56 protein-coding genes and 1 tRNA gene (2 of these 57 running past the window's edge) are annotated in these 56,109 nt (G+C 64.5%); 29 read left to right on the top strand and 28 right to left on the bottom strand.

Features of this window, described 5'->3' with window-relative positions; genetic code table 11:
- The 4 genes from ACZY1I_RS07055 to ACZY1I_RS07040 form a co-directional block, all read left to right on the top strand.
- On the top strand, positions 1–292 hold the 3' portion of the coding sequence (locus ACZY1I_RS07055) for an Rv0792c family HTH-type transcriptional regulator (RefSeq protein ID WP_463753645.1). It extends 533 nt beyond the left edge of the window; 292 of the gene's 825 nt are visible here — the last part of the coding sequence; its start codon lies beyond the left edge, outside the window; the stop codon is at positions 290–292.
- A 3-nt stretch (positions 293–295) separates the two neighbouring features.
- Positions 296–1,297 carry a TIGR03619 family F420-dependent LLM class oxidoreductase gene (locus tag ACZY1I_RS07050; protein ID WP_463753644.1) on the top strand — a complete coding sequence of 334 codons (1,002 nt, stop codon included), beginning with the start codon at positions 296–298 and terminating at the stop codon, positions 1,295–1,297.
- A 1-nt stretch (position 1,298) separates the two neighbouring features.
- A complete protein-coding gene (locus tag ACZY1I_RS07045; protein WP_463753643.1) occupies positions 1,299–2,039 on the top strand; it encodes a transglutaminase-like domain-containing protein in 741 nt (246 codons plus the stop codon).
- 63 nt (positions 2,040–2,102) lie between these two features.
- On the top strand, positions 2,103–2,561 hold the full coding sequence (locus ACZY1I_RS07040; RefSeq protein ID WP_463753642.1) for a hypothetical protein: 459 nt from the start codon (positions 2,103–2,105) through the stop codon (positions 2,559–2,561).
- Between the two features lie 9 nt (positions 2,562–2,570).
- On the opposite strand, the gene ACZY1I_RS07035 is transcribed toward ACZY1I_RS07040, so the two are convergent.
- Positions 2,571–3,662 (bottom strand): NAD-dependent epimerase/dehydratase family protein, encoded by a 1,092-nt coding sequence (locus ACZY1I_RS07035; RefSeq protein ID WP_463753641.1) that lies wholly within the window; start codon positions 3,660–3,662, stop codon positions 2,571–2,573.
- Between the two features lie 167 nt (positions 3,663–3,829).
- Here ACZY1I_RS07035 and ACZY1I_RS07030 point away from each other — a divergent pair, with 167 nt between their 5' ends.
- Positions 3,830–4,636, top strand: a complete 807-nt coding sequence (locus ACZY1I_RS07030) for a lysophospholipid acyltransferase family protein (protein ID WP_463753640.1) — start codon at positions 3,830–3,832, stop codon at positions 4,634–4,636.
- A 12-nt stretch (positions 4,637–4,648) separates the two neighbouring features.
- Positions 4,649–6,040 carry a WS/DGAT/MGAT family O-acyltransferase gene (locus ACZY1I_RS07025; RefSeq protein WP_463753639.1) on the top strand — a complete coding sequence of 464 codons (1,392 nt, stop codon included), beginning with the start codon at positions 4,649–4,651 and terminating at the stop codon, positions 6,038–6,040.
- On the opposite strand, the gene purQ is transcribed toward ACZY1I_RS07025, so the two are convergent.
- The 4 genes from purQ to ACZY1I_RS07005 form a co-directional block, all read right to left on the bottom strand.
- Positions 6,037–6,711 carry a phosphoribosylformylglycinamidine synthase subunit PurQ gene (purQ, locus tag ACZY1I_RS07020; RefSeq protein ID WP_463753638.1) on the bottom strand — a complete coding sequence of 225 codons (675 nt, stop codon included), beginning with the start codon at positions 6,709–6,711 and terminating at the stop codon, positions 6,037–6,039. The genes ACZY1I_RS07025 and purQ overlap by 4 nt on opposite strands.
- On the bottom strand, positions 6,708–6,947 hold the full coding sequence (gene purS, locus ACZY1I_RS07015) for a phosphoribosylformylglycinamidine synthase subunit PurS (protein ID WP_463753637.1): 240 nt from the start codon (positions 6,945–6,947) through the stop codon (positions 6,708–6,710). Before purS ends, purQ begins: the two co-directional genes overlap by 4 nt.
- 91 nt (positions 6,948–7,038) lie before the next feature.
- Complete coding sequence (locus tag ACZY1I_RS07010) at positions 7,039–7,803, bottom strand: LLM class flavin-dependent oxidoreductase (RefSeq protein WP_463753636.1); 765 nt, start codon at positions 7,801–7,803, stop codon at positions 7,039–7,041.
- A 50-nt stretch (positions 7,804–7,853) separates the two neighbouring features.
- Positions 7,854–8,582, bottom strand: a complete 729-nt coding sequence (locus ACZY1I_RS07005) for an ATPase (protein WP_463753635.1) — start codon at positions 8,580–8,582, stop codon at positions 7,854–7,856.
- Between ACZY1I_RS07005 and ACZY1I_RS07000 the strand changes: the two genes are divergently transcribed.
- Positions 8,559–9,197 (top strand): MBL fold metallo-hydrolase, encoded by a 639-nt coding sequence (locus ACZY1I_RS07000; RefSeq protein ID WP_463753634.1) that lies wholly within the window; start codon positions 8,559–8,561, stop codon positions 9,195–9,197. The two genes, ACZY1I_RS07005 and ACZY1I_RS07000, sit on opposite strands and share 24 nt — an antisense overlap.
- A gap of 32 nt (positions 9,198–9,229) precedes the next feature.
- On the opposite strand, the gene ACZY1I_RS06995 is transcribed toward ACZY1I_RS07000, so the two are convergent.
- Complete coding sequence (locus ACZY1I_RS06995) at positions 9,230–10,921, bottom strand: FAD-binding dehydrogenase (protein ID WP_463753633.1); 1,692 nt, start codon at positions 10,919–10,921, stop codon at positions 9,230–9,232.
- A gap of 216 nt (positions 10,922–11,137) precedes the next feature.
- Entirely contained in the window at positions 11,138–11,842 is a 705-nt protein-coding gene (locus ACZY1I_RS06990) for a DUF2334 domain-containing protein (RefSeq protein ID WP_463753632.1), read from the bottom strand.
- Positions 11,843–11,975: 133 nt separating this feature from the next.
- Between ACZY1I_RS06990 and ACZY1I_RS06985 the strand changes: the two genes are divergently transcribed.
- On the top strand, positions 11,976–13,574 hold the full coding sequence (locus tag ACZY1I_RS06985; protein WP_463753631.1) for a DHA2 family efflux MFS transporter permease subunit: 1,599 nt from the start codon (positions 11,976–11,978) through the stop codon (positions 13,572–13,574).
- 58 nt (positions 13,575–13,632) lie between these two features.
- On the opposite strand, the gene ACZY1I_RS06980 is transcribed toward ACZY1I_RS06985, so the two are convergent.
- Positions 13,633–14,208 carry a TetR/AcrR family transcriptional regulator gene (locus tag ACZY1I_RS06980; protein ID WP_463753630.1) on the bottom strand — a complete coding sequence of 192 codons (576 nt, stop codon included), beginning with the start codon at positions 14,206–14,208 and terminating at the stop codon, positions 13,633–13,635.
- A gap of 97 nt (positions 14,209–14,305) precedes the next feature.
- On the opposite strand from ACZY1I_RS06980, the gene ACZY1I_RS06975 reads away from it, so the two are divergent.
- Positions 14,306–14,758: a DoxX family protein gene (locus ACZY1I_RS06975; RefSeq protein ID WP_463754323.1), complete on the top strand. Its 453-nt coding sequence runs from the start codon at positions 14,306–14,308 to the stop codon at positions 14,756–14,758.
- On the opposite strand, the gene ACZY1I_RS06970 is transcribed toward ACZY1I_RS06975, so the two are convergent.
- Positions 14,714–16,837: a S9 family peptidase gene (locus tag ACZY1I_RS06970; RefSeq protein ID WP_463753629.1), complete on the bottom strand. Its 2,124-nt coding sequence runs from the start codon at positions 16,835–16,837 to the stop codon at positions 14,714–14,716. The genes ACZY1I_RS06975 and ACZY1I_RS06970 overlap by 45 nt on opposite strands.
- Positions 16,834–17,727 carry a phosphoribosylaminoimidazolesuccinocarboxamide synthase gene (locus tag ACZY1I_RS06965; RefSeq protein WP_463753628.1) on the bottom strand — a complete coding sequence of 298 codons (894 nt, stop codon included), beginning with the start codon at positions 17,725–17,727 and terminating at the stop codon, positions 16,834–16,836. Before ACZY1I_RS06965 ends, ACZY1I_RS06970 begins: the two co-directional genes overlap by 4 nt.
- 60 nt (positions 17,728–17,787) lie before the next feature.
- On the opposite strand from ACZY1I_RS06965, the gene ACZY1I_RS06960 reads away from it, so the two are divergent.
- On the top strand, positions 17,788–18,405 hold the full coding sequence (locus tag ACZY1I_RS06960; protein ID WP_463753627.1) for a hypothetical protein: 618 nt from the start codon (positions 17,788–17,790) through the stop codon (positions 18,403–18,405).
- A gap of 8 nt (positions 18,406–18,413) precedes the next feature.
- Here ACZY1I_RS06960 and ACZY1I_RS06955 read toward each other — a convergent pair whose 3' ends face one another.
- The 3 genes from ACZY1I_RS06955 to purB all read right to left on the bottom strand — a co-directional run bounded on the left by ACZY1I_RS06955 (position 18,414) and on the right by purB (position 23,255).
- Positions 18,414–20,714 carry a serine/threonine-protein kinase gene (locus tag ACZY1I_RS06955; protein WP_463753626.1) on the bottom strand — a complete coding sequence of 767 codons (2,301 nt, stop codon included), beginning with the start codon at positions 20,712–20,714 and terminating at the stop codon, positions 18,414–18,416.
- Positions 20,715–20,821: 107 nt separating this feature from the next.
- On the bottom strand, positions 20,822–21,826 hold the full coding sequence (locus ACZY1I_RS06950) for a tellurite resistance/C4-dicarboxylate transporter family protein (RefSeq protein WP_463754322.1): 1,005 nt from the start codon (positions 21,824–21,826) through the stop codon (positions 20,822–20,824).
- A gap of 10 nt (positions 21,827–21,836) precedes the next feature.
- Positions 21,837–23,255, bottom strand: a complete 1,419-nt coding sequence (purB, locus tag ACZY1I_RS06945; RefSeq protein ID WP_463753625.1) for an adenylosuccinate lyase — start codon at positions 23,253–23,255, stop codon at positions 21,837–21,839.
- Between the two features lie 152 nt (positions 23,256–23,407).
- Between purB and ACZY1I_RS06940 the strand changes: the two genes are divergently transcribed.
- Positions 23,408–24,190, top strand: a complete 783-nt coding sequence (locus ACZY1I_RS06940; protein ID WP_463753624.1) for a DUF429 domain-containing protein — start codon at positions 23,408–23,410, stop codon at positions 24,188–24,190.
- On the opposite strand, the gene ACZY1I_RS06935 is transcribed toward ACZY1I_RS06940, so the two are convergent.
- The gene (locus ACZY1I_RS06935) at positions 24,169–24,786 is read right to left on the bottom strand and encodes a TetR/AcrR family transcriptional regulator (RefSeq protein WP_463753623.1); all 618 of its coding nucleotides are present in this window, start codon (positions 24,784–24,786) and stop codon (positions 24,169–24,171) included. The two genes, ACZY1I_RS06940 and ACZY1I_RS06935, sit on opposite strands and share 22 nt — an antisense overlap.
- Before the next feature lie 61 nt (positions 24,787–24,847).
- On the opposite strand from ACZY1I_RS06935, the gene ACZY1I_RS06930 reads away from it, so the two are divergent.
- The 3 genes from ACZY1I_RS06930 to ACZY1I_RS06920 all read left to right on the top strand — a co-directional run bounded on the left by ACZY1I_RS06930 (position 24,848) and on the right by ACZY1I_RS06920 (position 29,195).
- Positions 24,848–25,759: an alpha/beta hydrolase-fold protein gene (locus ACZY1I_RS06930; protein WP_463754321.1), complete on the top strand. Its 912-nt coding sequence runs from the start codon at positions 24,848–24,850 to the stop codon at positions 25,757–25,759.
- 87 nt (positions 25,760–25,846) lie between these two features.
- Entirely contained in the window at positions 25,847–27,430 is a 1,584-nt protein-coding gene (gene ggt, locus ACZY1I_RS06925) for a gamma-glutamyltransferase (protein WP_463753622.1), read from the top strand.
- Positions 27,431–27,623: 193 nt separating this feature from the next.
- A complete protein-coding gene (locus ACZY1I_RS06920) occupies positions 27,624–29,195 on the top strand; it encodes a serine/threonine-protein kinase (RefSeq protein WP_463753621.1) in 1,572 nt (523 codons plus the stop codon).
- A gap of 9 nt (positions 29,196–29,204) precedes the next feature.
- Here the strand turns inward: ACZY1I_RS06920 and purD are convergent, their stop codons facing one another.
- Positions 29,205–30,473: a phosphoribosylamine--glycine ligase gene (gene purD / locus ACZY1I_RS06915; RefSeq protein WP_463753620.1), complete on the bottom strand. Its 1,269-nt coding sequence runs from the start codon at positions 30,471–30,473 to the stop codon at positions 29,205–29,207.
- A 25-nt stretch (positions 30,474–30,498) separates the two neighbouring features.
- Positions 30,499–30,906 (bottom strand): MarR family winged helix-turn-helix transcriptional regulator, encoded by a 408-nt coding sequence (locus ACZY1I_RS06910; protein WP_463753619.1) that lies wholly within the window; start codon positions 30,904–30,906, stop codon positions 30,499–30,501.
- 85 nt (positions 30,907–30,991) lie between these two features.
- Between ACZY1I_RS06910 and ACZY1I_RS06905 the strand changes: the two genes are divergently transcribed.
- Positions 30,992–32,077 carry an aldo/keto reductase gene (locus ACZY1I_RS06905; protein ID WP_463753618.1) on the top strand — a complete coding sequence of 362 codons (1,086 nt, stop codon included), beginning with the start codon at positions 30,992–30,994 and terminating at the stop codon, positions 32,075–32,077.
- 81 nt (positions 32,078–32,158) lie between these two features.
- Here ACZY1I_RS06905 and ACZY1I_RS06900 read toward each other — a convergent pair whose 3' ends face one another.
- From ACZY1I_RS06900 to ACZY1I_RS06885, 4 genes are read right to left on the bottom strand one after another with little or no spacing between them, the layout of a single operon-like run.
- Positions 32,159–32,596 carry a carboxymuconolactone decarboxylase family protein gene (locus ACZY1I_RS06900; RefSeq protein ID WP_463753617.1) on the bottom strand — a complete coding sequence of 146 codons (438 nt, stop codon included), beginning with the start codon at positions 32,594–32,596 and terminating at the stop codon, positions 32,159–32,161.
- Positions 32,596–33,462, bottom strand: coding sequence for an NAD(P)-dependent oxidoreductase (locus tag ACZY1I_RS06895; RefSeq protein WP_463753615.1), 867 nt, complete (start codon positions 33,460–33,462; stop codon positions 32,596–32,598). The genes ACZY1I_RS06900 and ACZY1I_RS06895 overlap by 1 nt, the downstream gene beginning before the upstream one ends.
- Entirely contained in the window at positions 33,459–34,208 is a 750-nt protein-coding gene (locus ACZY1I_RS06890; protein WP_463753614.1) for an SDR family oxidoreductase, read from the bottom strand. The genes ACZY1I_RS06895 and ACZY1I_RS06890 overlap by 4 nt, the downstream gene beginning before the upstream one ends.
- Positions 34,209–34,230: 22 nt before the next feature.
- Positions 34,231–35,697, bottom strand: coding sequence for an aldehyde dehydrogenase (locus ACZY1I_RS06885; protein ID WP_463753613.1), 1,467 nt, complete (start codon positions 35,695–35,697; stop codon positions 34,231–34,233).
- Between the two features lie 206 nt (positions 35,698–35,903).
- On the opposite strand from ACZY1I_RS06885, the gene ACZY1I_RS06880 reads away from it, so the two are divergent.
- The 9 genes from ACZY1I_RS06880 to ACZY1I_RS06840 all read left to right on the top strand — a co-directional run bounded on the left by ACZY1I_RS06880 (position 35,904) and on the right by ACZY1I_RS06840 (position 42,754).
- Positions 35,904–36,563: a TetR/AcrR family transcriptional regulator gene (locus ACZY1I_RS06880; RefSeq protein ID WP_463753612.1), complete on the top strand. Its 660-nt coding sequence runs from the start codon at positions 35,904–35,906 to the stop codon at positions 36,561–36,563.
- Positions 36,560–37,777, top strand: coding sequence for a cytochrome P450 (locus ACZY1I_RS06875; protein WP_463753611.1), 1,218 nt, complete (start codon positions 36,560–36,562; stop codon positions 37,775–37,777). Before ACZY1I_RS06880 ends, ACZY1I_RS06875 begins: the two co-directional genes overlap by 4 nt.
- A gap of 10 nt (positions 37,778–37,787) precedes the next feature.
- Positions 37,788–38,612, top strand: a complete 825-nt coding sequence (locus ACZY1I_RS06870; RefSeq protein ID WP_463753610.1) for an SDR family oxidoreductase — start codon at positions 37,788–37,790, stop codon at positions 38,610–38,612.
- A gap of 52 nt (positions 38,613–38,664) precedes the next feature.
- Positions 38,665–40,020 carry a cytochrome P450 gene (locus ACZY1I_RS06865; protein ID WP_463753609.1) on the top strand — a complete coding sequence of 452 codons (1,356 nt, stop codon included), beginning with the start codon at positions 38,665–38,667 and terminating at the stop codon, positions 40,018–40,020.
- Positions 40,021–40,025: 5 nt separating this feature from the next.
- Positions 40,026–40,235 carry a ferredoxin gene (locus tag ACZY1I_RS06860; protein WP_463753608.1) on the top strand — a complete coding sequence of 70 codons (210 nt, stop codon included), beginning with the start codon at positions 40,026–40,028 and terminating at the stop codon, positions 40,233–40,235.
- Positions 40,236–40,239: 4 nt separating this feature from the next.
- Entirely contained in the window at positions 40,240–40,785 is a 546-nt protein-coding gene (locus ACZY1I_RS06855; protein ID WP_463753607.1) for a nuclear transport factor 2 family protein, read from the top strand.
- A 158-nt stretch (positions 40,786–40,943) separates the two neighbouring features.
- Positions 40,944–42,071, top strand: a complete 1,128-nt coding sequence (locus ACZY1I_RS06850) for an NDMA-dependent alcohol dehydrogenase (RefSeq protein ID WP_463754320.1) — start codon at positions 40,944–40,946, stop codon at positions 42,069–42,071.
- 74 nt (positions 42,072–42,145) lie between these two features.
- Complete coding sequence (locus ACZY1I_RS06845; protein ID WP_463753606.1) at positions 42,146–42,310, top strand: hypothetical protein; 165 nt, start codon at positions 42,146–42,148, stop codon at positions 42,308–42,310.
- A 27-nt stretch (positions 42,311–42,337) separates the two neighbouring features.
- Positions 42,338–42,754, top strand: a complete 417-nt coding sequence (locus tag ACZY1I_RS06840) for a ketosteroid isomerase family protein (RefSeq protein WP_463753605.1) — start codon at positions 42,338–42,340, stop codon at positions 42,752–42,754.
- A 17-nt stretch (positions 42,755–42,771) separates the two neighbouring features.
- Here ACZY1I_RS06840 and ACZY1I_RS06835 read toward each other — a convergent pair whose 3' ends face one another.
- Entirely contained in the window at positions 42,772–44,214 is a 1,443-nt protein-coding gene (locus ACZY1I_RS06835) for a hypothetical protein (RefSeq protein ID WP_463753604.1), read from the bottom strand.
- 101 nt (positions 44,215–44,315) lie between these two features.
- Entirely contained in the window at positions 44,316–45,230 is a 915-nt protein-coding gene (locus ACZY1I_RS06830; protein ID WP_463753603.1) for a C1 family peptidase, read from the bottom strand.
- Positions 45,231–45,376: 146 nt separating this feature from the next.
- On the opposite strand from ACZY1I_RS06830, the gene ACZY1I_RS06825 reads away from it, so the two are divergent.
- Entirely contained in the window at positions 45,377–45,781 is a 405-nt protein-coding gene (locus ACZY1I_RS06825; RefSeq protein ID WP_463753602.1) for an HIT family protein, read from the top strand.
- Positions 45,782–45,806: 25 nt separating this feature from the next.
- Here the strand turns inward: ACZY1I_RS06825 and ACZY1I_RS06820 are convergent, their stop codons facing one another.
- Together ACZY1I_RS06820 and phoP are read right to left on the bottom strand one after the other, a co-directional pair.
- The gene (locus ACZY1I_RS06820) at positions 45,807–47,240 is read right to left on the bottom strand and encodes a sensor histidine kinase (RefSeq protein ID WP_463754319.1); all 1,434 of its coding nucleotides are present in this window, start codon (positions 47,238–47,240) and stop codon (positions 45,807–45,809) included.
- 38 nt (positions 47,241–47,278) lie between these two features.
- Positions 47,279–48,001 (bottom strand): two-component system response regulator PhoP, encoded by a 723-nt coding sequence (gene phoP / locus ACZY1I_RS06815; RefSeq protein WP_463753601.1) that lies wholly within the window; start codon positions 47,999–48,001, stop codon positions 47,279–47,281.
- Between the two features lie 511 nt (positions 48,002–48,512).
- On the opposite strand from phoP, the gene ACZY1I_RS06810 reads away from it, so the two are divergent.
- Together ACZY1I_RS06810 and ACZY1I_RS06805 are read left to right on the top strand one after the other, a co-directional pair.
- A complete protein-coding gene (locus ACZY1I_RS06810) occupies positions 48,513–49,241 on the top strand; it encodes a hypothetical protein (protein WP_463754318.1) in 729 nt (242 codons plus the stop codon).
- 27 nt (positions 49,242–49,268) lie between these two features.
- Positions 49,269–49,340, top strand: a tRNA-Thr gene (locus tag ACZY1I_RS06805).
- Here ACZY1I_RS06805 and ACZY1I_RS06800 read toward each other — a convergent pair.
- From ACZY1I_RS06800 to ACZY1I_RS06790, 3 genes are read right to left on the bottom strand one after another with little or no spacing between them, the layout of a single operon-like run.
- Complete coding sequence (locus ACZY1I_RS06800) at positions 49,322–49,558, bottom strand: hypothetical protein (RefSeq protein WP_463753600.1); 237 nt, start codon at positions 49,556–49,558, stop codon at positions 49,322–49,324. The genes ACZY1I_RS06805 and ACZY1I_RS06800 overlap by 19 nt on opposite strands.
- A 40-nt stretch (positions 49,559–49,598) precedes the next feature.
- The gene (locus ACZY1I_RS06795) at positions 49,599–50,312 is read right to left on the bottom strand and encodes a DUF732 domain-containing protein (RefSeq protein ID WP_463753599.1); all 714 of its coding nucleotides are present in this window, start codon (positions 50,310–50,312) and stop codon (positions 49,599–49,601) included.
- Between the two features lie 45 nt (positions 50,313–50,357).
- Positions 50,358–51,221: a class I SAM-dependent methyltransferase gene (locus ACZY1I_RS06790; protein WP_463753598.1), complete on the bottom strand. Its 864-nt coding sequence runs from the start codon at positions 51,219–51,221 to the stop codon at positions 50,358–50,360.
- 234 nt (positions 51,222–51,455) lie between these two features.
- Here ACZY1I_RS06790 and ACZY1I_RS06785 point away from each other — a divergent pair, with 234 nt between their 5' ends.
- Complete coding sequence (locus ACZY1I_RS06785; RefSeq protein WP_463753597.1) at positions 51,456–52,466, top strand: alpha/beta fold hydrolase; 1,011 nt, start codon at positions 51,456–51,458, stop codon at positions 52,464–52,466.
- A 160-nt stretch (positions 52,467–52,626) separates the two neighbouring features.
- Positions 52,627–54,690 carry a serine/threonine-protein kinase gene (locus ACZY1I_RS06780; protein ID WP_463753596.1) on the top strand — a complete coding sequence of 688 codons (2,064 nt, stop codon included), beginning with the start codon at positions 52,627–52,629 and terminating at the stop codon, positions 54,688–54,690.
- Between the two features lie 97 nt (positions 54,691–54,787).
- Here the strand turns inward: ACZY1I_RS06780 and ACZY1I_RS06775 are convergent, their stop codons facing one another.
- Positions 54,788–56,109, bottom strand: the 3' portion of a protein-coding gene (locus ACZY1I_RS06775) for a PE domain-containing protein (protein ID WP_463753595.1). It continues 394 nt past the right edge of the window; the window shows 1,322 of its 1,716 coding nt (coding positions 395–1,716); the start codon falls outside the window, past its right edge; it ends in the stop codon at positions 54,788–54,790.

Below are 56,109 nucleotides of genomic sequence, written 5' to 3'. Positions count from 1 at the left end.
CGAGCCGCAGACCGAGACGACGTACACGATGTGGGAGCGACGCCTAGGCGTCCACATTGCCCGCGCCACCCACGAAATCCACGCTGCCGGAGCCTCTCCCGAGGTCGCCCAAGCGCTGCAGCTCACCGTCGGCGCACCGGTGCTGGTCGTCGATCGCATCAGCTACGCCGACGACGACAGACCCCTCGAAGTGGTGGTGTTCCACCACCGGCCGGAACGGTACAGGTTCTCCGTCACGCTGCCTCGCACAGTCGCAGGGCAGAGTGCCGGGATTATTGAAAGTGGATGCTAGACAATGACTTCCGACACTCGCGTCGGCCTGATATTGGCCCTCACGGTCAACGGACTGGCGGTGAGCGCCTACCCGGACATGGTCGCCGTTTCCCAGAAAGCGGAGCGCTACGACTTCGACTCGGTGTGGCTGTGCGACCACTTCCTCACCATCAGTCCCGACGACTACGTGAAAGATGCGGGCATCGCCGGCGGACCGGGCGCTGACGGTTCCGGCGCGCCCCCCACCTCCCTGCCGTTGCTCGAGTGCTGGACGGCGTTGAGCGCACTGGCGCGCGACACCAGCCGACTGCGCCTGGGCACCAGCGTGCTGTGCAATTCCTACCGCCACCCGTCGGTGCTGGCGAAGATGGCCGCAACCTTGGACGTCATCTCTGAAGGCCGCCTGGACCTGGGCATGGGCGCCGGTTGGTTTCAACGCGAGTTCGACGCATACGGGATTCCGTTTCCGCCGGTGCGGGACCGGGTATCGGCGCTGGCCGAATCGCTTGAGGTGATGAAAGCGGTTTGGACGCAACCCAATCCGACCTACGCTGGCCAGTTCTACACTCTCAGCGGCGCGATCTGCGATCCACCGCCGGTCCAGCGTCCGCACCCGCCGTTGTGGATCGGCGGCGAAGGCGACCGCGTGCACCGCATTGCCGCAAAGTCCGCCCAGGGGATTAACGTGCGGTGGTGGTCGCCTCAGCAGGTGACCCAGCGCCGAGAATTCCTCAACCGGGCCTGCGAGGCAGCCGGACGTGATCCGGAGACGTTGCAACTGTCGGTGACCGTGTTGCTGGCGCCCACCGAGTCCGCCGAGGAGGAGGCGCGCATCCGCGCGGAATTCGCTTCGATTCCCGGATCGGGCCTGATCGTCGGATCCGCCGCAAGCTGCCTCGAGCGCATCCACGAGTACCAGCGCTGCGGCATCGACCAGTTCCTCTTCACGGTTCCCCACGTCGCCCGGTCCGAGTATCTCGATGTGATTGGGCACGACCTCATTCCGGCGATCAAGTCCGCCTGACATGGATTGCTACCTGGCCCCCACCGACTACCTCGATGCCGCGCACCCGCTTGTTCGCGAAACCGCGCGGACGCTGACCCGCGGCGCCGGGTCCGACATCGAGAAAGTGGGGCGGATCTACTACTACGCTCGCGACCTGCCGTACGACATTCTTGCCTCGTTCCAGTACCTCGCGGCGGGGCGGTACCGCGCCAGCGACGTTCTCCAGCACGGTGTCGCGTTCTGCATGGGCAAGGCAAGCGCGTTTGTCGCCCTGTGCCGAGCGGCAGGCATCCCGGCCCGCATCGCTTTTCAGACGGTCAGCTCGCCCGAGAAGGAGTTTCTGTCACCGGAGGTTCGCACGCTATGGGGCGGCAGGGCGGGCAGAGCGTTGCCATGGCATTCCCTTGGGGAGGCCTATCTGGAAGAACGATGGGTCCAGCTGGATGCCACCATCGACGCACCGACCGCCGCACGGCTGGGCAAGCCCTATCGCCAGGTGTTCGATGGCCTCACCCCGATCGCAACGGTGGAAGGCCCCATCCTGCGCGAGAACGGTAGTTACGCCGATTACCCCGCCGCAGTGGCCGATTGGTATCGACAAGTAGCCCAATCAGTTCTGAAAGCGTTGCAGTCCAGCCGGATTCATGCTCTGGTAGCCAGCGACGACGAACTTTGGGCGGGCCCGGCGCTCGAGTCGGTGACACCGTCGGCCGTAGGCGCCGTGTCACCGTTCGCGGACGCTCAGCAAATTCTCAACTGATTCTTTGGAATTACTTTCCATCGCGCCAGAGTTCGCACAATCCTGGCACGCACCATGGAAAACATGACCGAGCCGCTGAGCACCAATCTGATCGAACGCTACCTGTGCACCCGCGGTCGTCGGTACTTCCGCGGCCGCCACGACGGCGAGTTCTTCTTCGTCGTCAACACCGACCGCCGCCTGCACGTCCATCTCGAAATTCCGGCGATGCACCCCGACGTGATCACGGTTCGGGTTACGCCCGCATGCTTTTTCCCTGCGGCGGAGCACACCCGGTTGACGGAGTTCGCCGACACCTGGAACGAGCAACACCGGGGCGTCACCGCGATCGTGCACGGCTCCTCTGATCCGCAGCGCATTGGCGTCATGGCCGAGCAGTCACGATGGATGGGCGAACTGGTCCGCTTCGACGAATTCGCGATATTCGCCGACCAAGCCACCGCGGCGGCCATCGACCTGTTCAGCAGGTTGACCCCGGCCGCAGAGTTACCGTCACTGCCGTTACTGCGGGCCGCGGGTTGAGCTGACCGACTACCCGAGCCGGCCGACGAGGACCTTGTCCGGACGCGGCTCGCCGAGTTTGGTTCGCAACGCTCCCCAGGGATTGGCGTAGCGACCCGGCGCGTCGCGGTAGGCCGCCCGGCGCTGCAACAACCAGCGAGCGAGGGGAACGATCAACTGCATCGGATGACGCCGCCACCCAGTCGCCGCCCGCATCTCGGCGAGCATGTCCGGCCAGGGGTGGTGTTGGAAGGACAGCACGCGTTGAGCATGGGTGGTGTCCATCCAGTCGGTGACAAACCAGTCTTCGTCGCTGTTTGGATCACCGGGCCGGCCGGTGGGCAGGACATCGGTGAGGCCGCGCGTAGCGGCCAAGGCCGCACCGACCTCTCCCTGCAGTAACTGGTGCGACTCGTCACCCGCGACCAGCAGGATCTCACCAGCGACATCCTCGGTGGCGGCGGTTGCCGCCGCAGCGAACGCGGTGGCGACATCGCGCACATCGATGCTGTGCATGCGTCCGTCGGTGGGCAATGCGCTCTCGAAGAACAGTGCATCGAAGGTGAAGGGCATGGCACCGGGGTCGACGCTCATCACCCCACCCAGTCGCAGGATCACCCACTCCAGGTCCGAACGCCGGACGTGATACTCGGCCTCGGCTTTGTGTGCTCCGTAGAGGTCCGAGGGGGTCACCGGAGTATCCGCAGTCAGCAAACCCTGAGTTCGATGCGGGTTGCGTGCGCCGTGCACGGCGTTACTCGACGCCTGGATGAAGCGGGGACGCCGCGGGCACGACTCCGCGGCGCGCAATAGCGACACCGTGGCGTCCACGTTGACCAAACGTGCCAACTCGGGCTGCCCGTAGATCACCGGGGGAATGACGGCGGCCAGGTGGATGATCACCGTCGGCTCGACCTCGGTAACCAGGTCGGCTACGGCAACCGGATCGGTCAGATCAGCCCAGCGCGCCTCGACCCCATGGGGTAACGACTTAGCCGCTTGGCGCTGCGCCGCGGTGCCGAGGTCGGTGGCCACCACACGGTGACCATCCGCTTCGAGCCGGCGCACCGTCTGGGAGCCGACCAGCCCGAAGCCTCCTGTGACCAGAACCGTTTCGGCCATGTGCCCTCCTGACCTCGCAAGATGTGCGGTACACCACAAAAAGTGATAATGACATTCTCCTAAATTGAGATTAACATATCCTCTATAGATGTAGAGAAGTGCCGATCGAGTAATCCTCGTCACATAAAACCTCGTCACCCACTGGGAACAACCAATCGGAGAACACCATGACCGCCACTGCCGCCCAGGACCGGGAGATCGCCAAATGGGATCCCACGTTCACCAAACAAGTCGTTGACACCGTCGCGCCCGCGATCAAGGTGTGGCACCGCGCCGAGGTGCACAACCTCGACAACATTCCCCCGGCCGGCGGCGCACTGGTGGTGTCCAACCACTCCGGCGGCATGTTCACCCCGGACGTATTCGTCTTCTCGCCGGCGTACTACGAGGCCTTCGGCTATGACCGACCCGTCTACACACTCGGCCACCACGGCCTCTTCCTGGGCCCGATGGACGGCTGGCTGCGCCGCCTCGGGGTGATCGAAGCAAGCCGGGAGAACGCCGCCGAGGCTCTGCATTCGGGCGCGGTGGTGTTGGTGTTCCCCGGCGGAGACTACGACTCCTACCGGCCCACTTTCGGCGCCAACACCGTCGATTTCAACGGGCGTACCGGGTACGTCACGACCGCCATCGAAGCCGGTGTGCCGATCGTCCCGACGGTGTCGATCGGCGCCCAGGAAACCCAGCTGTTCCTCACCCGGGGCAATTGGCTGGCCCGCAAACTGGGGCTGAGTCGGTTTCGATCTGACATCCTGCCCATCAGCTTCGGGTTTCCCTTCGGCCTGAGCGTGTTCTTCCCACCCAATGTCCCGTTGCCGGCCAAGGTCGTCACCGAGGTGCTCGAGCCTATTGATGTCGTCGCCCAGTTCGGCGAGGACCCCGACGTCGCCGAGGTCGACGCGTACGTGCGCTCGGTCATGCAGGAAGCCTTGGACCGGCTAGCCGGTCAGCGCCGACTGCCCATCCTGGGCTGAGCGAGGTGTGAGATGAAACGACTCAACGGCATGGACGCGATGCTGCTCTACAGCGAGACGCCCAACCTGCACACGCACACCTTGAAGGTGACCGTCGTCGACGCCTCGGATTTCGACGGCGAGTACGGCTTCGCCGTCTTTCGTGAGCACCTTCGCCGTCGGCTGCACGCGTTAGAACCTTTGCGCTACAAGCTGGTTGACATCCCCTGGCGACTGGGTCACCCGATGTGGCGGGAGAACTGCGAGGTGGACCTGGACTATCACCTTCGCCGAGTCCAGATTCCAGCGCCGGGCGGCCGCCGGGAACTCGACCAGGTCATCGGTGAGATCGCATCCACGCCGCTGGACCGCACTCGCCCACTGTGGGAGTTTCACTTCGCGGAAGGGCTGGCCGGGAACCGTTTCGCCGTGATCGGCAAGGTGCACCATTCGCTCGCTGACGGCGTCGCCTCGGCGAACCTACTGGCACGCGCCATGGATCTCACCGAGCTCTCCCTCGCCGAGTACGAGAGTGACCGCAGCACAACGACATCCGCGGGACTGTTGCGGATCGCGGCACGCGACCACCTTCGACAACTCGCCCAATTGCCTGCATTGATCAAAGACGCCGCGGTAGGTCTGAACCGGGTGCGCCGCCGCTCGCGCGAACGGGGCAGCCATCCCGATCTGGCCACCGCGTTCGATGCGCCGCCGACCTTCCTCAACCATGTCGTGTCACCACAACGCCGATTCGCCAGTGCCGCATTGCCTTTGGCTGACGTCAAAGCGACCGCCGCCGAGTTGGGCGTCAAGGTCAACGACCTGATCCTGGCCGTGGCCGCCGGCGGCCTTCGAACACTGCTGCTGTGTTATGACGGGGTCGCCGACCGCCCGATCATCGCCTCGGTGCCCACGGCCACCGACAAGTCCGACCGCGTCAGCGGCAACGAGATCAGCGGTCTGTCGGTGTCGCTGCCGGTGCACGTCGCCGATCCGGTCGAGCGGGTGCGGTTGGTGGCACTGGCGACCCGGATCGCCAAGGAAGACCACGAACTGATGGGTCCGCGCTTGTACGGCAGGCTGATGAACTATCTGCCGTCAGCGATCGCCCCTGCCGCCTTCCGCTGGCTGGGCAGGCGGGATGCACAGAACAAGATCATGAATGTGGCGGTTTCCAGCGTCATGGGACCGCGCAGGCGTGGTCACTACGGTGGTGCGCCGGTCTGCGAGATCTACTCGACGGGAGTGCTGTCCCCCGGCGCGCCGGTCAACATCACCGTCTGGAGCTACGCAGACCAGTTGGGCATCGCGGTGCTCACCGATGACCAGACATTCCGGGACCCGCACGACGCAACCGCCGCCCTGTGTTCGGCGTTCGACGAACTACGAAGTGCAGCAGCGCCTTACGAAGTACTGTCGGCTTAAGCGGTCAGGACGGCGTCCAGCGCCGAATAGAACAGACCGAGGCCGTCATCGGAGGGACCGGTCAACGCCTCGATGGCATGTTCAGGGTGCGGCATCAGCCCCACCACACGTCCGTTGGCCGAGCTGATGCCGGCGATGTCGTTCAACGAGCCGTTCAGGTTGTCGCGGTAGCGGAAGACCACTCGGCCGTCGCCTTCCAGCTCGTCAAGCACCTGCTGCGGCGCGACGTAGCGGCCTTCGCCGGACTTGAGCGGTATCAACAGATCCGCGTCCGTCTCGAACCGCGACGTCCACGCGGTCGACGTGGACGACACGCGCAGCCAGACATCGCGACAGATGAAGTGCAGCCCCACGTTACGAGTCAAGGCACCGGGGAGCAGACCGGCCTCGCAGAGCACCTGAAACCCGTTGCAAATTCCCAGCACCGGCATTCCGCGACCGGCGGCGGCCACCACTTCACCCATCAGCGGGGCGAACCTGGCGATCGCGCCGGCGCGGAGGTAGTCGCCGTAGGAGAAGCCGCCGGGCACCACCACAGCGTCCACACCCTTGAGGTCGGCGTCGGCGTGCCACAGACTGACCGCCTCAGCGCCCACCTGGCGTACCGCGCGCGCGGCATCGACGTCGTCGAGCGTGCCGGGGAAAGTGATTACGCCGACCCTCGCCGTCACTGCGGGTCTCGGCTTATCGTCCAGTCCTCGATCACGGTGTTCGCAAGCAGTGATTCCGCGATCTCGGCGAGCTGAGAATCATCGATAGTGTCGTCGACTTCTAGCTCAAACCTCTTGCCTTGACGGACCTCTGAGATTCCGGGATGGCCAAGCCGCCCGAGGGCGCCGACGATCGCCTGACCTTGGGGGTCAAGAATCTCCGCTTTGGGCATAACATGTACGACCACCCGGGCCACCGCGCTCCTCCTCAGATCTGATCCCCTCACCCAGACCAAGAAGCCGGTGGGCGGACGTGCCAACTCTACCGGCGACGGGTGTCCACGCGAGTTACGGGGACGAGCGGGCGACCAGGATGAGTCCGTCGCCGCCGAGTTCGGTGATGCGGCGGTGCGCCTCGCCGTCGGGGTCAAGTGCATCTTCAGTGAGGTTTGTCCACGCATTGAGCACCAGCGCAGTGCCGGCCAGTGCAGACTCGGCGCGCGCGGCACGCGCGGCGGCGAAGAAGTCGGCAATGCGTGGGTGCTCGAGTCCCACGTTCACCGCGTCGCATCGTGCACCGGCGACCTTGGCGAGCGCGAGGCTGTTGACGCCGAGCAGCACCGGAGGCCTCGGGGAAGGCAACGGAAAGCCGTCCCACTTCGCATCCCGACGCGGGTCCCACTGCGCGTCGCACAGGTCGAGGACATCGATCAGATGCTGGTGACGACGCGGTAGCGAGTCGCTCAACGGGATCCCCAGCAGTTCCTGCTCACGCGACCATGCGCTGCCCGGTGCGGACCCCGCGCCGAGTCCGAATACGAATCGTCCACCGCTGATTTCTTGCGCAGAGGCGGCTGCGGCCACGCTCACCCCGGCTGGACGGTTGGCCACGTTCACGACCAGGGTGCCGATATTGATCGAAGACGTGACTGCCGCCAGAGCACCGGCCAGCGTGAAGCATTCCAGCATCCGGGTGCCCGACAACGTCGCACCCGAGAGGTGGTCATACACCCACGCCGTGCCGAAGCCCGCCGTTTCGGCACGCAACACATTGTCCCGAAGCTGCGGCCACGGATGGGTGGCCGCACTGTAGAGCACGTCGACGGTGACCATATCCTGAAGCTACCGGAAACACTCAGTGCCAGAGCGAATTTCGCGATCAATCAGGGGCACGAGGCGATATACGCCTCGCACAGCGGGGCGGTCATGGCATCCAGTACGGCGGCATCGGAGAGGACCGGCCAGGCCACCGCCGGGGGCGCCGCCGACCACAGCGTCAGCTCGCTGAGCGTGCTACTTGCCACGTGCGCGATCAGATAGGTGTGCACGATGACCGGTCCGCTGATCACCGCGGCCATGCGGGTCGGTTCGTCGTCGGTGACCGATGGAGACTGCGACGGTGCTCCCAGCTGACACGCGCGCAGGGCGGCGACGGCGGTACTGAACACCGACGCGGTGAGCGCGCCGCCGCGGGCGGTGTCACCGCGCCAGTGCACGATCAGGGCCTGCATTTGCCACTGCCCCTCAGGATGGGCCACCGTCACGCGTGCGGCAACGGCGGAATTCCGGCTGTCTTGCGGGAACGCGAGCGTATTGCACACCTGCTCGAACTTGAACTGCGGCGTGGTGCCGGTAACTGCACGGGCGGCGCCGGCAAGTGCGGGCCAGCGGTACACCGACTCCATCGGCACCGACTGCCGCTGCATCCATGCGGTGCCTGGAATCTGGTCGCAGACCGGCGGACAGGTCTGCGGCTCCGACCGTGCGGGAGCCACCACGATCAGCGCTATCGCGAAGCTACCGGCGACCATCATCGTCGCCAGAAACATTCGCAGCTGCACGCCTCCCATCAAGGCACAATCGTAGACATGCAACTGACGCATTTCGGGCATTCCTGCCTGCTCGCCGAGTTCGGTCAAACGAAAGTCTTATTTGATCCCGGCACCTTCGCGCACGGTTTCGAGGGAATCACCGGGCTGTCCGCCATCCTGATCACCCATCAGCATCCCGATCATGTTGACGTCTCCCGATTGCCGGCACTGCTCGAGGGCAACCCCAACGCGCCGTTGTACGCCGACCCGCAAACCACCGCCCAGCTGGGCGAGCCATGCCGCGTGGTGCATGTCGGCGATGAGCTGTCGGTGGGGCAGTTGACCATTCGCGCGGTCGGCGGCCGGCACGCCGTCATTCACCCGGAAATCCCTGTGATAGAGAACATTTCGTATCTGGTGGGCGACGGCGAGCACGCCGCTCGCCTGATGCACCCGGGTGATGCGCTGTTCGTTCCCAATGAACCCGTCGACGTGCTGGCCACACCCGCCGCGGCGCCGTGGATGAAGATCTCCGAGGCCGTCGACTATCTGCGAGCGGTGGCCCCGGCCCGGGCGGTACCCATCCACCAGGGCGTGGTGGCGCCCGACGCCCGCGGCATCTACTACGGCCGCCTGACCGAGATGACCACGACCGACTTTCAGGTGCTCCCCGAGGAAGACGCGGTCACCTTCTAAACCCCGAGTGGGCGGTGAACCTTGGGTGATGGCTAGGTGATATCGGAGGCGGCGCCGCGACCGGCGGAGCGCCCGGAGAAAATGCAACCGCCCAGGAACGTGCCTTCCAGCGCCCGGTAGCCGTGCACGCCGCCACCGCCGAAGCCGGCGACCTCGCCCGCGGCATACAACCCGGCAATCGGCGTGCCGTCGGACCTCAGTACCCGCGAGTCCAGATCGGTTTCGATACCGCCCAACGTCTTTCGAGTCAGGACGTGCAACTTGACCGCGATCAGCGGGCCGGCTTTGGGATCGAGTAACCGATGCGGTGCCACCACGCGACCCATTCGGTCACCCCGGTACTCTCGCGCGGCTCGAATGGCAGTGATCTGGCCGTCTTTGGTGAAGTTGTTGACCACCTCGCGATCGCGCGAGATGACCGCGGCCTCCACCACCTCGTAGTCCAACGGCGACACATCGGGGAGTTCGTTCATGGCGTCGACCAATTCACGCAGAGAGCCCGCGGTGACGAAGTCCACACCCTGATCGATGAAGGCCTGCACCGGACCCGGCGGCCCCGATCTCGCCCTGGCCCGTATCAGCTTGCGCACGCTGTGGCCGGTCAGGTCGGGATTCTGCTCTTGGCCGGAGAGCGCGAATTCCTTCTCAATGATCTTGGTGTTCAACACAAACCACGTGTAGTCGTAGCCGGTCGCGACGATGTGCTCCAAGGTTCCCAAGGTGTCGAAACCGGGATACAGCGGGACTGGTAGCCGGTGGCCCGCGCCGTCCAGCCACAGCGACGACGGGCCCGGAATGATGCGGATCCCGTGGCGCGGCCAGATCGGATCATAGTTGGTGATGCCCTCGGTGTAGTGCCACATGCGATCCGGATTGATCACCCGCGCACCGGCTTTCTGCGCGATGCCGATCATCCTGCCGTCGACGTGCGCCGGAACCCCGCTGAGCAGTTGCTTGGGTGGCTTGCCCATCCGCCGGGGCCAATTCTTGCGCACCAGATCGTGGTTGCCGCCGATACCGCCGCTGGTCACGATCACCGCCGAAGCACGAAATTCGAACTTGCCCAATGGCTTTCGCGATGACGTCACGCCGCGCGGCTCATCCGAGGGCTCGAGTACGGTACCCCGGACGCCGGTCACCGCGTCCCTCTCGACGATCAACCTGTCCACCTGGTGACGGTGCACGAATCGTACGTTCGGCCGGTCGTGCAACTGTCGGGCGAAGATGTCGACCAATGCCGGGCCGGTTCCCCAGGTGATGTGGAAGCGCGGCACCGAATTGCCGTGTCCCTGCGCGTCGTACCCGCCACGCTCGGCCCAGCCGACCATCGGGAAGATCTTCAGGCCCCGCTCCCGCAGCCAGCTGCGCTTCTCCCCCGCCGCGAAATCGACGTAGGCATGCGCCCACTGTTCCGGCCAGTAGTCCTCGGGACGATCGAACGCCGCTGTGCCCAACCAGTCCTGCAACGCCAGTTCATGGCTGTCGTGGATGCCCAGTCGACGCTGCTCAGGGCTGTCGACGAAAAACAGGCCACCGAACGACCAGAAGGCCTGACCGCCCAGGTTGGCGCTGTTCTCCTGATCCACGATCAGCACCCGCAAGTCGCGTTCCGCCAGTTCACAGGCCGCCACCAGGCCGGCCAGGCCGGCTCCGACGATGATCGCGTCAGCGGTGAACTCGTCGGAAACAGCCCCCGAATCGCTCATGTCGGCACCGGCGCTCATGTCGATAGAGACTAGAGCGACCGCAAGCGCGGCAGAAGGCCGGGCGCAGCGGGTCGCGACCATCCGGACTAGAGCGACCGCAAGCGCGGCATAAGGCCGGGCGCAGCGGGTCGCGACCATCCGGACTAGAGCGACCGCAAGCGCGGCAGAAGGCCGGGCGCAGCGGGTCGCGACCATCGGGGACTAGTGCCACCAAAAAGTGGCACTCGCCGAGCGTCAGGCGGCGTCGCGCACCGCGCTGCTGGCCCGCCAGCGATAAACCTGCGGTGTGCATTCCTGCAACAGAGCCAGGTCGACGGCATCCAGCATGGCCTGCCGCGGTCCGGACTTGCGCAAGTGACGGGCAGCAACCGCGATCCGGACGACGCCACCGCGCCGGGCGATCCGGTCGGCAGACATCACCACCATCCGGCACCACCAGGGCTCGGCCAGAAAACCTTCCCCGATGCCCAGTACCCGCGCCCGCTCGGTGGTGTTACGCACCAAATCGGTCACTCCGTAAGCGTCGGCAAGCAGCCGAAAGCCATTGTCCGGCAGCGCTTTGACCGCACCCGGGGATACCAGCCAGCCTGGCGCCGCAAATAGTCGGGTGCGCAGCCCAAGGTGCTCGAGTACCCGGTCGGCACCCTTGAGTCGCAGGTTGGCCTCGTGCGCGTGCAGCGTCGCAAACTCACCCCGGCGCTTCTTGGTGGCCGCTTCGTCATAGCCATGCAGAACGATCGCGTCACCGCCGGATCGCCGGGCGGTGAGCCAGTCGACGGTGCGCGGGTCCCGGTCGAGTCGATACCCATCGCCCAGGCGCGGTGCGACCAGCAGCGACAGCGGGACTGAACGGGTATCCATTTGCGCGCAGAAATCGGCGACATCGGCGAGGGTGTGCTCGCCAATTCCCGAGATCGAAACGATCACTTTTCCAGACACGCTTGTAGTTTGCCGGTCTCAGATGGCGAGACAGTAACGGACACACAGACGCCAGACGTATATCCGGTCCCTGATCAGGTCGAGCGGAACTCCCTCGAGTGGTCCCTACGGCGGAGTCGGCAATCCGTTAGATATGCTCAGCAACGCCATGGATAAGGCGCGCTCCGCATCGGCCGACGCCGTGCAGCCCACCACCGCCACGGGGCAGTCGAGCGACCACGACTACCCCGACAAGCTTGATGCCCCAACGCTGCGGGTCGCTGGGGTGTGCATTCTGGCCTCGATCATGATGGCCGTGGACACCACCGTCGTCAGCGTCGCGCAACGCACCTTCATCGTCGAGTTCGAATCGACGCAGGCTGTCGTCGGATGGACGATGACGGGCTACACGCTGGCGTTGGCCACGGTGATCCCGATATCCGGTTGGGCGGCCGACCGATTCGGCACCAAACGGCTCTGGATGGGTTCGGTCGTCGCATTCATGGCGGGCTCGCTGTTGTGCGCGATGGCGCCGAACATTCTGTTACTGATCATCTTCCGCGCGGTACAGGGCGTCTGCGGAGGGATGCTGATGCCCATCGGATTCATGATCCTGACCCACGCGGCCGGCCCGAAACGCCTCGGTCGGCTGATGTCGGTATTGGGCATTCCCATGTTGCTCGGCCCGATCAGCGGCCCGATCGTGGGAGGGTGGCTGGTCAGCGACTTCAGCTGGCCATGGATATTCCTGATCAACCTGCCGATTGGCTTGTGCGCGTTGATCCTTGCTTCGGTGGTGTTCCCCCGTGATGAGCCGGCGCCGTCGGAGACCTTCGACGCCGTTGGTGTGCTGCTCCTGTCACCCGGCCTGGCCACGTTTCTGTTCGGGGTTTCATCCATCCCTGGCCGTGGCACGCTGGCCGACCGCACCGTATTGGTTCCCGCGATCATCGGGCTGGCGTTGATCGTCGCATTCGTGCTGCATGCGCTCCACCGGGCCGACCATCCACTGATCGACCTGCGATTGTTCAAGAACCCGGTGGTCACCCACGCCAATGTCACCGGGTTTCTTTTCGCGGCGGCGTTTTTCGGATCAATGCTGTTGCTGCCCAGCTACCTGCAGCAGGTGATGCATCAGACGCCGATGCAGTCTGGGGTGCATTTGGTTCCGCAGGGAATCGGGGCGATGCTGACCTTGCCGTGGGCCGGGGTGTTCATGGACAAGAAGGGACCCGGGAAGAGTGTCCTGCTTGGTATCACGCTGATCGCTGTGGGCCTCGGATTGTTCACATTCGGGGTGGCGCGGCAGGCCGACTACTCCCCGATGCTGTTGGTAGGGCTCGGCATCATGGGCATGGGTACCGGCTGCACCATGATGCCGCTGTCGGGAGCTTCGGTGCAGTCGCTGGCCCCACACGAGATCGCCCGCGGCTCGACACTGATCAGCGTCAACTTTCAGGTGGCCGGCTCGATCGGAACGGCACTGATGTCAATGGTGCTGACCAGCCAGTTCAACCACAGCAAAAACATCTCCGCCGCAAACCAACTAGCACGCCTCAACCAGGAAGCCACCCGGCGCGGGACCCCGCTGGACCCGTCGGCGATACCGCAGGCGACCCGTGCGCCCGATTTCGCCACCAACCTGATGAACGACCTTTCGCACTCGTACACGATTGTTTTGACCATCGCTGTTGTACTGATCGCGGTGACGCTGATCCCCGCCGCGTTTCTGCCCAAAACTCCTGCGGCCTAGAACGAGCTGTATGGTCGCGACCCGCGGCGCCCGGCTGCGCCGCGCTTGCGATCGCTCCCTAATCCGCGAAGAGTATCTTGGCGATCCGCGCAACGCTGTCCATCGGATCGGCGGCTTTTACCTGCGCGTTCACCGCATCGTTGAGCCACAGCGTCGAGAAACCATGTACCAGTGACCAAGCCGCCAGCTGGGCGCCCGCCGGATCCGCTTGTGCGTTGGAATCACGCAACGTCGCCACACCGCGCGCCAGCTCCGTCGCTGCCGCGGCCTCGGCGGCGGCGAGTTCGGCATCAGAACTGTCCAGCAATGATCTGTTGAACATGACTTGATAGTGGCCTGGGTGGTCCAGGGCGAACCGCACGTAAGCCAGTGCAGCATCGGAGAAGTGCGAATCCGCCGGATCCATGGACTCGACGAGGGACTGCGTCAGTAGGCGGAATCCCTGCGCCGCCAACGCGGTGAACAGTCCCCTGCGATCGGAGAAATGGTGCGCCGGAGCGGCATGCGACACCCCCGCGCCACGGGCCAACTCCCGCAACGAGACTCGGTCCGTCCCGCGCTCGGCAACCGCCCGAGCGGCTTCGGCCAGAATCGCGGCGCGCAGGTCGCCGTGATGGTAGCTCGGTCGGCTCATAGCGACAGCATACAGCTGCGAACTTGACACTGACTAGATGCCATGCGTACCGTCTAAACGCTGGAATCTTGTCACTGTCTAGATGGGGGTAGTTGTCATGGCGCCGTTGATCACCCTGCTGCTCGGCAGCCTCATCGCCCGGGCCGTCGGATGCCTGGGCATCGGCTACTTCGGCAACTGGACCGCTGCTATCGCCGTCGGCCTCGCGGCAATGTTCATCCTCACCGGGGTGGCGCACTTCGCACCGCCATTACGCGGCGACATGATCGCGATCGTGCCGCCCCGATTGCCCGCTCCCGGCCTGCTGGTCAGCATCACCGGAGTGCTGGAACTCCTGGGCGCTGCAGGCCTGCTGGTCCCGTCGACTCGGGTAGCCGCAGCAATCTGCCTGACACTGTTGATGCTGGCGATGTTCCCGGCCAACGTCTATGCCGCGCGGATGCCAGATCCGCCCAAGTCAATGCACACGCCGCTGCCGCTGCGCACCCTCGAAGAAGCCGCCTTTCTAGCCGCCGCCGTCGCCGTCGCCGTCGCCAGTGGCGGTAGCTAACAACCAGGCGTACTGGAAAGCGGTTTCCTTCCACCGCTCATAGCGGCCACTGATTCCCCCGTGACCCGCGTGCATCTGCGTCTTCAACAGCACCGGATTACCTTCAGCATTCTTGTGTCGAAGCGCCGCAACCCATTTGGCCGGCTCTACGTAGTAGACCCGGGTGTCGTTGAGTGACGTCATCGCCAGGATGGCCGGATACTGTTTGGTGGCCACGTTTTCATACGGCGAGTACGACTTCATATAGGCGTAGACATCGCTGTCGCTTAACGGGTTTCCCCACTCGTCCCACTCGGTGACGGTCAGCGGCAACGACGGATCCAAGATGGTGGTGAGCGGATCGACGAATGGCACCTGGGCCAAAATCCCGGCGAACAGTTCCGGCGCCATGTTGGCCACCGCGCCCATCAGCAACCCGCCCGCGCTGCCCCCCAACGCCACCAACCGGTCCGGCCGGGTCAGTCCCGACTCCACCAGATGTCTTGCTGCCGCGGTGAAGTCAGTGAAGGTGTTCTTCTTCTCCAGTAGCTTGCCGTGTTCGTACCACAGCCGGCCCATCTCGCCGCCGCCGCGAACATGGGCGATGACGAACACCATCCCGCGGTCCAGCAGCGACAACCGGGCGATGGAGAACCGCGGATCCTCGCACATCTCGTAGGCGCCGTAACCGTAGATCAACGCGGGCGCCGGCAACTCGATCCCAGCTTTGTGAACTATCGAAATCGGTACCCGGGCGCCGTCGTCACCGATTGCCCAGTCGCGGCGCTCGACGTAGTCCTCACGCCGGTAGCCGCCCAGCACCGGTTGCTCCTTGAGCAAGGTGCGCTCGCCGGTGACCAGGTCCATGTCGTAGATGCGCACCGGCGTCACGAACGATCCGGCGCCGACCCGCAGTTTGGGCGATTCCCAGTTCGGGTTGGCCCCCAGCCCGGCCGACATCAACTCGGAGTCGAACGAAATGTCCTGTGGTTCCGCATAACTACCGTCGGCGTTGAACGGCCACAGCTGGATTCGGGGTAGCGCCTCGCTGCGGTAGCTCACCACTAGGTGGCCCCCGAACGCATCCACGCCGTCGAGTCGCACGTCGTCACGGTGTGGAATCAGGACACGCTGTCGGGCGGGCAACCCGACCGGTACCTCCACGAGGGTGAAATTCACCGCATCGTCGTTGTGCAGGATCAGAAATCGCTCTTGGCCAGCGACGATCGCGTGCTCTACCGAATACTCGACGCCGTCGCGGCGCGGGAGCACGATGCTGAACTCCGCGTCGGGGTCGGCCGCGTCGGCGTAGCGGACCTCCGAGGTGATCGAGGAGCCCGCCGCGATCAGCACATAGGCGTTGCTGCGGGTGCGCCCCACACCGAGCCAGAATCGCTCGTCGGGTTCGTGATAAACCTGCTCCGATTCTCCGCCGGAGCCTAATCGGTAGCGCCACACCGTATCCGGGCGCCACGCCTCGTCGACCGTGCTGTAGTAGACAGTCTGGTTGTCGGCCGCCCAGGTGGCACCTGCGCCGATGCCGGGGATCTCGTCCGCATAGTGCTCGCCGGTGCGTAAGTCTTTGAATCGCAATGTGTATCGCTCATCGCCGACCACATCGACGGAGTACGCCAACAGATTTGCGTCCACACTGACGCTGGCGGCACCCAGCGAGAAGAAATTGTGCCCTTCGGCTTCCACGTTCTCGTCGAGCAGTACCTGTTCTCCGCTGATCTCGGTGTGCTCGTCGAGTTGCGGCGGGTTCCAGTCATCGGGATCGGTGACCGGACAGCGGCAGTGCACGCCGTACTGCTTTCCCTCGAAAGTGCGCCCGTAATACCACCAGTCGCCTCGGCGGGTGGGCACCGACAGGTCGGTTTCCTTGGTGCGTGCCTTGATCTCGTCGAAAATCTGCTGCCGCAACGGCTCGAGGTGTGCGGTGGCCTGATCGACATAGTCGTTCTCGGCCTCGAGATAGGCAATGACCTCTGAATTTTCCTTGTCCCGCAACCACTCGTAGGGGTCGACGAATACATCACCGTGGTACTCACGGCGCGTATCCACCCGCTTGGCGACCGGCGGCGTCGAGGAGGCCGTCATGCGCTCGGACCGATCCAGCTGTCGAAACTCAAACCCGAAATCCGTTCGTAGGCATTGATATAACGATCCCGAGTGGCGTCGATGATGTCGTCCGGCAGTGGCGGCGGGGCTTCTTTGCCGTGTCGGTCCCAGCCGGATTCGGGGCCCGTGAGCCAGTTACGGACGAATTGTTTGTCGAAGCTGTTCTGCACCACACCGGGCCGGTACTCATCGGCCGGCCAATACCGCGATGAGTCCGGCGTGAAGATCTCGTCGGCCAGCAGCAGGTTGCCATTGCGGTCGGTGCCGAACTCAAACTTGGTGTCGGCGACGATGATTCCCTTCCGCAGGGCGTGATCGGCGGCCTGCACGTAGATCTGCAGGGTGCGGTCGCGCAACTGGTTTGCCACCACTGCCCCCACGGCCTCGATCACGCGGCCGAAGGAGATGTTCTCGTCGTGGTCGCCCAAATCCGCCTTGGTCGCCGGAGTGAACAGCGGTGTCATGAATTTGCTGGCCTCGACCAGTCCCGGCGGCAACGCGATGCCACAGACCTTCCCACTCGCCTGGTAGTCCAATAGCCCCGAGCCGGTCAGGTAGCCGCGCGCTACGCATTCCACTGGGAGCATTTCCAGCCGTTGCACCAGCAGAGCCCGACCGAGTACCTCTTCGGGGATCCGCGGGTCGTCCGGTGGCCCGGCGAGGTGATTGGGGGCGTCGACGAGGTCGAAGAAGAACACGCTCATCGCGGTCAGGATGCGGCCCTTGTCGGGGATTGTGCTGTCCAAGATGAAGTCGTACGCCGAGATCCGGTCGGTGGCTACCAGCAACAGGTGGTCGTCGTCGACGCGGTAGATTTCCCGCACCTTGCCGCTGGCCAGATGCTGGTAATCGGACAAGTCTGGGCGCATCGGGTCAGCCTATCGGGCAAGCCGATGCCATTCTGCCGCCAGCTGTGCTGATATCGGTTCATGACGCGGTTCCTGCCTTACTCGACAAAACCCTTCCGGCTCTTCAGCCAATTGATGAGTGACATCACCATCTCGCTGTGGACGGTGATATGGGTGCTCGTCGGCCTCGCCGTTCACGATGCGATCGCGACGATCGCCGAGGCGGGACGGCAGGTGGAAAACGGCTCAAAAGGAGTCGCAGGCAACCTGGCAGACGCTGGCGAGAGCGCACACCACATTCCGCTGGTGGGTGACGCGGTCGGCAAGCCACTGACCGCGGCCAGTAAAGCGGCCCTGGATATCGCCGGGGCCGGCCACGAATTGGATACCACCGCGAGCTGGCTGGCATGGGTGCTGGCGTTGGCGGTCGCGCTGCCGCCGATTCTGGCGGTGACAGTGCCGTGGCTGATCCTGCGTTGGCGGTTCTTCCGGCGTAAGTGGGTGGTGACCGCGTTGGCCGCCACCGCGGCCGGTCAGCAACTGTTGGCGCTGCGGGCGCTGGCCAACCGATCGCCGGCCAAGCTCGCCGCCGTCAGCGCGGATCCGGTCGGCGGCTGGCGGTATGAGGACCCCGTCGTCATCCGGGATCTCGCCGCACTCGAACTACGGGCAGCCGGAGTGCGGCTGCGAACGGCCTGATCAACCCTTCAGGCGCTGTTGACCAAGATGGCGTATTGGGCGGCGACGCGCTGGCGGACGTCGTTTTCTTCGGTACTCGACACCATGGCGACGTACCGCCCGAACGAGACGAAACACACGAACCGAGCGTTCGGGCTGTCTGCCACGATCTGCTGCTTCTGCTCGTAGCACTTGGCGCCGGGCAGCGCCTTCGGCGGATCGACGTCGTGGTCGATGTATTCGGCTCGTTCGGATTCGACCAGCTTGGGCATGATGTCCGTCGCGGCCGCTTCGTCCTTCGCCCGCAGTAGATAGGCGTCCGGGCTGAAGGCACACCGGTCGATTCCGGCCTGGCCGAACAGTCCATCCTTGGTGGCCTGGCTGTCCGCGCAGAACGGAGCCGCGTGCGGGCCCTGGCTGCCGAACGTATCGGAGATCTTCGGCAGGTCTCCCGCCACGAAGATTCGACTGAGCATGTGCTCGGGATCGGGTGGCATCCCAGCGAGTCCGGCAGCGTTCGCCGGAATGAGCCTGCTGATAAGCGGTGCCTCGGCCTGCAGGGTGTGCTGGATCCGTGTTGTCAGGTAGCTGACGTCGGGATTGGTATCGCTGCGTACCAGGATCGATTCCACTACCCTGCCCGACGACATCGTCGCGCCGATGGAAGGCGAACCGGGCCGATAATGCGCCTTCGCTTGATTGAACCCGGGAATCGTGGTCGTTCGGTTATCGGGATTGACCGCGAAGTCGGCAGCGTCCATCTCGGTCGCCGCGCGTGCTGCCGAATCATCGTTGGGAAAGCTGGTCAACATGATCAGGAGCAAGTCGCCATTGCCTTCACGGGCAAAGTCGTTGAGACGCTTGGAGACACCTTCGATGACGTAGGCCGACACCATCCCGTACTTGTCCAGTATCGGTTGGGTGAGCGGCGTTCCGGTACCCGAGATCGTCGTTGCGGCCTGCTGGGAACTCGGTGTAGCGCTGCCGTAGATGTGGTCCAGGATCGGATCCACCTCGTGGGGATCAGCGACGCCCTCCGCGAGCCGGTACGACTCGAGATATCGGCCTTCATCGAGGCTGACGGGCACGGGAACCGCTTTGCCTTTGGTGCCGTAGCGGCCCACATCCAGTTTGCTGATATCGATGGCGCTCTTGCCCGGTGGAGTGTCCTCCTTGGTGAGCTGCCAGATCCCAAATCCGGCCACCAGACCTACCACGACAAAGACGGCGGCCGCGATCAGGAGCCATTGATTGCGCTTACTGCTTTTTGGGGCGGGCGTTGCTGCGCCAGGATAGTTCGGCGGTCCGGTCGGCCCGGTATTGGGCGAGGGGACGTACGGTGCCGCGGGCTGAGTCCACTGCTGGGCGGGCTGCGGTGGGGGCGTGTTTTGCGGGGGCCGGTAGGACCCCGGCTGAGGTGTGGCGCTGGGCATGGTCGGTCTCGCGACGGTGGGCACCGGGGCGGCCGGAACCGTGAACGCGGCCGTCGTGGAGCCGAGTGCCGCGAGCGCTTCCTCTGCCGCCCGGGCGAAATCTCCAGTGGTCGCGTACCGGTCCTCGGGATTCTTCGCCAGGCCGCGCGAGATCACGTCGTCAAGCGCCGGCGGCAGCCCCATCCGAGAACCGACCCGAGGGGGAGCCTCGTTCAGGTGTGCACCGATCAGACTGGCCGTGTCGCCGCTGAATGGCGGTGCCCCGGTGAGGGCTTCAACCAATACGCACGCCAGTGAATAGGTGTCGGCACGTGCGGTCACCTGGCTCTCGTCACCCCGGAACCGTTCGGGCGCCATATATGTCCACGTCCCCAACACGTCGCCCAGCTGGGTGACCTTGGCCTCGGTGGCCGCATTGGCGATGCCGAAATCCACCAGATAGGCGAAATCATCCGAGGTGATCAGAATGTTCGCCGGTTTCACGTCGCGGTGCAGTACCCCGACGGCATGGGCGGCGTCCAGCGCCGAGGCGATATGACGCACCATCATCACCGCCTTGGCGGGCGGCAGCGGACCCGAACTCCGCAACACGGCGTCGAGGTCGGTGGCGTTGATCAGCCGCATATCGACATAGAGCAGTCCGTCGATCTCGCCAGTCGCGTGGATCGGCACCACGTGCGGGTCCTGCAACCGCCCGGCAAGTCGCGCCTCGCGCTGCAGCCGTTGCCGATAGGCCGGATCCTGTGCGTAAGGCCCCGAAATGAGTTTCAACGCGACGACGCGATCCATGGCGGTGTCGAGGGCTTCGTACACCGTCCCCATACCGCCGCTACCCAGCTTCCGCTTCAGCAGATACGGCCCGAACTGCATCCCGATCTCGGGTTGTCGCTCACTCATCGTCGCGCTCCTGTGCCGGGAACCTGCTCGCCGGTCCATACCCCCCGGCGACCTCGCCACGGCGTCGCGCCCTGACGTCTCCGCGCGCAGACGTCGTAGCCGAAATCCTAAACCGGTGCGGGCCCCGACGGGTCAGGTTCACAACCGCTTCCCAGCCTGAGCAGGCCCGCCACGCTCACCATCAGCCACGCCGTCAGCGCGACCCAGAAGAACACCAGCGACACGGTGTTCAGCGCCGGCCGACTGATTTCGGTGGCCATAGCGGCCGTCGCCGCGGAGTACATGCCCAGCGGAAACACCATGGCCCACCACACTCCGGCGAATTGCAGCATTTCGGATCGCCGCTTGATCCGTTGCAGGCCGAAGTACATCAGCGGCGGTATCCACAACGTCGCCACCACCCAGGTCACCACTGTGACCGCCCGGACCGTCGGGGCCAGCCAACCGGGCGCGAGGGTGTGGATGCCGTCGCCAGCTAACGTCGCAATGGCCAAGCCGCCCATCAGAATCCACGAATCCGGCTCGAATCCCTCCCGATCTTGCCTTTCCGCCACCACGCGCCACAGGATCAGCGCGGTGATCAGCAGATAGACGCACAGACCCAGCACCCAGACCGGCACGGCCATCGCAAACCACCAGTGCTGCGAAATGTGCCGGGTCACCTGGGTCGCTACGATCGCCAGACCGGAGGTGCCCACGCTGCCCAGTTCCCAGGCGCCATGCGCTCGATCTCGCAGCGCGGTCAGAGAATTCGCGCTCATGTTGCGCGCCGTCAGCGCGGCCAGCACTAGCCAGGACACCAACGCGGTAATGCCCAGCGCCAGTACCACCGGACGGGTGTTGGCCAACCGGCTGTCCAGTACCGCGCACGCGGCGACGAAGGTGAACAGTCGCAACGTCACGTCGGGATCGTTGCGGTTCCAGGAGGTACGACTCCTGGTGGCGATTACCAGGACAACGAGCACTCCCATCGCCAAAGTGGCTAATACGCCGAGTGTTTCGCTGATGATGAGGTAGCGATGCTTGTCCGCGGCGATCGAGAGTATGCCGGTCGCCATGACCACGGCGAAGACGTCGGGCGACGGAGTCACTCGACTCATCCGCGGTGTCAGCCTTCGAGCGTCACAAAATCGCGCCGGGGGTGTACTTGGCGGCCTCCGGGTAGCGGTCCACCAGTTCCTGCACTTGCCTGGCCACCTCGTCGACCTGTTCGCCGGCCGCCCCGGTGAACGCCTTCTTGTCGGCCAGTGCGGCGTCGAGCGCCGCCCGGTCCAGAGGCAATCGCTCGTCGGCGGCGAGCCGATCCAGCAGGTCGGGTTCGGCGCCGCGTTCGCGCATGGCCAGGGCGGTGGCCACCGCATGTTCCCGGATCACGTGGTGCGCGGACTCTCGGCCCACACCCGCGCGCACCGCCGCGATCAACACCTTGGTGGTGGCCAAGAACGGTAGGTAGCGGTCCAGTTCACGCTGGATCACCGCCGGGTAGGCGCCGAACTCGTCAAGCACCGTCAAAAACGTCTCGATCTGCCCGTCGACGGCAAAGAAGCTGTCCGGCAAGGCAACTCGGCGGACTACGGAGCAGAAGACGTCACCTTCGTTCCACTGCGCGCCGGCCAGTTCGGCGGCCATCGATGCGTATCCGCGCAACACCACCTGCAACCCGTTGACCCGTTCGCAGCTGCGAGTGTTCATCTTGTGCGGCATCGCCGACGAGCCGACCTGGCCTTCCGCGAAGCCTTCGGTGACCAGTTCGTGCCCGGCCATCAACCGGATGGTGTGCGCGAACGACGACGGCCCGGCGCCCAGTTGGACCAGCGCGGAAAGCACGTCGTGATCCAGCGAACGCGGATATACCTGGCCGACACTGGTCAAAACCGTTGCGAAGCCGAGAAAGTCGGCCACCTGATGTTCGAGCTCGGCGAGCTTGGCCGCGTCGCCGTCGAGCAGGTCGAGCATGTCTTGAGCTGTGCCCATCGGGCCCTTGATGCCTCGCAGCGGGTAACGGTCGATCAACTCCCGCAGCCGGGTCAGGGCGATCAGTGTCTCCTGCGCAGCCGACGCGAATCGCTTGCCCAGCGAAGTGGCTTGGGCGGCCACGTTGTGGCTGCGCCCGGTCATGACCAGATCGCGATAGCTGACCGCCCGCTCAGCCAGTCGAGCTGTCACCGCGACCCCGTGGGCGAAGACCAGTTCCAGTGATTGCCGGATCTGTAGCTGTTCCACGTTCTCGGTGAGGTCCCGGCTGGTCATTCCTTTGTGGACGTGCTCGTGACCGGCAAGCGCGTTGAATTCCTCGATCCGGGCCTTGACGTCGTGGCGCAGCACCCGCTCTCGCGCAGCGATCGAGGCCAGGTCCACCGTGTCGAGCACGCGCTCGTAATCGGCGACGGCCGCCGCGGGGACGGGGACGCCGAGTTGCGACTGTGCCCGCAGCACCGCCAACCACAGCCGTCGCTCCGCGACCACCTTGGCTTCGGGCGACCAGATCGCAACCATCTCGGCACTGGCGTACCGGCCGGCCAGCACATTCGGAATGCTCACAGCCACACAGCTTACGGTCGGGCTTGGCAGCGCCCTCCTACCAAGCCCTACCGCGAACCGAACGGCACTGCGAAAAAGTGTCGGTGACATTCGCAGCCGGGTCTAACTCGCGAGGGCGGGATGGGCCGCAGCGCGGGTGCCATGATGCCGGGGTGTACTTCGCCGGCGTGGATCTGGCCTGGGCCGGCCGCAACCCGACCGGCGTCGCGATCGTCGACGACGACGGCGTTCTGGTACACGTCTGCGCGGTCCGCGACGACGCCGACGTGCTGGCAGCACTCCATCCCTATGTGCAGGGCGACTGCCTGGTGGGGTTCGACGCACCACTTTTGGTGATCAACCCGACGGGTCAGCGGCCGGCGGAAACTGCGCTCAATCGGGATTTCCGCAAGTTCGAGGCGGGCGCGCACCCGGCTAACACGGGGAAACCCGAGTTCGCGGCAGGTCCACGCGCAGCGAGACTCGCCCATGCCTTGAACCTGGACCTGGATCCGCTTTCCGGGCATGGCCGGCGCGCCATCGAGGTATATCCGCACGCGGCCACGGTGGCGCTGTTTCGGTTACCGCGGACGCTGAAGTACAAGGCCAAGCCCGGCCGCGATGTTGAGCAGCTCAAGTCTGAGTTGCAGAAGCTGATGGACGGCGTCGAGGCACTCGCAGACGCGGCCGTGCCGCTGGGTGTCTCGGCCAGCGCGGATTGGGCGGAGTTGCGACGCCAGGTCTGCAGCGCCCAGCGCAAGAGCGAACTGCGACGAGCGGAGGACCCGGTCGACGCCGTCGTCTGCGCCTACGTGGCGTTGTACGCCGAACGCCGGCCGGGCGACATCACCATCTACGGGGACGGCACCACCGGCTATATCGTCACCCCGTCGCTACCCGCAGATCTTGCACCGGCAAGCCGACCTGGGACTTCTCAGATTCGCAAGGATCCTTGATCGACCGGCGCGAGCACGTCGATGAGATCGACGATTGTCGCCAGCGACGCCGTGCGCGGATCCCGCCCTTCCACCAGCGCGGAGACCACCGAACCGTCGACCGCGCAGATCAGCGTGCATACCAATTCGATCTGGACCGATCGCCCGGATCTTTCAATGGCTTCGGCGACCGCCTCGGCTCGCTGACGCAGGCTGCGCCGCATGCTTTCCTGCAACGCGGGCAACCGGGTGCAGGCGATGTGCCGCTCGTAGCGCGATATCAGCTGCTCAGCAAGGCCCGGTCCGGACACGTCCCCGACGAGTAGGTCAACCAAGACGTCGGCGGTGGTCTCCGGCCCTCGGCGGCGCCGGGACAACGCATTGACCCTGGCCCGCAACTGCGCCACTTCGATCATCCCGATGTGCTCGACCGCGCGCGCGATCAGATCATCGAGGGACGAGAAGTAGTAGGTGGTGGATGCCAACGGCAGGCCGGCCCGACGAGCAACAGCCCGGTGGCGGACCGCTTCGAAACCGCCCTCGCCGAGCAGCTCGGCCGCGGCGCTCACCAACGCGTACCGCCGGCGTTCCCCTTTGGGAGTCACTGCTGCTGTCACGTCCACCCATGCTGCCAGCCAAAGTGGTACTGCATTGCCATTTTCGCGAAACGAACATGGCATGATGGCCCGCATGCCTGACATGAGTCGCCGCGCCGTGCTCGGCCTTGGCGCCAGCGCGGTATGTGGCGCCGTCGGCGCATATGCGCTCGACATGCTTTTCCAACCCCAGCCGTCACACGCATCGCCGGTGCCCGCGAATGGTACGTCTGTTCCGTTAGCGCCGACACGGCCACTCGATCCAGCCCCGCCGGCGCAAGCCGCGCCGACGATGTCGACGGGCTCCTTTGTGTCGGCCGCGCGAGGTGGCATATCGACCAACTGGGCGATCGCGCGTCCGCCGGGCCAGACCAAAGCGCTGCGTCCGGTGATTGCGCTGCACGGTAAGGGCAACGACGCATCCAGCGTGATGGCCGGCGGTGTCGAGCAAGGCCTCGCGCAGGCCGTCAGCGCCGGGTTGCCACCCTTCGCAGTGGTCTCGGTCGACGGCGGCGGCGGCTACTGGCATCAGCGGGCGTCCGGCGAGGACTCCGGAGCGATGGTCCTCAACGAGCTGATTCCGATGCTCGACAGCCACGGACTGGACACCTCCCGGGTGGCGTTCCTGGGCTGGTCGATGGGCGGCTACGGCGCACTGCTGCTCGGTGGACGGCTTGGCCCGGGCCGAACCGCGGCCATCACCGCGGTCAGCCCGGCCCTGTGGACTTCTTCCGGCGCGGCTGCGCCGGGCGCGTTCGATGGGGCCGACGACTACGCGGCGAACTCGGTGTGGGGTATGCCCGCACTGGGCTCGATCCCCATCCGGATTGACTGCGGAGACAGCGATCCGTTCTACTCCGCGACGAAGCAGTTCATTGCTCAGCTGCCGAACCCGCCCGCGGGCGGCTTCTCACCCGGCGGGCACGACGGCGGATTCTGGAGCTCTCAGCTGCCGGCCGAGTTGACGTGGATGGCGCCGCTGCTGACTGCGTAGCGGCTCGCTGGGCGGTACGGCCTCCCCTGAGCGACGCGCAGTCTCGGCGCGACAGGCCCGACGAGCGGGCGAGTTACGCTCGCGATTGTGACCGCACCCTTCGATTGGAACTTCCCGTACGCCTGGCCGCGGACACCCATTCTGGCCGCAAATGCGGTCTGCACGTCGCAGCCACTGGCCGCCCAAGCCGGCCTCCGGATGTTGGCTGACGGCGGCAACGCAGTCGACGCGGCCATCGCCACCGCCATCACACTCACGGTGGTGGAGCCGGTCTCCAACGGCATCGGATCCGATGCCTTCGCCATCGTCTGGGATGGCCAAAAGCTGCACGGACTCAACGCGTCCGGTCGCTCCCCCGCGGCCTGGACACCTGAATACTTTGACCGCAGGGCTGTTCCGGCGCTCGGTTGGAACGCCGTGACGGTACCCGGCGCCGTGTCGGCATGGGCAGAGTTGCACACCAGGTTCGGCAAGCTCCCGTTTGAGCGACTCTTCGCACCCGCCATCGACTACGCCCGCAACGGTTTTCAAGTTTCGCCGATGGTGGCGTCGCAGTGGCAAGCTCAGACCCCGATGTTCGCAACACAACCCGGGTTCGCCGCGGCGTTCATGCCGCACGGACGTGCACCCAAACCAGGCGAATTGTTCACCTTCCCCGACCAGGCGACAACCCTGGAGTTAATTGCTGCGTCCAAGGGCGAGGCGTTCTATCGGGGGGAGTTGGCGGACAAACTCGAAGCACATTCCAGAGCCAACGGCGGAGCCATGGGAGTCGGCGACCTAGCCGCTCACTCCGCCGACTGGGTCGGCACCATCAGCGGCGATTATCGCGGTTACCAGGTCCACGAGATACCGCCCAACGGTCAGGGCATCGTCGCGCTGATCGCACTCGGAATTCTCGAGCATTTCGACATGTCTTCGTTGCCAGTCGATTCCGCCGACAGCGTGCATCTGCAGATCGAGGCGCTCAAGTTGGCCTTCGCCGACGCGCAGGCCCATGTCGCCGACATCGACCACATGAGGATCAGTACGGCACAGCTACTCGACAGAGAGTATCTGAAGCAGCGAGCGGCGCTGATCAATCCACGGCGGGCCAATCCCGCGTCTGCGGGAACACCCAGGGGCGGCACCGTTTATCTGACCGCTGCCGACGACTCTGGATTGATGGTGTCGATGATTCAGTCGAACTACATGGGCTTCGGCTCCGGCGTGGTGGTGCCGGGCACCGGGATAGCGCTGCAGAATCGCGGGTTCGATTTCGTTGTGGCGCAGGGACATCCGAATCAGGTCGCGCCTCGTAAACGTCCGTACCACACCATCATTCCCGGCTTTGTGACCAAGGACGGCGCACCGGTGATGAGCTTCGGCGTGATGGGCGGTCCGATGCAGCCCCAAGGCCATGTGCAAGTACTGGTCCGCATTGCCGACTACGGCCAGAACCCGCAGGCAGCGTGCGACGGACCTCGGTTTCGGTGGGTACAAGGCATGCAGGTCAGCTGCGAAAAGGGCTTTCCGCCAGCAACTCTCGACGAGTTGCGGCAACGCGGACACGACCTGCTCGAGGTGGACGACTACAACGCATTCGGGAGCTGCCAAGCGATCTGGCGACTTGAGCACGGGTATCTCGCGGCCAGCGACCCCCGCCGGGACGGGCAGGCCTCGGCTTTCTGAACCGCGGACATCCCTCATCAGGGAGTGTGTGAGGTTTTGCTCGCCCGCAGCCAGGCCTCCCGCCTCAGGCCATATTCATAGGTGAACAAAAGGTGAACTAGGGATGGCTCAGTAGTAAATCTAAGGTGTCCGCAATACACTACCCGCAGGCCAGCAACGAGGCTGGCAAGGCATTACTGCAGGAGAAGGTTCGATGGCTGGGATGGTTGACGGAAGCCCCAACGCACGATTGCAGGTCGGCGAGGTGTTTGCCGGATACACAATTGATCGGTTCGTCGGGGCAGGCGGGATGGGCGAGGTCTACCTTGCTCAGCATCCGCGGTTACCCCGCATGGAGGCCCTGAAGATCTTGGGCAGCGACGTGTCTGCTGACGATGACTATCGCCAGCGATTCATCAGGGAAGCCGACGTAGCTGCCGGGCTGTGGCACCCCAACGTCGTGCGGGTCAACGATCGAGGCGAGTTCAACGGACAGCTTTGGATCGCAATGGACTTCGTGGACGGAACAGACGCAGCAACCCTGGTGCGAGACCACTATCCGGTCGGCATGACGGCAGACGAGGTGGCCACGATCCTCACCGCCATCGCCAGCGCACTCGACTATGCGCACCATCACCATGACCTGATGCACCGCGACGTCAGCCCCGCCAACATCCTGCTCGCCACGCCGGATGAGGGCGAACGGCGAATCCTGTTGGGCGACTTCGGCATAGCCCGCAACGTCGGCGACATGAGTGGCCTGACCGCGACAAACATGACGATCGGCACGTTCCCCTACGCCGCTCCTGAACAGCTGACGGACGAGCCGATTGACGGGCGCGCGGATCAGTACGCTCTAGCGGCTACCGTTTTCCATCTCCTGACCGGGTCTCCGCTATTCCCCCACACCAACCCTGCCGTTGTGATCTCGCGCCACCTGACCGCGGCGCCAACGGCGCTAGCTGAAACCCACCCGCTGCTCAGGGTTTTCGACCCGGTGCTCGCCAAAGCGCTGGCAAAGGATCCCGCCGACCGATACGCTCGCTGCACCGATTTCGCCGAAGCGTTCACAAAGGCAGTCCACTCGGGCAGACACCCGGCAAGTACCGCCTCGACGATGCCGAGGCCCTTGGCGGTTCGGCCGCCGAAGAGCGCGCCGGCACCCACGGCTGACGCCGACAGGCAGCGACGCCGTCGCTGGGGGTATATCGCGGCGGCATCCACCCTGGTCGCGCTCACCGCACTTGGCACCAGCGACTTCACGGAGGCCAACAACACCGGCCCCAGCCAGGGCATACCCCCGGCCGCGGTCGCACAACCTCAGCCCGCACCGCAGGTGGCACCACCGCCGGCCGCGCCGCCCTCCCCGCAGTCGGCGCCCACTCCAAATGAGGTTCCACCGCCAGCGGCCCTACCGCCTGCGTACGTCCCGCCCGCGCCGGTTCCCAGGGCACCGGCTCCCGCTCCGAAGGCTCCGGCACCGGCCCCGGCTCCGGCCCCGGCCCCGGCTGCGAACGCACCCGCTCCCGTGCCGGCACCGCAACGGCCACCCGAGCCCGATCAGGCCTATCTCAACATGATGTCGCAAATTCCTGGTGTGACGGTCACTGACCCGTCAGTCGCCGTCGCCACCGGCCGTGGCCTGTGCACGAGCCTGCAGAGCGGCGGGACGCCCAACGATGCCGCGAACGCGACCGTCAACAGCAATCAGGGAATCACGCCGTCGCAGGCCGCCGCCGGGGTCAATGCGGCGATCAGCGTCTACTGCCCGCAATACATGAGGTAGAAAAACCCCTTAAAGCTCTATCTTTCCCTCTGCGGCACACAACCCGATGTCGCTACGAAAATGGCTGCCCGGCAACCCAACTGAGCTCAATATCCGGTAAGCGTTCGCGCGCGCTTCGGACAGGTCGGCGCCCTTGCCAACCACCGAAAGTACCCGCCCGCCGGCGGACACGATCGCACCGTCGTCGCGTAACGCGGTGCCGGCATGTAGCACCCCATCAGCTTCGGAGCCGGTGATGACGTCGCCGACTCGCGGTCGCCCAGGATAGTTTTCGGCTGCGAGCACCACGGTGACGGCGGCGCCGTCGCTCCAGCGCAGCTCTTCGAACTCCGCCAGTTTGCCACTACCGGCAGCATGGAGCAGCTGTGCAAGCGGCGACTCGAGCAGCGCAAGTACCGCCTGAGTCTCCGGATCGCCGAAGCGGCAATTGAATTCGACCACCGCCGGTCCGTTCGAGGTGATCGCCAGCCCCGCATAGAGCAAGCCGCTGAACGGGTTGCCGCGTTGAACGAGCTCGGCTGCAACAGGTTCGACGATCCGAGTGACTATCTCGCGGTAGACGCCGTCGGGCAACCACGGCAGCGGCGCGTATGCGCCCATGCCCCCAGTGTTCGGACCCGCGTCATCGTCACCGACTCGTTTGAAGTCCTGCGCGGCCAGCAGTGGCACCACCGTCTTGCCGTCCACTACGCAAAACAGCGAAACCTCGGGGCCGTCGAGAAAGGATTCCAGCAGTACCGGGTGGCCCGACTCGAGCAGACCCGCGGCGTGGGCGCGTGCGGCGGCTCGATCGTCTGTGACCACCACGCCCTTGCCCGCCGCCAAGGAGTCGTCCTTGACGACCCAGGCCGGGTCACCGGCGGGGGGCCCGAAGCGATCGATCGCGGCATCCAGATGTGCCGGGTTGTCGACGATTTCGCTGGAGGCGGTGCGCACTCCGGCCGCCGCCATCACCTCCTTGGCGAACGCCTTGGAACCCTCGATGCGAGCCGCGTCTTTGCCGGGCCCGAAACATACGATGCCGGCGGCGCGCACCGCGTCGGCGACACCGAGGACCAGCGGCACCTCGGGACCGATGACCACGAGGTCGGCTTCGACCTTGCGGGCCAGACCGACGACCTCATCGGCGGAGGTGATGTCGACATTGTGTTGCTCGGCCAGGCGCGCAGTGCCGGCGTTTCCGGGGGCAACGACCAACCCCGTGACCTGCGGGTCTCTGCTGAGAGCCAGCAATAGGGCATGTTCTCGGGCACCGGAACCGATCACCAGGACGCGCACGACAGGTCAGACTAGCCGCAACGTCTTACAAAATCTTTTCCAGCAGGTTCTTCAGGTCCTTTTGCTGTGCGGCGGTGAGGCGGGTCAGGCGCTTGTCGAATTCGCCGGACAGTAGGGCAAGACCGTCAGCGGCCGCTTGACGTCCGGCGGGAGTGAGCAGCAGGCGGTGCCGCCTCAAATCGGCGGGGTCGATTTCGCGACGTACGAATCCCGCTGCCTCGAGCCGTTTCAGGTAGAGCGTGACCGTCGCTTTGGGCATGCTCAGTGCCACCGCCAGCTCAGCGGGGTAGGGATGCTCGTCAATCTCGGCGAGCAGGAACAGTTCCTTGGCCTCAAGCCCCAACGCGCAGATGTCGTTCTGCGCGCTGGCGATGACCGACGACAGCAGTCGGTAGTTCAGTGACCAGACCTTCGCCGCATCAACTTCAGACATGGACTTGCCAGATCGTTCAGAGATGAACTAGTTTAGAAATGAACAATCGCATAACCGAACAACCTACCAGAAAGCGCTTCTGAAAATGCCTCTGGATCAATACGTCACACTTGGCCGCTCGGGCCTGCGCGTCAGCCCGTTGTGCCTGGGCGCGATGACATTCGGCGAAGACCTCGGTTGGGGCACCAGTGTCGAAGAGTCCCAACAGATCATCGACAGGTACATCGAACTCGGCGGCAACTTCATCGACACCGCGAACTTCTACACCAGAAGCCATTCCGAGAAGATCATCGGCGACCACATCGGCCGGCACCCCGCCCGCCGGGATCGGACCGTCATCGCTACCAAGTTCAGCGGCAACCTGTATCCGGGCGACCCCAACGGCGGCGGTTCGGGCCGCAAAGCGCTCATCAGCGCCTGCGAGAACTCGCTGCGGCGCTTGCAGACCGACTACATCGACCTGTACTGGCTGCACATGTGGGACAAGAACACTCCCATCGAGGAGACGATGGCCGCCCTCGACGACCTCGTCCGGTCCGGCAAGGTGCGCTACCTCGGAGTGTCGGACACCCCGGCCTGGAAGATCGTGGAAGCAAACCTCATCGCCCGATTCCGCGGGTGGTCGTCGTTCGTCGGGTTGCAGATCGAGTACTCGTTGCTGGAACGCACCGTTGAACAGGAACTCGTCCCCATGGCAAGCGAATTCGGCCTGGGCATTACGCCGTGGTCGCCGCTCAAGAGCGGTGTGCTCAGCGGCAAATACACCCGCGCCAACGCCGGCGAGCATCAGGCCGACCGCGGCGCTATGGTCAATGCCTTCCTCAACGAGAAGACCTTCGCCCTGATCGACGAACTCGAAGCCATCGCACAGGCGCACGAAACCACCGTCGCCAGCGCGGCGCTGGCCTGGCTGCACGCGCAACCCGGGGTGACGTCCATCATCGTCGGGGCACGCAGGCTCGCCCAGTTCGACGACAACGTACGCGCGGTGGATGTCGCTCTGACCGCCGACGAGATTGAGAGGCTCGATGCGCTCACCGCACCGACTCTCGGGTTCCCGAGCGAGATGCTGGCGATGGGACCAGCCATCATCAACGGTGGAACCTCGGTCAACGGGGTGTCGGCACCGATCTCCGAATATGTGATGCCGGCGGGCGGCCAGCCTTACTGAGGGCCAGGTAACCCCGGCGAGCAGTCGTAAAGTCGCACGAGTCCGGGCCGGATCGTGCGACTTTGCGTCTGCTTGGCGTGCTCAGGTGCGCTTTTCGCCGGCGTTCATCTTCAGTGCGGCGTCGACGTTGGCCTTCTTGTCCTCCTCGGCGCCCTTCGCTGCGGCCTTCTTTCGCCTCGCCACCACGGTGCTCACCGCACCGTTGAGCGCCGACCCGAGTGGGAACCCGAGGTAATGAGTCAGGAAGACGGCCATCTCTTTCAACTCGGTCTCGGATAGTTCCCCGTTGAGCAGTGCCGCGTTGATCTGAATCTCAGCCAGGTCGCGACTTCCCGCAGCCGTCACTGCGGTCAGCGTCATGATCCGCTTGTCCCGCATCGACAAGCCTGGCCGGGACCAGATGTCACCGAACAAGTGGTCGACGGTGAGGTCGAAGTAGGCGTCGCCCTCGATATTGGGCATCTCCCAGCCGTAGACCTCGTTCATCTTGTCGAGGCCCTTGCGGCGCTGTTCGTCCATCACGACTCCTTCGCTGATTCGGTCTCGGCGTGCGGCACACCCAGGTTGCCCGCCAGCAGCTCACGCGCCAACCGTGCGATCGGCAGATCCACCGACAACGAGTCAGCCAGCGCCAGAGCGGAACTCAGATCCTTCTCGCCCAGAGCAAGGGTGTGCTGGAAGGGTTGGTAGAGGAAATGGTCGGTGGCCAGTTCCTTGGCATCGCTGCGGTACATGATCGCTCCGGGCCCGCCGTTCAGCGAGTCGGAGTGCCGCACCACCTTGCCCAGGTCCATGATGTTCACGCCGGCTTCGTCGGCAAGCTTCTGCGCCTCTCCGACGGCCGCGTAGCAGGTGAAGGTCAGCATGTTGCGCGCCAGCTTCATTGCGGTGCCCGCACCTGGTTGTCCGGCGTGAATTATCAGCGAAGCCCATTGCGCGAACGGCTCTTTGATGCGTGCGAAGGCATCGTCGTCCGCGCCGACCATGACGGCCAACTCCCCCTTGGTGGCCGCTCCCGCGCCGCCGCTGACCGGCGCATCCACAATGTGGATACCATGCGGTTTGAGTTGCTCGGCCAGTTCGGCAGCGGTGCCGCTGCTGATGGTGGAGTGAATTGCAATGATGGTGCCGGGTTTAGCGTGGGACGCCAGTTCGGCGGTCACCTCGCGCACCTGCGCATCATCGAACACGGTGACACTGATGATGTCAGCGTCGGCGACCTCAGCGACGCTCGCCGCCGCAGTGGCACCGCCCTCGACGAACGGCGCCAGAGCTTCCGCGCGAACATCGAAAACCGTTAGCCCGCCTGGCCATTCAAGATACCGCTTGGCCATGGGCGCACCCTGGTTGCCCAGGCCGATGTATCCGAGACGAGGAGTGGTCATGGCCGGAAGATCTGTCCGCCGTCGACATTGAAGATCTGCCCGGTGATCCAGGAGGCTTGATCACTCAGCAGGAACAAGCACATGCCCACCAGGTCATCGGTAGTGCCCAGGCGCGACAACGGAAGACCCTTGATGATGTCGTCGACGATCTCTTTGGGGGTGGTGGTCCGATTGGCTTCGGTGTCGATGGGCCCGGGTGCGATCGCGTTGACCCGAATGTTCTGACCACCCAGTTCCCGCGAAAGTTGTTGGGTGAGACCGTTGATGCCGACTTTGGCCAGACCGTAGTAATTCGCGTACAGGTACGCGGCGGTGGAGGACTGGTTGATGATGGCCCCGCCACCCCGTCTTTTCATCTTCTTGTAGACCGCGCGGGTGCACCACAGTGCTCCGTCCATGTTCACGCTCATGAACTTCTTGTAGTACTCCGGGTCCACAGTGAGCAGGAAGTCGATCTTCATGCCCCCGAAGATCGCGGCATTGTTGACCAGGTAGTCGATGCCACCGAACTCGGCCAGGGTGCGATCCGCCATCGCCTTGGCCGATTCTGGATCGGAGACGTCGACCGGGACACTGATCGCAGTGCCGCCGTCGGCGACGATCTGCTTGGCCACCGCGTCGGCCGCCTCGACGTTGATATCGGCGACGACCACCGCCGCGCCCTCGCGGGCCAGTGCCTCCACGTAAGCCTGACCGATGCCGCCACCGGATCCGGTGACGATGGCTACCTTGTTTTCGAATCGCATGTTTTCCTCTCGAGGCGTGTGACTACACCGCTGTCGCAATGGTTTTGATTTCCAGGTATTCCTCGAAGCCGGCCCGCCCCATCTCGCGGCCATTGCCGGACTGCTTGTAGCCGCCGAACGGTGCGTCGGCCGAGTACCAGACGCCGCCGTTGACGTTGACGGTGCCAACCCGCATCCGCGACGCGAATTTTGCGGCCCGCTGCGGGTCGGCGCCGAACACGGTGCCGGACAACCCATACGGCGAGTCGTTGGCAATGCGCAATGCGTCCTCTTCGCCGTCATAGGCGATCACGGTGAGCACCGGGCCGAAAATCTCTTCGCGGGCCGGTCGCGCATCGTTGGTCAGGCCGGCGATCACGGTGGGCTCGATGAAGAAGCCGGTGTCCCTGTCCGCGGGCCGACCTCCACCGCAGGCGAAGGTTCCGCCCTCGGCGATCGCCAGATCCAGGTAGCTCTGCACACGATCCCGTTGACGTGCCGAAATTACCGGCCCACAAACGGTTCCAGGCTTGTTGGGGTCGCCTGGCTTGATCGAACCCATGGTGCCCGCGGCGATCGCGACCGCCTCGTCATATCTGTCGCGCGGCACCAGCAGACGGGTGGTGATCGCACATCCCTGCCCGGCGTGCATGGCGGCGGTGAACGCCGACATCGAGCACGCGCCCTTCAGATCGGCGTCGTCAAGCACGACGAACGCGGACTTTCCGCCGAGTTCGAGGAACACCTTCTTGATGGTCACAGCGGCATCGCTCATCACGGCGCGTCCGGTGGCGGTGGACCCGGTGAACGAAACCATATCCACGCGAGGGTCTTTGGACAGAAGTGCTCCGACGCTGTGGTCGTTGGACGTGACGATGTTGATCACACCCGGGGGGAAGTCAGTCTCCTCAGCGATGAGCTCACCCAGCACCGCCGCACACCAGGGGGTATCGGGCGCGGGCTTCAAGACGACGGTGTTACCGGCGGCCAGCGCGGGACCCAGTTTCGCGAGGTTGATTTGGTGCGGGAAATTCCACGGCGTGATCGCGCCGACGACGCCCACCGCTTCCCGGGCAATGGTGCGCCGGGTTGGGATCCCCATCGGCGACGCCTGACCGAGATCGGTGTTCCACTCGAAGGCTTCGGCGGTGTCGGCCGCGAAGCTCAGATCGTTGACCGGGCCTTCGAGCTGCGCAGCGGCGGTGAGCATGCGCGGCGCACCGACTTCGGAAATGGTTAGCTCTCGGAGTTCCTCTATGTGCATCTGCATCGATTCGCGCAACTGCCGTACGCAGCGCACCCGAAGTTCGGTGTTGCGCGACCAGTCGGTGTCGTCGAAAGCCCTACGGGCGGCTTCGATGGCACGGCCCATGTCTTGCGTGTCGGCATCGGCGGCGACGCCCAGTACCTCCTCGGTGGCCGGATTGACTGTCGAGAAGGTGCCCGCACCGCCTTCCGAGAACTTGCCATCGATGAACAGTGCACTTGCACCATTGGCCAACAGGGCCATCTACAACTCCCACCTCTGCGCCGAGCCAAGATCACATTAAATGGACAACTGTCCGATATATCTCCTTCGGACGATAGCCTCCAGGCCTGTCGCGGTGCAAGGGCTGATCCCTCGCAACCACGAAATCTCTTCACAAAATCCAGTTCAACGTGCATTTTTAGGCAAAGGGCTTGATTCTCTCCGCGAATATCCTCTAGTTTGGACATGTGTCCAGCGATGCACTGGCTGAGGTCTCGGGGGTCACAGCCCAGGTCCAGCAACAGGCGGGGAGAATGCCGCGTAACCGGCGCCAGGAAGAAACCTTCCGCAAGGTGCTGGCCGCTGGCATGGAGACGATGCGGGAGAACTCCTACGCCGACCTGACCGTCCGGATGGTGGCGGCCCGCGCCAAAGTGGCGCCGGCGACCGCCTATACCTACTTCTCGTCGAAGAGCCACCTGATCGCCGAGGTCTACCTCGACCTGGTCCGGCAGGTCCCCTACTTCACCGACGTCAACGACACCATGCACACCCGGGTCGATCAGGCGCTGCGACACCTGGCGCTGGTGGTGGCCGACGAGACTGAAGTCGGCGCCGCGTGCACCGCCGCGCTGCTCGGCGGAGCAACCGACCCCGCGGTGCGTGCCGTGCGCGACCGGATCGGCGCGGAAATCCACCGCCGAATCTCGTCGGCCATCGGGCCGGGCGCCGAGCCCGCCACCGTGGATGCCCTCCAAATGACCTTCTTCGGCGCACTGGTGCAAGCCGGTAGCGGTGAGTTCACCTATCACGAGATCGCCGACCGGCTAGGCGGCGTGGTGAGCCTCATTTTGGCCGGAGCCGAACGATCCCACAGCCCGGGACCCGAAAAGAACGGTAAGACATGACTATCCATGTCGGTGGCCACGAATTGGTCTTAGATCCATACGATTACGACTTTCACGAAGATCCGTATCCTTACTACCGACGGCTTCGCGACCAGGCCCCGCTGTACCACAACGAGCAGCTCGGCTTCTGGGCGTTGTCGCGACACAGCGACGTTCATCAGGGGTTCCGCAACAGCACCACGTTGTCCAACCGCGACGGCGTTGCCCTGGACCCTATTTCACGTGGGCCGCACGCTTCCAAGACGATGTCGTTCCTGGCGATGGATGACCCGGGGCACCTGCGGCTTCGCACGTTGGTATCGAAAGGCTTTACGCCCCGGCGCATCCGGGAACTCGAGGCGCGGGTTACTGAACTCGCCGTGCAGCACCTCGATATGATGCTGGAGAAGGCCGACGCTGGAACAGTCGACTATGTCGCCGAATTCGCCGGCAAGCTTCCGATGGACGTGATCTCGGAACTCATGGGCGTTCCGGAACCCGACCGCGACGGCATCCGCGCCATGGCCGACGGCGTGATGCACCGCGAGGACGGCGTGAACGATGTGCCGGCTTCGGCGATCGAGGCCTCGATCAATCTGATCGTGTACTACCAGGGCATGATCGCCGAGCGCCGCAAGAAGTCGTCCGACGATCTGACCTCGGCGTTGCTGGAGGCGGAGATCGACGGGGACCGCCTCACCGACGAGGAAGTCCTCGGCTTCATGTTCCTGATGGTGATCGCCGGCAACGAGACGACCACCAAACTCCTTGCCAATGCCGCCTTCTGGGGCCACAAGAATCCTGATCAGCTGACTCCGGTCTACGCCGACCTTTCGCGCATCCCGCTGTGGGTCGAGGAGACGCTGCGCTACGACACGTCCAGCCAGATCCTGGCTCGCGTTGTGTCCGGCGAATTGACGTTGTACGACACGACCATTCCCGACGGAGATGTGTTGCTGCTGCTGCCCGGTTCGGGCCATCGCGACGAGCGGGTGTTCGACAACCCCGACGACTTTGTGATCGGGCGTGAGATCGGTTCCAAGCTGCTCAGTTTCGGTAGCGGCGCGCACTTCTGCCTCGGCGCCCATCTGGCCCGGATGGAAGCACGGGTGGCACTCACCGAACTGTTCAAACGCATCCGCGGCTACGAGGTGGACGAAGCCAACTCGGTCCGCGTCCACTCCAGCAACGTCCGCGGGTTCGCCCATCTACCGATGACTCTCCAAATTCACTGAAGGACTACACATGCCACGCTTCGCTCCCCTGCCCGAACGTCGGCCAGCAATTGTGGCCGGCGCCTCGTCCGGCATCGGGGAAGCCACCGCTATCGAATTGGCAGCGCACGGCTTCCCCGTCGCCCTCGGCGCCCGCCGAGTCGAAAAGCTCAATGACATCGTCGGCAAGATCAACGCCGAAGGCGGCGAAGCGGTGGGGTTCCACCTCGACGTCACCGACCCGAATTCGGTGAAAGCGTTTGTCGCACAATCGGTCGACGCCCTCGGCGACATCGAGGTACTGGTGGCAGGCGCGGGCGACACCTATTTCGGCAAGCTCGCCGAGATCACCACCGACGAATTCGAGTCGCAACTGCAGATTCACCTGGTCGGCGCCAACAGGCTGGCCGCGGCGGTGCTGCCAGGCATGCTGGAGCGGCAGCGCGGCGATATGATCTTCGTCGGCTCCGACGTCGCCCTGCGCCAGCGGCCACACATGGGCGCCTATGGGGCAGCCAAGGCGGCCCTCGTCGCGATGGTCAGCAACTTTCAGATGGAACTCGAGGGCACCGGCGTGCGGGCCTCGATCGTGCACCCCGGCCCCACCAAGACGTCGATGGGCTGGAGCCTGCCGGTCGAGAAGATCGGACCCGCGCTCGAGGACTGGGCTAAGTGGGGCCAGGCCCGCCACGACTACTTCCTGCGCGCGGCCGACTTGGGGCGAGCCATCACCTTCGTCGCAGAGACACCGCGTGGTGGCTTCATCGCAAACATGGAACTTCAGCCCGAAGCTCCACTGGCGACAGTCAAGGAGCGTCAGCAGTTGAAAGTTGATGAGAAGGCACTGGATTCATGACTTCGCGAAACGCCGATGCGGCGCGCGGCGCGCGCCGAGGAGAAGTGAGTAAATGACAACAGCAGTGGTGCCCCGGGTATCCGGCGGCGAAGAAGAACACGGTCACCTCGAAGAGTTCCGCACCGACCCGATCGGTCTGATGAAGCGCATCCGCGAGGAATGCGGCAACGTCGGCTGGTTTCAACTGGTCGACAAGCACGTCATATTTCTGTCCGGCGCGGAAGCCAACGAGTTCTTTTTCCGTTCTGCCGACGAGGATCTCGACCAGGCCGAGGCGTACCCGTTCATGACGCCGATCTTCGGCAAGGGCGTCGTGTTCGACGCTAGTCCCGAACGGCGTAAGGAGATGCTGCACAACTCCGCGCTGCGCGGCGAGCAGATGAAGGGCCACGCCGCCACCATCGAGGGCGAAGTCAAGAAGATGATCGCCGACTGGGGCGACGAGGGTGAGATCGAACTGCTCGACTTCTTCGCGGAGTTGACCATCTACACCTCCACGGCCTGCCTGATCGGGCTGAAGTTCCGCGAGCAACTCGATCACCGGTTCGCGGAGTACTACCACGACCTGGAACGCGGCACCGATCCACTGTGCTACGTCGACCCGTACCTACCGATCGAGAGCTTCCAGCGGCGCGACGAGGCGCGCGTGAAACTCGTTGCGCTGGTTCAGGAGATCATGAACATCCGGCTGGCCAATCCGCCCACGGACAAGCGCGACCGCGACATGCTCGACGTTCTGGTGTCGATCAAGGACGAGGAAGGCAACCCGCGGTTCTCCGCCGACGAGGTCACCGGGATGTTCATCTCGCTGATGTTCGCCGGGCACCACACCAGTTCGGGCACCTCGGCGTGGACCCTGATCGAGCTGATCCGCCATTCCGAGGTCTACGCCGAAGTGCTCGCCGAACTGGAAGAGCTCTACGCCGACGGCCAGGAGGTGAGTTTCCATGCGCTGCGCCAGATTCCGAAGTTGGACAACGTGGTCAAGGAGACGCTGCGGCTGCACCCGCCGTTGATCATCTTGATGCGGGTCGCCAAGGGCGAGTTCGAAGTCGAGGGGTTCCCAATTCACGACGGCGACTTCGTTGCCGCATCTCCGGCGATCTCGAACCGGATCGGTGAGGACTTCCCGGACCCCGACGCGTTCAACCCGGACCGCTACAACAAACCCGAGCAGGCCGACATGGCCAACCGATGGACCTGGATTCCGTTCGGCGCGGGCCGGCACCGGTGCGTCGGCGCGGCGTTCGCGACCATGCAGATCAAGGCGATCTTCTCGGTTCTGTTGCGCGAGTACGAATTCGAGATGGCACAGCCCGCCGACAGCTACCAGAACGACCACTCGAAGATGGTGGTGCAACTGGCCCGGCCGGCGAAGGTCCGTTATCGCAAGCGCACGCAGGCTTGATGGTCATGGGCGGATTCAGGGTCGAAGTCGATCTGGATTTGTGCCAGGGCCATGCCATGTGCGAACTGGAGGCACCGGACTACTTTCGGGTGCCCAGGCGCGGCAAAGTGGAGATCCTGGACTCGGAGCCGCCGAACGATGCTCGCGACGAGGTCGAACTGGCGGTCCAAAGCTGTCCTACTCAGGCACTATTCATCAAAGAGAAAGAAGACTAAGACCATGGCGTCACATTCACGTGAGGTTCTGGACGAATGGGTTGAGCGCTGGCTGGAGGCCAACCGGGTGGCCGAACGCGACGGCGACTGGAAGCCGCTGGGCGACTTCTACGCCGACGACGCCACCTACGGCTGGAACATCGGCCCCAAGGAGGACGTGATGTGCGTCGGCATCGACGAGATCCGCGACATCGCGTTGGGACTCGAGATGGAGGGACTGGAGAACTGGCAGTACCCGTATCAGAAGGTCCTCATCGACGACAAGCAGGGTGAGATCGTCGGGTTCTGGAAGCAGGTCGCCATTGACTCCGACGGCAGCACGTCGGAGATCTACGGCATCGGCGGCAGCTGGTTCCGGCTCAACGCGGACGCCAAGATCGAATGGCAGCGCGACTTCTTCGACTTCGGCCACGTGCAGGCGTTGTACCTGGACCTGATGAAGAGCGGGAAGCTGTCCCCGGGAATGCAGAAGCGCATCGAGCGCAGCCTCGCCGGCGAGAAGCTGCCCGGCTACTACCCACTGGGTCAGGCACCAGTCCCGATCTGGTGAACGGCTGTTCTACCCACTTTGCGCGACCAACCAAGCATTTGATTTGTTGGACGCGCTATGCTGACCAAAGGAGTGCCGTGTGGCACTCGTCACTACAGTGCCCGGCGCGATAGGGCCAGGCAGTACCAATTCAAAGGCGAAATGGGGTCATGTCCATCGTGAAGACAAAAGGCGCACTGATCTGGGAGTTCAACCAGCCGTGGTCCATCGAGGACATCGAGATTGGTGACCCGGTCAAGGACGAAGTCAAGATCCAGATGGAAGCGGCGGGGATGTGCCACTCCGACCACCACCTGGTGACGGGCGGCATCCCGATGGCGGGCTTCCCGGTACTCGGCGGGCACGAAGGGGCCGGGATCATCACCGAGGTTGGCCCTGGTGTGGAGGACCTCAAACCTGGCGACCACGTGGTCCTGTCGTTCATCCCGTCGTGTGGGCAGTGTCCGACTTGCCAGTCGGGCATGCGCAACCTGTGCGATCTGGGCGCCGGCCTGCTAGGAGGCGCGGCGGTCAGCGACGGCACGTTCCGGATCCAGGCCAAAGGCCAGAACGTCTTCCCGATGACCCTGCTGGGCACCTTCTCGCCGTACATGGTGGTGCACAAAAGCTCCGTGGTGAAGATCGACCCGGAGATCCCGTTCGAGGTCGCCTGCCTGGTCGGCTGCGGCGTCACGACCGGCTACGGTTCGGCTGTCCGCACGGCTGACATCCGGCCGGGCCAGGACGCCTGCATCGTCGGTGTCGGTGGGGTCGGAATGTCGGCACTGCAGGGTGCCGTCGCCGCTGGCGCTCGCTTCATCTTCGCGATCGACCCGGTGGAGTGGAAGCGCGATCAAGCTCTGAAGTTCGGCGCCACCCACGTCTACCCGGACATCAACGCCGCACTGGCGGGCATCGCCGAAGCCACCTACGGTTTGATGGCCCACAAGGTGATTGTCACCGTCGGCGAACTCAAGGGCGCCGACATCGACCTCTATCTGACCCTGACCGCCAAAGGCGGCACCTGCGTGGCGACCGCCATCGGCAGCCTGATGGACACCAACGTCACGCTGAACCTCGCGATGTTGACCCTGATGCAGAAGAACCTGCAGGGCACCATCTTCGGCGGTGGCAACCCGCAGTTCGACATCCCGCAGCTGCTGGCGATGTACAAGGCCGGCAAGCTCAACCTCGATGACATGGTCACCACCCAGTACCGGTTGGAACAGATCAACGAGGGCTACCAGGACATGCTGGACGGCAAGAACATTCGCGGCATCATCCGCTACACGGACGCCGACCGGTAAGTCCGGTCTGCACCGATAGTCCCGGTATCGAGTGGCCGGCTTTCTCACCTCTGGCGCCGAGACGAATCGGCGCCATGAGAGTGCGCAACCGGGTGGTCATGTCGCCGCTGGGGACGATGCATCCAAACCCCGGATGGTCTGCCGTGGCCGCCGGTCGCGATGGCCTGGTTCCCGAGATGTTCGGTGCGACGTCGTTGGGACCCTTGGTGATTCCGTCCTATCTCGCGCCGCATGTTTGATTCCGTTACTCGAGAGAAGGAATGACGATGACCCAAACAACCCAGTCCCCGGCACTGACCGCGTCGCAGTCGTCGTGGCGATGTGTGCAAGCCCACGATCGCGAGGGTTGGCTGGCACTGATGGCCGACGACGTCGTCGTCGAGGACCCGATCGGCAAGTCGGTCACGAATCCGGATGGCACCGGGGTCAAGGGTAAGGACGGCGTCGCCACGTTCTACGACACCAACATCGCAGCCAACAACCTGACGATCACCTGCGAGGAGACCTTTCCGTCGAGTTCGCCCAATGAGGTCGCTCATATCCTGGTGCTGGACAGCAAGTTCGAGGGCGGCTTCACCAGCAGCGTCCGCGGGGTGTTCACCTACAGCGTCAACGACGAAGGCCTGATCGCCAACATGCGCGGGTACTGGAACCTCGACATGATGAAGTTCGGCCAGGAGTAACTGAAACCCGCGAGGAACTAGCCGATCCGGCCGATGCCGGTGATGTTGCCCTGCATGATCTTGTTGCCCATCAGGACCATCGATGAGGTTTGAATCGGGTCGCTGAGGATAGTGGCCGACTTCGGTTGTTGGTGAACCACTTTCCCGGTGTTGGGGTCGATGACGGTGTAAGCGAACAGGTCCGCCGGTGTCGTGGTGTCCAGCCCGATCCGGGTGACCGTATAGATCAGCCCATCGCCGGTGGAGAGATGCGGCAACGCGGCGCTGCGAACCTTGCTCTCCCACACGGTATGACAGCCGGGTCCGGGGCTGTCCATGTCCACCCTGGTCATCCCGCCGTAGAACGGGGCCGTCGCCGGAACGGCGGGGCCGGCGCCTGGGGGAACCGCAGGGTAAGGGTAGCCGTACGTGCTGGCGATGAACATCGAGTTGCCCGCACCGATCGGCGAGTTCTCGCTACCGGGGCCGCCCAACGTCAGCACCGTCTGCTGACAGAGCAGCGTACCGGTGCCCGCTTGGTAGACCAGCGCATGCACCTGAGGCTCGGCGTTGTCGACGATGGTGAGGTAGTCGGCACCGGTAGGTCCGAAATATGTTGGGGTGGAGCCGGTTCCCCAGCTCAGCTGGCCGGGTTTGCGGGCAGGGCCGCGGTCGTAGTTCTGACTCCACACCACCTGGGGGTTGCCGCCGCCATTGAGGTTGATCTCGTAGAGGGCGAAGGTGGTGGCCACCGCGACGCGGTTCTGCGGGGAGGCCGAGATGCTATTGGCCACCTGCTGGCCCGCGGGGAGTTGCAGGCTGGCGACACCGCCGCCGATCTTGGCAACCCCCACCACTCCGTTGCCGGTAGCGAACCAGACGTTGCCGAGATAGTCAGGGACCACACCGACCGAACTGTCACCGGGCGGTATCGCGCTGGACAAGTCGGTGGATTCGGTGACGGTCAGGTGCCAGAAGCCGCGCTCGTCCTTACTGTGCGCGATGCGCAACAGATGGTTGGTGCCGTCGATCAGCACCATCTGGTTCTTGTTGTCCAGGTATGCGTAGACGCCGCCGAGCAGGCCGCCCTTGGCGATGTCCATGCTGGCCAGCGGAATGAGTTGCGGCAGAACGCCACCGGGATCGATCAGATGCAGTACCGGGGCCTGCGCGGTGATCGTGGTGCACAGCGCCAGCACCAGCCCGTCGGTGCCCTGAGTGATCGTCGGACAGGCAGCCAGCAATGGGAACGCAAGGATCGGGACGATTCGGGCGCCCGGGCCGGGCAACGGTCCAGCATCTGCCGATCCGGCATCGTTGTGCATCGACGCGATGCCGTTGGGCGCCATGAATGGATTGGGCGGACCTAGTGGCCCGAATGCGTCGGCGGCCCGGGCCGGTGTGATGGCAGGTATCAGTGACACCGCGCAAGCGATCAACACTGCCATCGGAATGGCCAGCAATGCCTTCGGACATCGCACCAAGGCGCCCTCCAGTGACGTGGGTCACATGGGATTCTGACGGCCTCTTGGCACGAAACTGCAACGGTGCGTTAACGATTCGGGATCGTCATGGTGTGAACTCACACGTCGTCGGGCACGTACACCCCATTGCCCTGTGACATCGCTTCCAGCGTGTCATAGGCCATCCACACGAAACCCTTTTCGCCCCATAGCTTTCCAAAGCTGTTCTGGACGCGGACCGCTTCCCTGTTGTCGTCGTAAGCGGTGATGAGCATGACATGACCCGCCTTCTTGCCGGCGGCGTTGCGCATCCATTGGCCGTTGCCGACGTACGGCGATGGGGTTCCGCGATAGTGCGGAAAGTCCGTGTAGAGGTAGACACCGAACGCGATGGGCATGCCTCTGGCGATGACGGTTCGCAGATTCTTCAGCCCCTCCGGGCCGGTGATCTTCGTCATCTTGTGTTCGGGGATCCGGAACATCGGATCGGGATCGATTGTGCGCGAACCGTAGTCCGTCCAGTTGACTTCACACGATGACATCTTTCGTTGCCGGCCGAGGTTTGGCGCCGCGGCCAGTGACGGGGTGCCGCCGTTCGTGCGAAGCCAATTGAGGCACTTGACGATTTGGCCGCCCTCGCAGGTGCTCGGTTCGAGCTTGTTCGCCAATTGGTATCGGATGTAGGCGTAGTCGGGTCCGGCGATGCGGGCCGGGCCGGTTGGCGGCGTTTTGGTTTTACGGGCCGCGTAGAACGTCGCCAATCCGTACACGGTGGCCCACACGAAGCAGTTCGGCATGGTCTGCCTGCCGACCGGGGGTAGCCATTCGTTTTTCACCGACGCCTTGGGCGGCAACTGGTCTAGCGGCCGGGGCGGTTCCGGGGTGCCCGGTTCCTGGACGTCGGCATCGTAGCCGTATGCGGTCAGCTCGTATGGTTCCTCCGACTCGCCACTGCTGCAGGCGGGCAGCGCCGTCGCGAGCGCGCCCGCCGCCGCCAGCGCGAGCACCGAACGCCTGTCCATCCGGGTGGCCATAGAGTTGAGATTATTGCGCCGAAAATGCCGCGATGGTCGTGAATCGGCGTCGGGCACCACCGTGACGGCAATCAGAGTGCACCTGGCCTGAGCGATCAAGCCACCGGCGCGACCGGGACCCGCCGCCGCAAACATATGCTTGAGCAATGGCATCGATCTTCACCAAGATCATCAACCGTGAACTCCCGGGTCGCTTCGTCTACGAGGACGACGACGTCGTCGCCTTCCTGACGATCGAGCCGATGACTCAAGGCCACACGCTGGTGGTGCCGCGCGCCGAGATCGATCAGTGGCAAGGCGTGGAATCCGAGGCGTTCGGCCGCGTGATGTCGGTGAGCCAGCTGATCGGGAAGGCCGTGACCAAGGCATTCCAGGCTGATCGCGCCGGACTCATCATCGCCGGCCTGGAAGTGCCCCACCTGCATGTCCATGTGTTCCCCGCCCGCAACCTGAGCGACTTCGGTTTTGCCAACGTGGACCGCAACCCGTCCGCGGAGTCCCTGGACGAAGCGCAGGCGAAGATCAAGGCTGCGCTGTCCGAATTGGGTTGAGCGGGCGCCGTCCGCGTACCGAGCGCTAGCTGATTTGGACCGGCACGTCGCTCACCCGCGGCAGCGCGACGCGAAAGCAGCATCCTTCGCCGGGCGAGGTGGACACCGCGACGGCGCCACCATGTGCCTTCACCAGCGAGTTGACGATGGACAGCCCCAGTCCGGTGCCGCCGCTGGCCCGCGCCCGGGACGAGTCGGTGCGGTAGAAACGCTCGAATATCCGTTCCGCGTCCTCCGCGCCCATACCTGGGCCTTTGTCGGCAACCTCGAGCACCGCGTCGTCACCCTGGGTGCCGACCCGCACGGTGATGTCGGCGCTCTGCGGCGTGTGCTGTATCGCGTTCGCAATGAGGTTGCTCAGCACCTGCCGCAACCGCGCTTCATCACCGAGCACCTCCGGGATGCCGGGGCCGTCGAGAATTTCCATCGCGATGGTGCGTCCCGGGTCGATCGCGCGTCCGTCGTGCACGGCATCACTGGCCAACGCGAGTAGGTCCACCCGGTGCCTCTCTAGCGGCCGTTGCACATCAAGGCGGGCCAGCATCAACAAGTCGTCGACCAGCATGCCCATTCGGCTGGCTTCGCTTTCAATGCGCGAGAGCAGCATCGCGACGTCGCGTGCGGCACCCTGCCGGTACAACTCGGCGAACCCCCTGATGGTGGTCAGCGGTGTCCGCAATTCGTGGCTGGCATCGGTGATGAACCGCCGCATCCGTTCTTCCGAACTGCGGGCTGTCTCCGCCGACGACTCCGAGGCCGCCAGCGCTTCCTGGATTTGGGACAGCATTCCGTTGAGCGCCAACGACAATCGGCCGACTTCGGTCCGGGGATCACGTTCGGAAATGCGGCGATCCAGTTGACCCGCGGCAATAGCGGCAGCGGTTTGTTCGACCTCGGACAGCGGCCGCAGACTTCGGTGTACCACCGCGAAACCGGCGATCCCGACCACCACCAGCACGGCAGCCCCGATGCCGCACTGCAGCAGCACCAGCGACCGCATGGTGTGATCGACATCGGAGAGGTCGACGGCCACCGTGGTCAGGCCCCCCTGCGGACCGTGCACCGTCACCGCGCGCCACTCGATGTCGGTCCCAGTCACCGACGACAGCGTCGTCGGGTTGGGACCCACGTCGTTATCGGCGGGCAAATCGGGTTCGGCGTTGCGGTCGTTGATGGCCGTCATAGTGTGGCCCTCAGGGCTGATCGCCCGCACGTAGAACTTCGACGGTGGCCGGGCCGGGTCAAATCCTTGTCCGTTGGACACCGCGTGCTTCCAGGGGGCTTGCGCCCAGCTACGGGTGGCGTCCATCAGCGTCGAATCGATACGGCTGATCAGGCTGTGCCGCAGGATCGAAGTGACCGCAACACCCGAGGCCAGCAGACCGCAGAGGACCAGCGCGAGGGTCGCCGCGACCAACCCCACCCGCAGTGGCACACCCCGTCGATACCGGCCAGGCATCTTCGCGCTCAGCATTCCTGCTCGAATTCCACTGCTACTCAGCGCGGTTCGCGTAGCACGTAACCAACGCCACGCAGGGTATGCAGTAGTCGCTTCTCCCCCGTATCGATCTTGCGGCGCAGGTAGGAAACGTAGGACTCGACGACGTTGACGTCACCGCCGAAGTCGTAACGCCAGACGTGGTCGAGGATTTTCGGCTTGCTCAGGACGGTGCCGGCGTTGATCACGAAGTAGCGCAGCAAAGTGAATTCGGTGGGCGACAGCGATACCGACTGGCCCGCCTTCCACACTTCGTGGGTTTCCTCGTCGAGTTCGATGTCGGCGAAAGTGAGTCGGGCGTTGCGCGGTTCGTTGCTGCCTTTGCCGGCCCGGCGCAGAATGACCCGCAACCGGGCAACGACCTCTTCGAGACTGAAAGGCTTTGTCACATAGTCGTCGCCGCCCAACGTCAGACCAGCGATCTTGTCCTGCAACGAGTCTCGGGCGGTCAGGAACAATGCGGGCGCATCGATGCCGTCCGCGCGTAACCGACGAAGCACCCCGAAACCGTCCATCCCGGGCATCATCACGTCGAGAATCACTGCGTCCGGGCGGGTTTCGCGGGCGCGGTCGAGAGCTTGGGCGCCGTTCGTCGCGGTGACGACCTCAAACCCCTGGAATTTCAGACTTACCGCAAGCAATTCGACGATATTGGCCTCGTCGTCGACGACAAGAACACGAGCCTCCGGCGTGGTGGTCTCGGCCGAGTTTCCTATTGTCATCAGGTCAGCCTCCCAACCCGAACTTGTGTACTAGCTGCACAATCATTGAAAGCTTCCTGAGAGGTAGTTGCAAGCAGTCTGTTAGCAGTCTGCCAGGGATCAGGAGATCGGCTCGGACCCATACAGGGTTATTCGGGCGAGTCGTGAATAGACTCACAGAATGGATCTCGGCAAATACCTCTTGGGCATAGCGACCGCACCGGCGCGTACCGGCCTCGCTGCCGCGGAGGCGAGCCTAAGCGTTGCCCGCGCCGGCGTCAGTATCGCCAAACGCGCGCTGGGCGATACGTCCGGCCCGAGCGGATCCAACGCGATGGCAAACATGCTGGGAATCGACGACGCACTTGCACGGGCCAACCGACTGGCCCAACTGATGGACGAGGACATGCCGCTCGGGCGCGCGGTCGCCGCCAACGGCCCGATGGACCGAATGCTGCGCCCCGGCGGTGTAGTCGATGTGCTGACCTCTGAAGGCGGGTTGATCGATCGCCTGACGGCAGACGGCAGCCCGCTGAACCGCGCCTTGCAGCCGGGCGGGCTGGCCGATCAACTTTTCGGTGCCGACGGCGTAGTCGAGCGGGTGCTGGCCGAGGACGGCCTGGCCGACAAATTGCTCGCTAAGGGCGGCGTCGCCGACGCGCTGACCTCCGACGGCGGGCTGATCGACCGGATGACGGCGCAAGGCAGCGGGCTGCAGCGCGCCCTGCAACCCGGTGGGCTCGCCGATCAACTGCTCGGCGAGGACGGCATGATCGAGCGGGTCCTGTCGCAGAACGGGCTGGCCGACAAATTGCTGGCCGAAGGCGGCGTCGCGGATGCGCTGACCTCGGAAGGCGGGCTGATCGACCGCCTGACCGCGCAAGGCGGTGGACTGCAGCGCGCGCTGCAACCGGGCGGCTTGGCCGATCAACTGCTCGGCGCCGACGGACTGATCGAGCGGGTGCTGGCCGAAGACGGGATTGCCGACAAACTGCTGGCCGAGGGCGGCCTGGTCGACACGCTGACCGCGAAAAATGGTCCGCTCGAGCAGCTCACTGACCTCGCCGACACGCTGGCGCGTCTGGCTCCCGGGATGGAAGCACTCGAGCCGGCCATCGCCACCTTGCAGGATGCCGTGACGTCACTGACCATGGTGGTCAACCCGCTGAGCAACATCGCCGACCGTATTCCGCTGCCGGGCCGGCGTCCCCGCTCGTCGCGGTCTGTTCGGTCGCAACGCGTGATCGACAGCGAGGAATGACCCGCTAGGCTAGCACCGGTTTTACCGGCCTCCTTAGCTCAGTGGTAGAGCACTCGCCTTGTAAGCGAGCGGTCGTCAGTTCAATCCTGACAGGGGGCTCTCTCGGGCTCTAGGTCGCGACGAACGCGCAGGACGTGGTCGACGGTTTCGTGTAGTTGTTCGACGAACTCTGGCGACCACTCCACGAAGGGCGGCGCCGTCAACATGGCGCCGAAAATCTCCTGCCGGCGTTGCTCATCTTCCGTGTTGTCCGCGATCTGCCCGAGAAGCTCGTTGAGCGCGGCATCGACCGGGTGCACAACATCAGGTGAATCCATGCGAGCCACCGTAGGCCTGCCCCCCGACATCACTTGCGGGCTACTCACCCGGGATGGTCGGCAAGCGGTCCCGGATTCCTTGCAAGCCGCCTTGGATGTCCCGCAGGTCGCGCTGGATGGCTTGCAGGTCCGACATCGAATTCTGCAAGCCGGGCTGCACCTGCAGGCCTGCGGATTCGAACTCAGGGCAGTACGAGACGACGGCCCCGACCGCGAAGTGGGTGCTCTGATCGGCGTCCCACACGGTCGATTGCTGAACGAAGCGGACAGCGTCGGCAAGGTAGGGCTGATGCTTGAGGAACCCGCAGACGGCGTGGGCATGGGTTGTCGCGTACTCGCTGCTCGGCAGCGGGACGCCGTCATGATTCAACACGTCGATGAACACCCGGTCTGCGATGTCGACGACCGGCGCTTGAACCAGCGGCACAGGGGGTGCGGCTTCCGAGATCGACGGCGGAGAGGCCTCCGCCGCGTCTACCGATTGTTGGGGGTGCCCGCCGAACGTCATTGCGAACGCGGCGCCGACGGCCAGCAGCGACAGCGGTACCAGCGCAAGGGGCCCGAAACGGCGCAGCGCTCCTTTACGCCGCCGAGGCGCAACGGCACGCGTCTGAACACCCGCGACATTCTTCTTGGGCGGCGCCGCACGATGGCCCAGCCGTTCGTCAAGCAGTTCGTCGACCTCTTGTGACGACGGCTGACCGCGGAGAGCTAGCAGCCGCAGTTCCGAGTCGATCGTCTCGCGATCGCGCATTCAGCCAGTCTGATGGCGTCCCGGCCTCGTCACAAGGCCGGGACCCTATTTGGTGAGAACGAAGTTGAGATATTTGAACAGCGGTGATGCGACCGGCAGGATGCTCGAAAGGTACGCATGAATCTGTTCCGCACGCTCGAAGGACTGCTCGTGCATCACCTTGCCCTGGCCGAGGAACCAGTCGTAATCAATGCGGCATGAGGTGAAGCCGACACTTCGCGCAAGGTCGTGAACTTCCTTCGCATCGAACCCTTTGTTCACTGCCTTGATCGGTTCTGCTTTATCGAGCATGGCGCCATCCACACCGAAATTCTCTTGGTAATAGTCACCGTTATGCAACGCGCCGTGGATTTCGCGAGCGACGATCGGCGGAACACCCGCCACTGCCTTATTCTCGGCCCCACCCATCGCCAGGATGAAATCGCGGTTGGGATTGAGGCCGGCAAAGAAGACGCCGCCCGGCTTCAGCACACGGAAGACTTCCTTGAGGAAGCTCTCGGCGTCGAACAGATGGTCCATAAAAGAGTAAGCGGTCGCGAAGTCGAAAAGCCCATCCGCAAAAGGTGTTTGCTCTGCCGTCGCCTCATGCACGAACACGTTGCCCGAGCTGAGGTCCACTTCCCTCATCATCGCCTGGGTGATGTCCAACCCGTGTACTTCGCTGAACCGGTCCTTGATCAGATCGATCATGAATCCGGTGCCGCAGCCGAAGTCGATGGCCATGCTATCCGCGGCGCGCACATCTGCGGTGAGTGAGAGCACCAGCGCACGCACCTTCGCAATGTTTTCGGGTCGGAAGTGAGGGCTTTTCTGGTACTCGCCAGATTCGACAAGAAATGTATGAACATACTTGTTCGCTTCAAGTGTTTCTTCGCTGACACGCCGACGCATTATTTGTTTCCGGATCATCCATTTGTTCTTATTGCCGCGTTTAATGTAGCCGAGTCCGGCGGCACGGGTTGCAGCCGGTCCGAGACGCCGTCCTTCACGTCGCGTGCAGATGGACGCTGCCTGCGTCGTTCTCCATTTGACAGGACGCCAAGAGACATTTAGAAGGACGCAAGAAACTCGCAAGGCCCACGCCGGAGACTTCAGTTCAACAAGGACCATCCCCTTCACACCGAAGTGACCTGGCAGGACAAAATGACCACTCTCCACACGCTCGACTTGCACGGTGACCGCGTCGCCTACCGCGACGAAGGCGCCGGCGAGGTGCTCCTGCTGATACACGGCATCGGCGGCAGCTCGAACCACTGGCGCGCGATGATTCCGGCCTTATCCGGGAAATACCGCGTCATCGCACCGGACCTACTCGGCCACGGCCAGTCCGACAAACCGCGCGGCGACTACTCGTTGGGTGCGTTTGCGGTGTGGCTGCGTGACTTCCTCGACGCACTCGGAATCTCGAGAGTCACGGTCATCGGTCACTCCCTGGGTGGTGGAATCGCGATGCAGTTCACCCATCAGCATCGCGAATACTGCGAGCGACTGATCCTGATCAGCAGCGGCGGTCTGGGCGCCGAGGTGACCCGCACGCTGCGGCTGATCTCCCTTCCCGGTTCGGAATTCGTGTTGCAACTCGTCGCGTCGAAGCCGGCGATCAAGGCGCGCAAGGCATTTGCGGCGCTCAAGTCCACCGACCAGCACGCATCCCGGTTCAGCGAACACTGGGAAGCACACTCAGCATTGGCAAATGCGGAGAACCGGCAAGCACTGCTACGCACACTGCGCGCGGTGGTGGACCGCCGTGGCCAGTTCGTCTGCGCACTGAATCGCCTGCACTTCAACGCGAGCGTGCCGGTGCTGATCATGACCGGCGATCAGGACCGCGTCATCCCGGTTGCGCACGCCTACGCCGCCCACGAGGCCATGCCGCACAGCCGCCTGCACATCATTCCCGGTGCGGCCCATCACCCCCAGGCCGAGCAAACCGACACCGTGGCAGGCCTGATCGACGAGTTCATCGACGCGAACGACGGGCACCCGCAGCGCGCGACCACCGCGGCCGTCTCGCTGGCCGCCTGGTCGGCAGCGGCTCACACCCAGCACTCCCCGGGCCCGCGGTCGCAGGCCGTGGTTCAGCGGCTGAGCCGGCGTCGCTCTCGCCGGCATCTTCAGGCGGTGCCTGCGGTCGCTGAATACCGTTGTGGCTGAAGTTGCACCCACGGGGCAATTAGCTTCTGAACTTCACCTGTCAAAAATATGAGCTTGCTCTGAGTTTGCCGAGATACGGCCTTGCGCCTTCCTTTTTGCGACTTCAATCTGTCGGTTAAGGGTTTCGCTATGGGTGAATCACGGGTGAATCGGGAGCACTGTGGACGCTGATGGGACGCCGTTCGGCCGGTACAAGCTGATTGAGCTGATCGGTCGCGGAGGTATGGGCGAGGTTTGGCGGGCATACGACACCGAGACCCAGCGCATAGTTGCGGTGAAGGTGCTGGCGACGAGCCTGGCCAGCGATCCAAGTTTCGTACAACGCTTTCGGCGGGAGGCGTTGGCCGCCGCGGGACTCAACGACCCGCACGTCATCCCGATTCATCATTTCGGCGAGATCGACGGTCGCCTCTACGTCGACATGCGACTTATCAAGGGCCGCGATCTGCAAAGCATCATTGCCGAGGGACCGATGGAGCCTAGTCGCGCGATAGGTGTCGTCGAGCAGATCGCCTCGGCGTTGCACGACGCGCATCAGGTCGGGCTGGTACACCGAGACGTCAAGCCGTCCAACATTCTGGTGACCCCACGTGACTTCGCCTATCTGATCGACTTCGGTATCGCCAGTGCGGCGGGCGAATCGCGGATGACCAACACCGGCAGCGTGATCGGCACCTGGGCCTACATGGCGCCAGAGCGGCTCAGCAAAGGCGAGACCGACCCGCGCAGCGACACCTATGCCCTGGCCTGCGTACTGCATGAGTGTCTGACCGGCACCCAGCCGTTCCCCGGGTCGAGCATCGAACAGCAACTGGGCGGCCACCTGGGTTTGCCGGCACCTCGGCCATCAGCGCTTCGCAGAGGCCTGCCGATCCAACTCGACGGAGTGATCGCGATCGGCATGGCCAAGAACCCCGACCAGCGTTATTCCTCTCCCACCGACATGGCCGCGGCGGCCCGGGCAGCGATTACGCAGCCGCCGACGCCCGTCGCCCAGTGGCGCGGAGCCGACCCGTCGCAACCCGAAACTCAGGCGGTGCCGGTAGCACCGAGCGCACCCCGCAACTACTACCCCGCCGCGCCGCCCCCGGCCGTGTCAAACACCGAGGCGACCCAGTACCGCCAGTACGTCCCGGATCCGCCGCCAGGATCGACCGGCGGTAGCCACCTGCCTCCCACCGGGCCGACCGGCGGCTACAGCGTGCCGCAAACCGGGCCGCCGGGCGGCCACACTCCGCCTCCGATCAGGCCTTCGGCATCCGGCGGGGCCGGCGAACCCGACCGCAAACGTCGCAACATCATCCTGGCCAGCGGCATTGCGGCGGTGCTCCTGGTGATCGGTCTGGTCGTCGCTTTCACGATGAGTGGTAGCGAGCCGAGCAAAACCACGACCACGACGGCGCAGGGCACCAACAGCGGTCCGCTCACCGGCACCTACACCCTCACGTTCGGCAAGAGCATCGGCTTGACGGGTGCGGACCAGCCAGGGCAGGAACCGCCGAGCAACGAGACGTGGAAGATGCGTTCGGTGTGCGGCCCGAAGGGGTGCGTGGCCACCGCTGCGCGCAGCTCCGGGTCGTTGAAGCACCCGACGAGTTTGATATTCGACGACATCAACGGACGCTGGATCGCTGTCGCACTGGACACCGAAAGATGCGGTAACGAAGACATCGAAGAGTGGCACTGGATCTACCTGATTCCGCGTCCCGACGGCAGCATGGCCGGCGAATGGATCGATGACTCAGTCAAGTGCTACAGCAAACGGAGTGTGACTTTCACCCGGACCGGCGACGCCGATGTTTCCAGCTTGCCCGATCCGTCGACCCTGCCCGCCCGGGTGGCATCGCCGGCGCTGGGGCTACGCGGCTTCTACCGGTCGAAGTTCACGTCGGCCGCCACCGCCAAGCCGGGAGACCAGGACTTCAGTGTCGACACGTTCTGCCTGCGCGCCGGGGACCGCTGCCTGAGCCGGTTCGTGCTGACTGACCTCACCGACCATCAGCTGTTCATCTTCGCCAACAATGCCTGGACGGAAAACTCGGAGGAAGACGTCCCCTGTGCGGCGGGCGGGACCAGTCATGTCCGGGTCACGGGCGTCTTCCCGCTGCCCAAAGGGGCCCCGGACCCGATCACGACGCTGAGCGGCCACGGCTTGGAGGACTCGACGGGTAGCGCCTGCAAGGGCGGTCCCTACGACCAGGTCTTCACCCGCATCAGGGACTGAGCGTTCGCGTCGCGATCGCAAGCGCGGCGCAGCGGGTCGCGACCATATGACCGGTCGCGATCGCAAGCGCGGCGCAGCCGGGCGGTCTATCGGGCGGCTACGCCACCAGCAGCGGCGAGTCCCCGCGCAGGGCGCTGGCGATGTCCTGAACCACCTCGACGGGGAAGTTGATCGTCGCCTTGCCGACCTGTTCGATGCCGTCGCGCACCGCGGTCAAGATGGTCGTCGGATCGCCGGAAAGCAGCGAATAGCCGATGTCCCAGGTCGCGTACTGCGGCGCGGTGATCAGGTTGCGCACATCGACGAGCAGCGCCGTCGGCAGATTCGCTGGCGGGACCGGTATCCCGTTCCAGCTGACCATCCGCCAGCCACCCGCGGGGTCGCCCTCGACGACGACGACGCCGGTGTTACCCAGTGGGCTGGTGATCTGCAGGAACGGGTTCGGGTTGTTGACGTTCATCATCGTCCCGATGCCGATTGTGCCCTGACTCGAATACGCGACCGCGGTGATATTGCCGTCTTGCGCCACAACCGGATTCGCGATGGACGTGTTGTAGATCGTTCGAACCGCTCCGTCAAAGAGATGGTCGAATACGACGCCGTTGACGTCGATCGAGCCGGGAGCGAGCATCGGCACGATCGGGAATCCGAACGTCCACGCGATCGGGCCGGCCAGGTAGAGCAGGCCCGCGGGACTGATCTGCGGAAAGCCGTCATAGATGCCGGCACTGATCTCGTTAAGCCCCGGCAACACCGTCGCGTTCGGTACTCCCAGCAGGCTGGTCAGCGCCAGCGCGGTTTGCTGTGTCCTGCCCATCTGGGAAGCGAAGATCCCGGCGTAGGGCGCGTTGGGGGCCAGGACGCCGGCGACGGTCGCCGCCTGTTGCTGCCCCAGAGTCGAGAGTGGCACTCCGGGAATCGCGGTGTCGATCCACCCGGCCGCGTTGGCTCCGGTCTGCCCGTGCCGCACGAAGTCGATCACGATCCGCTGGCCACCACCGGGGTTGGCGGTCCAGCCCGTTCCGGCGTCTCCGATGAACAACCCGGCGCGACCGCCCAGCGCGCTGCCACCGCCGGCGCCACCGTTACCCAGGAACAGGGCCTGGCCACCGACCCCTCCGGTGCCCCCGACTCCGCCGATACCGCCATTGCCCATCAGCCATCCGCCGACGCCGCCATTGCCACCGATACCGCCGCCGAAGCCGGCCCCGCCGGCGCCGCCGGTGCCGATCAGCCCGGCACTGCCGCCATGGCCGCCGGCTTCCACACCCGCGGTTTGGCTGTAGCCCGCCCCGCCGTCACCGAACAGGACGCCACCGGCGCCACCATTGGGGCGCGCCGCTGTGCCCGCCGTACCGTTACCGATCAAGGGCCGCTGGAACACCAGTTGGAACGGTGCGTTGATGACGGGATCGATCG

The organism is Mycobacterium sp. IDUB_37 (genome assembly GCF_055419245.1).
Note: the sequence above shows the minus strand (reverse complement) of the source record. Positions and strands in the feature narration are given on the sequence as shown.

Coding starts and splice junctions, on each gene's coding strand:
- ACZY1I_RS06975 (WP_463754323.1), top strand. CDS start 14,306: ATGGCGCCGTTGATCACCCTGCTGCTCGGCAGCCTCATCGCCCGGGCC.
- phoP (WP_463753601.1), bottom strand. CDS start 48,001: ATGACAATAGGAAACTCGGCCGAGACCACCACGCCGGAGGCTCGTGTT.
- ACZY1I_RS06865 (WP_463753609.1), top strand. CDS start 38,665: ATGACAACAGCAGTGGTGCCCCGGGTATCCGGCGGCGAAGAAGAACAC.
- ACZY1I_RS07040 (WP_463753642.1), top strand. CDS start 2,103: ATGACCGAGCCGCTGAGCACCAATCTGATCGAACGCTACCTGTGCACC.
- ACZY1I_RS06845 (WP_463753606.1), top strand. CDS start 42,146: ATGAGAGTGCGCAACCGGGTGGTCATGTCGCCGCTGGGGACGATGCAT.
- ACZY1I_RS06830 (WP_463753603.1), bottom strand. CDS start 45,230: ATGGCCACCCGGATGGACAGGCGTTCGGTGCTCGCGCTGGCGGCGGCG.
- ACZY1I_RS06820 (WP_463754319.1), bottom strand. CDS start 47,240: ATGCCTGGCCGGTATCGACGGGGTGTGCCACTGCGGGTGGGGTTGGTC.
- ACZY1I_RS06795 (WP_463753599.1), bottom strand. CDS start 50,312: ATGCGCGATCGCGAGACGATCGACTCGGAACTGCGGCTGCTAGCTCTC.
- ACZY1I_RS06920 (WP_463753621.1), top strand. CDS start 27,624: ATGGCTGGGATGGTTGACGGAAGCCCCAACGCACGATTGCAGGTCGGC.
- ACZY1I_RS06955 (WP_463753626.1), bottom strand. CDS start 20,714: ATGAGTGAGCGACAACCCGAGATCGGGATGCAGTTCGGGCCGTATCTG.
- ACZY1I_RS06890 (WP_463753614.1), bottom strand. CDS start 34,208: ATGCGATTCGAAAACAAGGTAGCCATCGTCACCGGATCCGGTGGCGGC.
- ACZY1I_RS06840 (WP_463753605.1), top strand. CDS start 42,338: ATGACCCAAACAACCCAGTCCCCGGCACTGACCGCGTCGCAGTCGTCG.
- ACZY1I_RS06900 (WP_463753617.1), bottom strand. CDS start 32,596: ATGGACGAACAGCGCCGCAAGGGCCTCGACAAGATGAACGAGGTCTAC.
- ACZY1I_RS06860 (WP_463753608.1), top strand. CDS start 40,026: ATGGGCGGATTCAGGGTCGAAGTCGATCTGGATTTGTGCCAGGGCCAT.
- ACZY1I_RS06905 (WP_463753618.1), top strand. CDS start 30,992: ATGCCTCTGGATCAATACGTCACACTTGGCCGCTCGGGCCTGCGCGTC.
- ACZY1I_RS06785 (WP_463753597.1), top strand. CDS start 51,456: ATGACCACTCTCCACACGCTCGACTTGCACGGTGACCGCGTCGCCTAC.
- ACZY1I_RS06965 (WP_463753628.1), bottom strand. CDS start 17,727: ATGCGCCCAGACTTGTCCGATTACCAGCATCTGGCCAGCGGCAAGGTG.
- ACZY1I_RS06855 (WP_463753607.1), top strand. CDS start 40,240: ATGGCGTCACATTCACGTGAGGTTCTGGACGAATGGGTTGAGCGCTGG.
- ACZY1I_RS06910 (WP_463753619.1), bottom strand. CDS start 30,906: ATGTCTGAAGTTGATGCGGCGAAGGTCTGGTCACTGAACTACCGACTG.
- ACZY1I_RS07010 (WP_463753636.1), bottom strand. CDS start 7,803: ATGGTCACCGTCGACGTGCTCTACAGTGCGGCCACCCATCCGTGGCCG.
- ACZY1I_RS06960 (WP_463753627.1), top strand. CDS start 17,788: ATGACGCGGTTCCTGCCTTACTCGACAAAACCCTTCCGGCTCTTCAGC.
- ACZY1I_RS06825 (WP_463753602.1), top strand. CDS start 45,377: ATGGCATCGATCTTCACCAAGATCATCAACCGTGAACTCCCGGGTCGC.
- ACZY1I_RS06870 (WP_463753610.1), top strand. CDS start 37,788: ATGCCACGCTTCGCTCCCCTGCCCGAACGTCGGCCAGCAATTGTGGCC.
- ACZY1I_RS06970 (WP_463753629.1), bottom strand. CDS start 16,837: ATGACGGCCTCCTCGACGCCGCCGGTCGCCAAGCGGGTGGATACGCGC.
- ACZY1I_RS07025 (WP_463753639.1), top strand. CDS start 4,649: ATGAAACGACTCAACGGCATGGACGCGATGCTGCTCTACAGCGAGACG.
- ACZY1I_RS07000 (WP_463753634.1), top strand. CDS start 8,559: ATGCAACTGACGCATTTCGGGCATTCCTGCCTGCTCGCCGAGTTCGGT.
- ACZY1I_RS07030 (WP_463753640.1), top strand. CDS start 3,830: ATGACCGCCACTGCCGCCCAGGACCGGGAGATCGCCAAATGGGATCCC.
- ACZY1I_RS07045 (WP_463753643.1), top strand. CDS start 1,299: ATGGATTGCTACCTGGCCCCCACCGACTACCTCGATGCCGCGCACCCG.
- ACZY1I_RS06930 (WP_463754321.1), top strand. CDS start 24,848: ATGATGGCCCGCATGCCTGACATGAGTCGCCGCGCCGTGCTCGGCCTT.
- ACZY1I_RS07005 (WP_463753635.1), bottom strand. CDS start 8,582: ATGCCCGAAATGCGTCAGTTGCATGTCTACGATTGTGCCTTGATGGGA.
- ACZY1I_RS07035 (WP_463753641.1), bottom strand. CDS start 3,662: ATGGCCGAAACGGTTCTGGTCACAGGAGGCTTCGGGCTGGTCGGCTCC.
- ACZY1I_RS06875 (WP_463753611.1), top strand. CDS start 36,560: ATGACTATCCATGTCGGTGGCCACGAATTGGTCTTAGATCCATACGAT.
- ACZY1I_RS06895 (WP_463753615.1), bottom strand. CDS start 33,462: ATGACCACTCCTCGTCTCGGATACATCGGCCTGGGCAACCAGGGTGCG.
- ACZY1I_RS06800 (WP_463753600.1), bottom strand. CDS start 49,558: ATGGATTCACCTGATGTTGTGCACCCGGTCGATGCCGCGCTCAACGAG.
- ACZY1I_RS06995 (WP_463753633.1), bottom strand. CDS start 10,921: ATGAGCGCCGGTGCCGACATGAGCGATTCGGGGGCTGTTTCCGACGAG.
- ACZY1I_RS06885 (WP_463753613.1), bottom strand. CDS start 35,697: ATGGCCCTGTTGGCCAATGGTGCAAGTGCACTGTTCATCGATGGCAAG.
- ACZY1I_RS07050 (WP_463753644.1), top strand. CDS start 296: ATGACTTCCGACACTCGCGTCGGCCTGATATTGGCCCTCACGGTCAAC.
- ACZY1I_RS06985 (WP_463753631.1), top strand. CDS start 11,976: ATGCTCAGCAACGCCATGGATAAGGCGCGCTCCGCATCGGCCGACGCC.
- ACZY1I_RS06980 (WP_463753630.1), bottom strand. CDS start 14,208: ATGAGCCGACCGAGCTACCATCACGGCGACCTGCGCGCCGCGATTCTG.
- ACZY1I_RS06790 (WP_463753598.1), bottom strand. CDS start 51,221: ATGATCCGGAAACAAATAATGCGTCGGCGTGTCAGCGAAGAAACACTT.